We start from the raw sequence: 57671 nt of genomic DNA, 5'->3' as shown, positions 1-57671 counted from the left end.
GATGCTCATTTTCAATGTGGCACGCCTCCCCCTACCCCCGATAATCCTCCGCCCGCAGCCCGTGGCGCGCGAGTTTGTCGTAAAACGTCTTGCGCGGGAGTTTGAGGGCGGTGGCGGCCTCGGTGGCGTTGCCGCCTGCTTGCGCGAGCGCCTCGGCCAGCAGCGATTTCTCGACGCCTGCCATGCGCTCGGCCAGCCCGAGGTTATGCGCCGCCTCGCCCGCGCCAAGCCCCATCGCAAAGCGCATTGCCTCCGACATCAGCGCGCGCGAATTGCCCGGCCAGTCGCGCGCCATCAACGCAGCACTCAGATCGGGCGGGATCTCGGGGATCGCCAGATTGGCCTGCTCGCAGGCGGTCGCGACATAATGGCGAAACAGGTCGGGAATGTCTTCGGGGCGCTCGGATAGCGAGGGCACGCGCAGGCGCAGCGCCTCAAGGCGCCAGTAGAGATCGGGGTTGAAGCGGCCCGCGCGCGCCAGTCCGGCCAGATCGCGATAGGTGCCCGCGATGAGGCGCGTGGCGGGGCGCGTTTCAAGTAGCTCGATCAGGGCAAACTGGGCGGGTTGGGGCAGATCGGCCACCTCGTCAAGATAAAGCGTGCCGCCCTCGGCCTGCGCGAAACTGGCGGCGAGATCCTCGGGCGACAGCCCGGCGGCGGCACGTTTGACAAAGGGGCGGCGGGCATGGCTGGAGAGCAGGTGGATCACCTCGGCGACCTTGGAATTGCCCGCGCCGGGCGCGCCGGTTATCAGCACCTCCGCCCCCGAGCGCGCGGCCCGGCGGGCATTCTCGCGCAGCGCCTCGCCCACGGCCGAACGCCCCACCAGAATGCGCGCCGCCGCATCGCCACGCTGGCCTTCGCGCTTGAACAAGCGGATCTGCATGACCCGCGCGCGTTGCTCCAGCGCTCTCTCAACTACGGCCAATAACTCTTTGCCAGAGCAAGGTTTTTCGAGAAAATCATAGGCCCCGAGCGCCATCGCCCGCACCGCCATCGGCACATCGCCTTCACCCGTGAGCAAGATCACCGGCAGATCGGCATCCGCCTTTTGCACCAGCTCCAGCAGCGCGAAACCATCCTTGCCCTGCATGCGAATATCGCTGATCACGACGCCCTCAAACGCCGGGCCGATATGATCCTTGGCCTCGATATAGGAGCTGGCCAGCGTGGGTCGCAGCCCCGCCAGTTCCAGCGTCTGCCCCAGCGCCTCGCGCACCGCACGATCATCATCGACAAACAACACCCGCCGGATCATCTAGCTGCCCTCCCGTTGCGGTGCTTCGCGCAGATCAACGGCGAACACCGCCCCGCCTGTTGGTGCGTTCTCGCCGCGCAGGTTGCCGCCAAAGCCCTGCACCAGACCGTAGGAAATCGACAGGCCAAGGCCAAGCCCTTCGGCGCTGCCGACCTCTTTTGTGGAGTAGAACGGGTCGAAAATGCGCGACGGGTCGGCGATGCCGGGGCCGGTATCAGCGACCGTCAGTCGAATGCCGTCATCCGCGCGCGTGATCGCGATGCTCAACTGACGGGTCGGCGCGTTCTCCATCGCATCAAGCGCGTTGGAGATCAGGTTAAGCACGACTTGCGACAGCCGCACCTCGCCACCCATCACGATGGCGGGGAAATCGGGGCGCTGCCAGGTGACGCTTACCGCAGACTGTTTGATGCGGGCATCCAGCATCTCCAGCGCGCTTTCCACAACCGCCGCCAGCCCGACCCGCGTCGCAGGCTCGCTTTCCTGGCGGGCGAATGCGCGCAGGTTGCGGATGATGCGCCCCATGCGATGCGCCATCGCGCCGATCCGCCCCAAGGTCTCGCCCGCCTCTTGCACGCGCCCGCGCTCCAGCAGCAATTCGGCATTCTCGGCATACGAGCTGATCGCCATCAGCGGCTGGTTCAACTCGTGGCTGATGCCCGCCGACATTTGCCCCAGCGCCGAGAGCTTGCCCGCCTGCACCAGTTCATTTTGCGTGCGTTGCAACTCCTCATTCGCCGCACTCAGTTCTGCGGTGCGCGCCGCTACGCGGACCTCAAGTGCGGCATTGGACAGCGCCAATGCGCGCCGCCGCTCCCACAGGGCCAGCAGCACCGCCCCCAGCGCCAGAAACCCCGCCGCCGTGGACAGCGCCACCAGCCGCGCCGAGCGCAGCACCGGACCCGCCAACGCCAGAGCATGGCCCGTCATGTCGATCACCGGCAGCGCGCGCGTCACCTCAAGCCCCGGCCCCGTCAGCGAGCCCTGCCCGAACAGCAATTCACGCCCCGCGAAAGGGCGCGCAACCATCGGCGCGCGCGGCGCAACTGCGCCTGCGGGATAGATCAGCGGATCGGGGCGCGTTGTCCCGTGCGCGGTCAGCACCAGGTCGATGCGGTTGGTGAGAAAGCTGACGCCATCGGCATCGCTGAACCAGACCGGCACCGGATTGCCCCGCCCCTCGGCCTCGACATCGCTGGCACGCAGGCGCAGCCGCACGGTTGCAATTACCCCGCCTTGAGGGGCAAAGACCGGGGCTGCAAAGGTAAACAGGCGCTGCCCGGTCTCGGGGTCCACGAAATGATCAAATCCGGTCGCGCCTTGCGCCGCGCGGGTCAGCGCGCGCGAGATCTCTACGCCTTCAGGCGCCTCATCTGGCCCCGCCAGCACCGCCCCGTCGGGCGCGATCAGCCAGATGTCGCGCGCGCCCGCGTGATCGGCGAGGCGCTGCAAGGTCAGGCTGACGGCCTTGTTGCGCCACGCACCGCCGGCGCGCCCCTCTTGGGTGAAATTCTGCGCAAGCGCCACCACATCGGGGTGATCGGCCGCCAGCACCGCGACCTCGCGAAATTGCAACATCGCGGCCACCAGACGATCCGAGGCGAGACGCAGATCGGATGCGCCTTGGGCCTCGATCCGCGCCAGACCTTCGCGCGCCGAAACGCGCCAGACCACGAAAGACGCCGCCAAGGTCAGCGCCAGCCAAAGCAGCAGCAGGGTGACGCGCAGCCGCATCTAGAGCGGCAATGTGAAAAGGGTAATCGACGCAGGCACATGATCCGCGCCAGATCGCCCGTTCCGGTCGGCGCGATCCTTGGGCGTGATTTGGATGATGTGAACCATGATGACCTCCGCTGCGCTTATTGGTGGCGCTATAGGCGTCAAAGTGCAAGCGGCACGCTTGAAAGAGGCGCGCGTCTCGGGCCAATAGGGTGCCAAGCAACCGGAGCTGATATGCAAAGCCTGACCCAATCGCCGCTGGATGCGGAGTTCGTGCAAAACCCCTATCCGTTTTATGATCGCGTGCGCGCGGCCGGGCCGTTTGCGTATTGGTCCGATTACAAAATGGCGGTGAGTGCGCGGGCGTCCGTCGTGGCAGCGGCGTTGCGCGATCGTCGTTTGGGGCGTGAAACCCCGGCGGAACGCGCCCTGCCTACGCCGCCCCATCTTGAGCCGTTTTACGCGCTTGAACGCCACTCGATGCTGGAACTTGAGGCCCCGCGCCACACCCGCTTGCGCCGATTGGTGGTGCGCGCCTTCACCTCGGGGCGGATCGCAGCCCTTGCGCCCGATATCACCGCGCTGTGCCATCGCCTGATTGACGACATGCCCGCAGGTGGCGGCGACCTGCTGGAGCATTTCGCCAAGCCCCTGCCGGTGATCGTGATCGCGCGGCTGCTGGGCGTGCCTGAAACCGATGCGCCCGATCTGTTGGCGTGGTCCAATGCGATGGTGCAGATGTATCAGGCGCGCCGTGATGACGCGCTTGAGGCCGAGGCCGCACAGGCTGCGCAGGCGTTTACCGACTATCTGAGTGCGCTGATCGAAACGCGGCGCAAGGCGCCCGGCAATGACCTGCTGTCCGATCTGATCGCGGTGCAAGAGGACGGCGCGCATCTGAGCCGGGACGAGCTGATCGCGACCGTAGTGTTGCTGCTCAATGCCGGGCATGAGGCGACCGTGCATTCCATCGGCAATGGCGTGAAAACGCTGCTGGAACAGGGCGTTGCGCCCGAGTGGCTGGATACAGACCATATTGATGGCACGCTGGAAGAGATCCTGCGCTATGACCCTCCGCTACATCTGTTCACCCGCTGGGCCTATGAGGATATCGAGCTTCAGGGCGAGACGATCCGCGCGGGCAGTCAGATCGGGCTGTTGCTGGCGGGGGCCAATCGCGACCCTGACACCTGGGATAGCCCCGGCGTGTTCAATTCGCCTCGACCAGTGAAAACCAATTTCTCCTTTGGCGCGGGGGCGCATTTCTGCATCGGCGCACCGCTTGCACGTCTTGAGATGCGCATCGCGCTGCCGCTGCTGTTTGAACGCCTGCCCGCGATGACCTTGGCGAACAGGCCCGTTTATGGCGATGTTTATCACTTCCACGGGCTGGAGGCGCTGGATCTGCGCTATTGAACGGATTTCCACCCGGCAAGCGCGCATGCGAACACTGTTTCGCGCCAAACGCTTTTCCCTGCGGCAATTCCCCGCTATGACCGGGGTTCTGGTGAGATTTGCGCCAGATCAAAGTAGACCGAGCGGAAAACCCCGTATGCGGACCCGACAAGTTGTGTTGCGACGAAAGACCTGAACCATGAACGAGAACGCCGTGAACGAGATTCCCAAGGTCAAGACCCTGCCCGATGCCCAGACCGTCACCGAGGTCACTCATTGGACCGACCGGCTGTTTTCTTTCCGCGTGAGCCGCCCGCAAAGCTTGCGCTTTCGTTCGGGGGAGTTCGTGATGATCGGACTGATGGGCGATAATGGCAAGCCGCTGCTGCGCGCCTATTCCATCGCCTCGCCCAATTGGGATGAGGAACTGGAGTTCTACTCGATCAAGGTGCCCGACGGGCCGCTGACCTCAAAGCTGCAACATATCCAGCCGGGTGATGAGATCATCCTGCGTCCCAAGCCGGTGGGAACTCTGGTGCATGACGCGCTGCTGCCGGGCAAGCGCGTGTGGTTTCTCGCCACCGGCACCGGGATCGCGCCTTTCGCCTCGCTGATGCGCGACCCCGAGACTTACGAGAAATTCGATGAGGTCGTGATGATGCACACCTGTCGCACCATCGAAGAGCTGGAATATGGCCGCCAACTGGTCGAGAACCTCGTGAATGACGAGCTGATCGGCGAGATGGTTGAGGGCAAGTTGAAATACTACCCCACTACCACGCGCGAAGAATTCCCCCATATGGGGCGCATCACCACGAACCTCGAAAACGGCAAGGTGTTCGACGACCTCGGGATCGAGCCGATGGATCCGGCCACGGATCGCGCAATGGTCTGTGGTAGCCTTGCGTTCAATAAGGACGTGATGGCGGTGCTTGAAGGGTTCGGGCTGCGCGAAGGCGCCAACTCCGAGCCGCGCGAATATGTGGTCGAAAAGGCATTCGTTGGCGAGGGGATTTAGGGCGCACTCAGGCGCGCGCCCTCTCGCGCCACTAGCTGAAATCCTCGCGTATGATATCTGACTTGCCGATGCCGAAAGAGATCAACATTTCTTCGATATCATCGACCATCGCGTCCGGACCGCAGATATAGAACGGTGCGTTCGCGGTGGTTGCGTGATTGCGCAGGAAATGACGGTCAATCTTTTCGTTTTGCACATTCGGACCCGGATTTTCCTGATCCGTGACCAGCCAGATCGTTTCAAGCCCCTCCATCGCCTCGAACTCGTCGCGCAAAATGATGTCGGCCTCGGTCTTGTTGGAAAAGATCAGGGTCGATCCGCCCAATGTTCCCTCGCGCTCCAGTCGCGCGCGCAGGATTGCGATGAAAGGCGTGATGCCCGCGCCGCCTGCGATGAACGTGCCGGGGCCTGCGTCATGAATCGCACCCCAAGGGTCCGAGATTTGCACATGTTCGCCAGGTTGTAGCGTGGCGATTTGGGCTGTCACGCCCTCATGATCAGGATAGCTTTTGATAATGAAATCAAGTGTGTCGCCCTCACTGCCATTGACCGGCGTGAACGGGCGGGCCTCATCGCGCCAGCCGTCGCGCGTCAGGGTCAGATCCACCGCCTGACCGGGTTTGCACGACAGATCTTTGGGACGCTCAAAGCGCAGATGGTGCGTGTCGTGGGTGACGGATGCGCGCGATTGCAAGGTTAGGTCAAATGTCATGGGGCTCTCCTTTGCTGTCAGGGGACAACGCGCGCCAAGCCTGACACGTTCCTAAGGCCCCCCAAACGAAAAACCCCGCGCAACCTGAATTGCGCGGGGCGGGCGTTTGACATGCCAAAGAGTGTGGTCGTTACATGCCCAAGGCCGAGCGCACCTGGTCCAAAACGCCCTTCACTAAAGCGGGATTGTTGCGCGCGCTTTCAACAGCCGTTTTGAGCGGCGCCTTGGTCGCTTCGGGCAGTGCCGAGTCGTCGATCATCTTTTCAACCGTGTCGGCGTCAAAACCGTCAACCGTCAGCGCCTTGGCCGCATCCAGCACACCTGGCATTGCGCCCTCACCCGTGGTCGCAGCATCGCTTTGCGCATCGGCGGCGGTGTCATCTGCGGTTTGCGTTGCCGTTTCTGCCGCATTGGTCGCAGCCGAGGCCGCATCCGCAGCCGCATCGGCGGCGTTGGTGGCGGCTTTGGCGGCGGAGGTAGCTGCACTCGCGGCCCCGTCAGTCACCGAATCATCGGCATTCTCTGTGGCTTGCGAGGCAGCGTTGGCGGCGGCATTGGCGGCATCGCTTGCAGCCTGCGCGGCTTGCGTTGCGGCATCAGCGGCCTCGCTGGCGGCATCGGTGGCGCCTTGCGTTGCCGCGTCAACCGTGGCTTTTGCGGCATCGCTGGCGGCTTGCGAGGCATCGCCCGCAGCCGTTGCCGCCTTCTCCGCCGCGGTTTTTGCGGCATCCACGGCGGTTTTCGCACCATCGGCTGCGGATTGCGCGGCCGCACTGGTCGCATCGACCGCAGAGTTTACGCTGTCCTTGGCGGCTTGGGCCGCTTCGTTGGCCGCATCTGTGGTGGATTGCGCAGCATCGCCGACGGCATCCGTGGCGCTATCAACTGCCGAGCTGGTCGTCGGTTGCTCGGTTGTCTGCGACTCGGGGGCGGCAGGGGGCATGGGTTCCTGCGAGGAGGTAAAATAGACAATGCCCGCCACAACGACCACAACGGCTGCGATAGCATACCAAACGTTCTTATTCATGGTGAAATCCCTCTTACTGGTCAGACGAGAAAGCTATGTTTCTGGCCGTACGTGAAAGCTACGTTCCTATTATGTCAGGCACTGACGATCCGCAAAACCCCACGTCCCGAAAATGGCCGTTTTTGCGCCGCTCTACGCGCTTAAACTCGCCAATTGTCAAAACGCATGCCTCCGCACCCCGGTTCCCAACGCTTTGCGGTTGAAAGCCACGGCGCGCGGGACTATGTTTTGCGCCTGAAATCATGTTGGCTACAGAAGGATTCCCACCATAGCCCGTAGACCCCATAACGCCCCGCCGACCCGCGACACCGGACCCCGAGTGAACGGTCGTATTCGTTCCAATGAAATTCGCCTGATCGGGGCGGAGGGCGAGAATGTCGGCGTTGTCACGCCGCGCGAAGCGATGAGCATGGCCGAAGAGGCCGGTCTCGACTTGGTGGAGATCTCTCCCAACGCCGACCCGCCGGTCTGCAAAATCATGGATTTCGGCAAGTTCAAATATGAGCAGCAAAAGCGCGAAGCCGAAGCCCGCAAAAAGCAGCACATTATCGAAATCAAAGAGGTCAAGTTCCGGCCCGGCACCGATGTGCATGATTACGAAGTGAAAATGCGCAATGTGATCAAGTTTCTGGAAAATGGCGACAAGGTGAAAGTCACCCTGCGCTTCCGGGGCCGCGAGATGGCGCACCAGAACCTTGGCCTTGAGTTGCTCAACCGCGTGCGCGATGACGTGGGCGAATTGGGCAAGGTTGAATCGATGCCCCGTCTTGAGGGCCGCCAAATGGTGATGATGATCGGCTCGACCCGCTAGGATCGATCTCGCCAGAAATAGTCAAAGCCCTCCCAATTTCGGGAGGGCTTTTTCATGGGTGCAGGCGCTTGGCGTCTAGCCGTAAAGAGCTGCGCGTTCGACCAAGGCGCGGTTGTTTTTGGCGTGACGTTCCACCAGTCGCACCGCGCGTTTGCCCTTGGCAAAAACCCGCGCGGGCGCAATCGGCCCCGTGGTTTTGCCCAAATCCCGGCGCGTGACATTGAGAAGCTTGCAAATCTCAATCAGCGCGGGCTTGGGAATCGAGTCCAGCGCCTGAGCGCCCAGAAAAAGGCTTTCGCTTGGCACGCCACTGGCAAACAGAATTTCGTGGCGCTCAAGCATGACGTGGTAATAGGTGACGTTGCAGTCGGGCAGCTCCAGCATCACACCGGGCAGCGACAGCAGTGCTTTGGCCGGAATCAACACCTGATCGGCGCCAAACATGCGCTGCGCAACAGGGCCTTGCACCAACACGCGGTGCTGCTGGGACAGGCGCAAATCACGCGATGGCAGCCCCACCCCCAACGCGCCCTTGCAGATCAGCACGGCGGCGAGATTGGGCGCGGCGGCGATTTCGGCAGGCGTCCAGGTCTTGGCAAAAAGCCATGTGATCGGCTGTGCCCCGTTATCGGATGTGACGATCAAATCGCCAACGCGAAGCTGTTCGATGGTCTTTTCGCCCTGCGGCGTGGCCAGCCAAGTGCCATCGGCGAAACAGATATTCGTCGCGTTTGGCGTGGGCGTGCCCGAGGTGAAGGTATCGGACCCGTCATCGTCGCGTTGCAAGGATAGCCCATCGGTATCATCGCCAAAATTTTCGCCCGAACCGACCCGCGTGGCAGTTCCCGAAAACCCCGAATAGCCCCCTGCCCCCAGCGTCGGATCATCAAGAGCGTCGCCATTAAAGGTCGCTTGGATAAATTCATCATTGCTGGGGTCATAGACGGTGACATTGTCGCCCCCGTTATTAAGCAGCGCAGTGCCGCGCCCCGCATCAAAGGCCAGATCATTCGCGCCACCGGTGGGCAGGCTGCCCCCGTCTTGCACACCCGTCATCACCAGCGCATGCGCGCCCGGCTGCAAGGTCGTGCCATCGGGAAAGGTGAACCAATTGCCGACGCCCTGATCCCAAAGCTGTAGACCCGAAATGTCGATCGGATCGCTGGAGCTATTATACAGCTCGATATATTCGTCGGTTGCTTCGGCCGTGCCATTGCCATCGGTGTCGAAATTCTGCGCACCATTGGGGTCAACGAGGATCTCGTTGATTACAATCCCGTTGAGCAACGAATCTGCCAAATCTCAAACCCCAAAAAGCCGCGCATCTGTCGGTCACTGTTTTCACTCATACGCGAGTGACAGAGAAATAGGGCAAACTTGAGACGATTTTGCATTAATCCGTTAAGGCCCCCATCAAAAGCTGCGTATCACGCCGCTTCCCGACCAACAGATTTCGCAAAAAATTAAAGCGCCGCGGGAGGGAGACCCGCGGCGCATTTAGGGGAAAGACGAGGGAGAACGTCAATCCTCTGGTCGGGTCCGCATGGCCGAAGCCGCGATTGGGAGATCAAGGACCCGATGCACAAAGTGATATGGGAGTATCTTCATGCTGAGATTGATCTAGGTCAAAACCTTCAGCAATGAAACTGCGACAAACTGTTGCGTGGGTCACGTTTCTGACAGGCCAAGGTGAGGCGCGCGTGAAAATCCCCCTGTTTTCTTGCAAATCCATGAAATCAGGCGGCAATTCGGGCCTTTAGCGCGGCGCAATGTCGCAGTTCGCAAGAGCGCCCCACCCCGCGCGCGACGCGGTCTTTCTTTCGTCACCGCCCTGTCCAAACACCCATCTGTTTTCCTTGCGATGGGGCGGCAAAACACGCCTCCACAGGCTTCGCGTTCGCGCGCGCGCATGCTAGGACAGCACAACGTCGAACAAGAGGGTTTTATGGGCGAGCACCGCGTGATCCGGCGAAAGATGCACTCACAGGCGGCAACCGGGTCGGCCCCGGCGCTGCTGGATGTCGTGGGGTGGCACCAAGAGGGCAAACATCACCTGCGCGCGTTTTTCGCCAAGCCCTCAAGCCCCGATCAGGTCGCACGAAAGCAACCCGCCGGGGCCGCCCGCCTGATAAAGTCGCGCGCCGTTGCGGGGGCCGTGATGAGCGTGCATGAGCCCGACGCCTCCGGCCCGACGCAGATCGCGCTGCTGGACGCGGATGGCGCGCAGGTGCTGTTGCCGCTCACCCCCGCCGCGCCTGACTGGGACATCTTTGAGGGGCGCAATTGCCTGTATGGTCAGCGTCTTGACGAAAGCGTCGAAACCGTTCTGGACTGGCTCAGCTGGCATCACGACTATCACGGCGCGACCGGTGCGGTGATCTTGAACCGCGCGCCGCCAGACAGCCCGACAGGCAATGCGGCAGAGTTCGCGCAAGACCTGGAACGTGGCCTTGATCAGCGCGATTTGGAGATGCCGGTGGTCGTACTGGACTGCGATCTGGCGCTGGGCAAGCCCGGTCATGGTCCGGAATCGCATGTCTATCTCGCCCCCGACGCACCGGGCAAAGATCGGATGGAGCCGCCCGGCCCGGATCCGTGGCGCGCTCCGCTGGGTCAGCCGCTGATTTTTGAGATCGCGAAATGGCGCTTCTTTGCCAAGGCGGCGGCGGTGTTGATTTTGGACGTGACCGATTTGCTGCGCCCGCATAAGCACACGACCCCCACCGCATTCGAGGCCGCGCAGGCCGCTGAGAACGGGGTGATCCTGCTTGTGGGCCAGCGGATATATCCGTGGCGTGTGCGCAAAGGCGACCCCGAGCGCTTTGCCGATCACATCTGTCGTTCTTTCGACGCGCGCAGCGGCATTGCGCGCTGGGGCTGCGCGCCGGCCAAGGCGGGGTTGGAAAGCACTTGGCGGCTGCTAGGCGTGAGCAACGCCAAGCTCGACCCCGGGCGGGCCTACGGGTTCTGGCGCGCGATGGCAATTCGTGTGCCGGGCGTGTCGGCGGCGGAACTGGTGCCCAAAACCTCGCTGGTCGAGGATGATCAATTGCTGGAACTGTCCAAACAGGTCTGGGGCTTTAAGCCGATCCGCCCGCCTGTGTCCAAGGTCAAGGCTGCGCCCAAAAAGGCGATCCATGCCGGGCACACCGCGATCATCACCACGATGAAAAACGAAGGGCCGTTCATTCTGGAATGGCTTGCCTATCATCGCGCGATCGGGGTCGATGATTTCCTGATCTACACCAATGATTGCACCGATGGCACGGATACGATGCTGGACCTGCTGGAACGCAAGGGGATCGTGGCGCATCGCGAAAATCCGTTCCGCACGATGGAGGATATGAAGCCCCAGCACGCGGCCCTCGCGGCGGCGGAAAACGAACCGGTGATCCAGAATGCCGGCTGGTCGATCTGCATGGATGTGGATGAGTTCATCAATATCAAAATCGGCGATGGCACCCTGCCCGCGCTGTATAAGACGATGGGCGAGGCGAATATGATCTCGCTGACATGGCGGCTCTTTGGCAATGATGATGTGCATCACTTCGAGGATCGCTTTGTCACCGAGCAATTCACCCGCTGCGCCCCCGAAGTGGTGCGCAAACCCCATCAGGCCTGGGGGTTCAAAACGCTGTTTCGCAACGTCGATCTGTATAAGAAACTCGGCGTGCATCGGCCCAAAGGATTGGTGCCCGACCTTTGGGATCAGGTGAAATGGCTCAACGGCTCGGGCAAGCCGATGCCGCGCGAGATGTTTCGCAATGGCTGGCGCTCGACGCTGGATACCTATGGTTATGACTGGGTGCAGCTGAACCATTACGCGGTGCGCTCGGCAGAGAGTTTTCTGGTGAAACGCGACCGGGGTCGGGTGAACCATGTGGATCGCGATCAGGGGCTGAGTTATTGGTTCCGAATGAACCACAATGCGCAGGTCGAAACCTCGATCCAGCGCATGCTGCCTGCTGCCAAGGCCGAGTTCGACCGGCTGCTGGCCGATCCCGAAATCGCCGCCGCGCATGCCCATAGCATTGCCTGCCACCGCGCCAAAATTACCGAGCTGATGGCGCGTCCCGATCAGGCAGAGTTCTACGCCAAGCTGACCTCGCCGCGCTTTGAAAAGCTTTCAACGCTGTTGAAACATTTTGGCCCGGCGGTGTTCAATACCGGCCCACATGTGATCCCCGAGGATCTCCACGAGCGCGATCTTGCGCCCGATTTCTTCTTTACCGTGGCCCCACCGGATGAAGCCACGCATTGACACCTGCGCCCCGGATCACCTGAGGGACGCTCCGCGGGGAGTATTTATGGCTAGATGAATACGATGCTTTGGCTTTCATCTAGCCCGAAATACTCCCGCCGGAGGCCTCCGGCATATCGGCGTAACGCCCCCACCCGCCATTCCGCCTTGCGCGGACGTGATGCGGGGTGCATCTTGCCCTCATGCGCGCCTTGGCCATTACATCCGTTAAAAACGAAGCCGCTTTCCTGTTGGAGTGGCTGGCCCATCATCGCGCCGTTGGGTTTACGGATTTTCTTGTCTTCTCAAATGATTGCTCGGATGGCACGGCAGAGATGCTGGATCGGCTGGAACAGCTTGGCTGGCTGACCCATCGGCCCAATCCCGGCCCGTGGGAGCAAGGGCCGCAATGGGGTGCGCTCAAGCAGGCGGACCGTCATCCGCTTAAGGCGAGCGCCGATTGGATCGCGGTGTTGGATGTCGACGAGTTCGTCACGATCAAGACGGGCGATGGCACGCTAAATGCGCTCATTTCAGCCTGCGCGCCCGCGACCGCGATTGCGCTGACATGGCGGCTGTTTGGCAATTGCGGCAAGGTCGCGTTCGAGGACATGCCAGTCACACAGCAATTCACCCGCGCCGCGCCAGTCGGCATGCTTTGGCCATGGCGCGCGGCGATGTTCAAGACGTTGTTTGCCAATGATGGCACCTATGGCAAGCTGGGGGTACACCGGCCACGCGCCCCCGACAAAGATCGTTTACAATCAACGATTTGGGTGGATGGCTCGGGGCGTAAGCTGCCCGCGCTTTATCAGCGTCAGAAACTGTTCACACCGCTGGGGAGCGATCCTTACGGGCTGGTTCAACTTAACCATTATGCTTTGGGCGCGATGGAGAGCTATATCGTGAAATGCGATCGCGGTCGGGCCAATCGCGCCGCCGGAGCGTTTGACATGTCCTATTGGGTCGAGCGCAATTTCTGCACCACGCCTGACACGGCGATTGCGCGTTATGAAGGCGCGGCCGAGGTTTTGCGCGCGCAGTTGATGGTAGATCCGGAATTGGCGGCACTGCATGACGCGGCGGTGGCATGGCGCAAAGAGCGGTTCGCGCAGTTGATGCTTGAGGAAGAGTATCGCGCATTGTTTGGCCGCTTGCTGCTGACCCCGCCGAGCCGCCCTCTATCGCCGGTGGCGGCGCAGCATATGGTCAGCTTGGGTTTGCGCGCCAATGACGCCAAGCGCGAAACAAAAGCGACAAAAGGCGACGATTGCTAACTATTCCTGAACAATTCGCAACAATTCCCCCTAACTCCCTTGCTTGCGCCCCATTGCGGTAATGTTACATTAACCCAAATGCGGCTTTGATCGGGGGATAGAAACTCTCCGATTGGATCGACGAATGTTTAAGGACAAACAGATTACTATGGCTACTCTTAGTGAGAGCGATTGGGACGCACGCATGGAAGAAATGGCCGAGGAGTCGGGCTATTTCGAACCGCTGGGCCGTGCGCATAGCGTGTTTTTCCACGATGACACGCCGACATTGCTGGTGACCTTTGAGAGCCGCGCCAAAATTCGCGCCGATGATGACGGCGATCAACTGCCTCGCGGCTATCAGATCGCGCGCGCGGCGGGGTGTTCCTCGCTGACGTTGATTTGCGATCATGACAGCTGGTTTCGCGACCCGGCGGTATTCGCCTATTTCGACCGTCTCGTGGATGAGGCGTTTTTCGAAGACTTCGACCGTGTCGTGTTTTACGGTGCAGGCCCGTGCGGATACGCGGCTGCCGCCTTTTCAGTCACCGCCCCCGGGGCCACGGTGGTTGCGCTGCATCCCCAAGCCACGCTCGATCCAAAAATTGCGGGTTGGGACCAGCGGTTTCGTCAGATGCGCCGCACCTCGTTTACCGATCGCTACGGTTTTGCGCCTGAAATGCTGGAAGGCGTCGAGCAGGCTTTTGTTGTTTATGATCCGCTTCAGCCCTTTGATGCGATGCATGCGGCGCTTTATGCGCGCCCCTGCGTGTCGCTGCTGGCCTGTCGCAATATCGGTAAAAACATCGAACAAATGCTGCGCGGCATGGGAATTCTCGACGATATTCTGATCGCCGCCTGTCAGGGAGAGCTGAGCGAGCAACGTTTCTGGAAGCTCTATCGCGCCAGACGCAATCTGGCACGTTTTTTGCGTCAGGTGACCGCTCGGTTAGCCTCGCAGAATCGCACGTTTCTTGAGGCGATTGCCTGTCGCAACGTGACCCGCAGACTGAACGGGCCAAAGTTTCGCGCGCGACTGGCTGTGCTTGAGGCGGAACTGGCCGAACAAGGGGTTACCCTGCCCGAACCCAGCCAGATCGGCGCGCAATAAGCGCTGCGCTCAGGCGTTTGAGCCGGGCAGATCACGGATGTCCTCATCCGCGTCACTGTCCTCATCGGGGGATGAAATATGGGTTTTTACGCCGCGGCGCGTGCTTTTGGCGACCTGTGCCAGAACGACCTCTGGGGCGGCAAAGAACGGCGTGGGCGAAAACGGTTCAACAACCGTAAGCATGTGCAGCCCCAAGGCATCCAGCGCTAAAAGCAACGCCTCATCCGCGCGCACCAACAGCCGGTCGGCATCAACTTGGCACGGGGCGTGGAACTGACCCACGCAAAGCGCGGCGAGAACAAGATCGCCGCGCAATTCCGTTAGCGTTTCAGGCGCAGGGGTGGTGGGCATTTGAGCCTCCGATTACCGGGCGTTCAAACCCGGAGTATCGCGCGGCTGATGCGTTTGACGCAAGCCCAACCCGTTTACATGTAAAAGCGGTCGCGGAAGACGTGCTGCACGATACCGTCGCGCGTGATTCCCATAGCGGCCAGTTCTGCATCCGATTTCGCCTCAAGACGGGCGATGACATCTTGGCGCGAGTGGTATTCCATGTAGTTGGTGATGCCCTCGGCAAGACCAGAGATCAGTTTGCGCAAGAACGACTGTTCGCCATGTGCGTTCGCGGTAATAAAAGCCATTGGAAACCTCCTGAGAGTGTTTGATTGTCAGGTTGCTTCCTCCCTTGTGAGCAAAAATAGGTCAGCCTCGCTGCCGGGACCACCGACAATCCTGCATCCCCGCCATGCATATGCTGCAGCGCAGCGTAGATGCACCGGAAGATTGGCGTGGTTTCACGCGGAAACTCTGGATTTGCGCGCGACCCCGCGCTATTGGCTTGGGGCATGAACATACTCACGATCCCCCGCCCCGATGATTGGCACCTGCATCTGCGCGATGGCGCAATGCTGCAGGGCATTCTTCCTGAGAGCGCGCGCGACTTTGCCCGCGCCATTATCATGCCCAATCTGGTGCCACCGGTGGTCACGGGCGCGCAGGCGGCAGCCTATCGCGCGCGCATCCTGGCCGCTCTGCCCGAGGGCGCTGCGTTTGAGCCCTTGATGACGCTTTACCTGACGGAGACGACCGATCCCGAAGACGTGGCTGCGGCTGCGGCCTCGGGTCTGATCAAGGCGGTGAAACTCTATCCCGCAGGGGCTACGACCAACTCGGATTCCGGCGTGCGCGACTTTGACAAAGTGCGCCCGGTTTTTGAGAAAATGGCCGAGATCGGCTTGCCGCTGTGCACCCATGGTGAGGTCACCACGCCCGAGGTCGATATCTTTGACCGCGAGGCGGTGTTCATCGAAACCGTGCTTGACCCGATCCGGCGCGCGACGCCCGGCCTGCGCGTGGTGATGGAGCACCTCACAACGAAAGACGGCGTTGATTACGTGGCAGCCCAAGGCCACGATATGGGCGCGACGATCACGACCCATCACCTGATCATCAACCGCAACCACATCCTCGTGGGCGGGATCAAGCCGCATTATTATTGCCTGCCCGTGGCCAAGCGCGAGCATCACCGCCGCGCTTTGATCGAGGCGGCAACCTCGGGCAATCCGCATTTCTTCCTTGGTACTGACAGCGCGCCCCATGCCGACCCGGCCAAGGAAAATGCCTGTGGCTGCGCGGGTTGTTTTACAGCAACCAACACCATGCCGCTTCTCGCCCATATCTTTGAGTCTGAGGGCCGGCTGGATGCGCTGACCGCCTTTGCCAGTGAGAACGGCCCGCGTTTTTACGGCCTGCCGGTGAATTCGACAACGCTGAGCCTCGAAAAACACGACACCCCGACGTCATGGCCCGCCAAGATCGAAACCGGCGCGGGGCCCGTCACCCTGTTCGATCCGGGCTTTCCAGTCTATTGGCAAGTGAAAGATTGATTTTCATCTAGCCTGAAATACTCCCGCCGGAGGCTCCTGTCCGTTCTGTGGGACGCTCCGCGGGGAGTATTTGGCGCTAGATGAAATCCACGCAAAAGGACAAAGCATGATCCCCAGTTCTTACCCCGCGCGCGAAGAGATTGCCCGGCTCACGGCCCGGATGCTTTTGGAAATCGAGGCGGTGCATTTTAACGCTGACGAGCCCTTTACGCTGGCCTCTGGCCTGCCCTCGCCGACCTATATCGACTGCCGCAAGCTGATCTCGTTTCCGCGCATTCGTTCAACCTTGATGGATTTCCTATCCGTGACGGTGATGCGCGAGGCCGGGTTTGAGGCCTTTGACAATATCGCGGGTGGTGAGACGGCAGGCATTCCCTTTGCCGCGATGGTGGCCGAGCGCATGGCGCTGCCGATGACCTATGTGCGCAAAAAACCCAAAGGCTACGGGCGCAACGCACGCATTGAAGGCGCGATGAGCGAGGGCCAGCGCGTGTTGTTGGTTGAGGATCTGACCACCGATGGCGGCTCGAAACTGAGCTTTGTCGATGCGATCCGTGAGACCGGCGCGAGTTGCGGGCATACGGCGGTGATTTTTTACTACGGCATCTTCCCCGAAACCGTGCCCAATCTGCGCGAGCATGGCGTCGAGCTGCATCATCTGTGCACTTGGTGGGACGTTCTAGCAGAGGCGCGCGAACAGGGCAGTTTCAGCAAGGACACGCTGGACGAGGTTGAAGCGTTTTTGACCGCGCCGCGCGCTTGGCAGGATGCGCGCAAGGGTTGATCCTGGGCAAAGCAGTTTCTTGTGGGTAAACCTGTGGGCAGGCTGTGGATGATACGCGCGCCGAATCTATAAAACGCGCGCGTGACCGCAAGATGTGGTAGGCTTGGCGAAATGCACCACTGGAAGTACGGTTAACTGGCGCGCTTAGCGCCGGTTATCCCCAAAGATATCCAGATACCCATTCGTTACGGGCACCGCTAGAAGGGCCCGAGCGCAAACCGGAGGCAGGCAGATGAACGATCAAACCAACAGGCCCGATGAGGGCGCCCCCGGCATTGAGGCCGCCCCCGTCCTGCCCCATAATATCGAAGCAGAACAACAGCTTCTGGGCGCGATCCTGACCAATAACGATATTTATGACCGCATTGCCTCGGTGATCAAACCCGAGCATTTCTACGAGCCGGTGCATCAGCGCATCTACGAGGTCGCCACGGCCAAGATCCAGAAGAACGCGCTGGCCTCGCCGGTCACTCTCAAGGCCTACCTTGAGGAAGACGAGGGGCTGAAGGAACTTGGCGGCCCGGCTTATCTGGCGCGGATCGCGGGAGCGGCGATCTCGGCACATGCGGCGCGCGATTATGCGGTGATGATCTATGAGATGGCGGTGCGACGCGGCTTGATCGAGTTGGGCGGCGATATCGCGTCACGCGCCGCGCGCCCGACGATTGATGATGACGACCCGAAAATCCAGATCTCCGAGGCTGAGCAGCGCCTTTACACGCTGGCCGAAGAAGGTCAGGCGCAAAAGGGCTGGACCTCGTTCCTGTCGGCCGTGACCGAAGCCGTGCAATCGGCCAATGCCGCCTATCAACGCGATGGCGGTTTGGCGGGCGTCTCGACCGGGTTGATTGATCTGGATAAGAAACTGGGCGGGCTGCACCCGTCGGATTTGCTAATCCTCGCAGGGCGGCCTTCGATGGGGAAAACCTCGCTGGCGACCAATATCGCATTCAACATCGCCAAAGCCTATAAGCGCGGGCGGCGCTATGACGGGCAGGACGGCGCGGTTGAAGGCGGCGTTGTCGGCTTTTTCAGCCTCGAGATGAGCGCCGAGCAATTGGCGGCGCGGATCCTGTCGGAAGCCTCGGAAGTTCCCTCGGAACGCATCCGGCGCGGCGACATGTCAGAGGGCGAATTCCGCCGGTTTGTTGAGGCGGCGAAGTCGCTGGAAACCTGCCCGCTTTATGTCGATGACACGCCTGCGCTGCCGATTGGTCAGGTGGCCGCGCGCTGTCGCCGCCTGAAACGCACCTCGGGGCTGGATGTGGTGATCGTGGACTATCTGCAACTGCTGCGCGGCAGCGGACGGGGTGACAACCGCGTGCAGGAAATCGGTGAGATCTCGATGGGGCTCAAGGCGATCGCGAAAGAGCTGCACATCCCGGTGATCGCGCTGTCCCAGCTAAGCCGGACCGTTGAAAGCCGCGAAGATAAACGTCCGCAACTCAGTGACTTGCGCGAATCCGGCTCGATTGAGCAAGACGCCGATGTCGTGATGTTCGTTTATCGCGACGAGTATTATCACGAGCGTCTCAAGCCGCAGGAAGACGACCCGAAATTCGCCGAATGGCTGCAAAAGGCCGAGCGCGTGCATGGCAAGGCCGAGGTGATCTTGGGCAAGCAGCGCCACGGGCCGATTGGCACGGTGGATCTGTCGTTTGAGAGCCAGTTCACGCGGTTCGGCAACCTTGCCCGGCAATATCAAGGCGATGGCGAGGACAGCTTTTAATCGACAGGGTGCGCGGTATTTACGCCGCGGGGCGTGTTTTCTTAAGAATTTCGCACTTAGGGGATTCCCTTGGCGAATCAGCTGTGTCATGATTCCAGTTAACGGCCCACAGAGGTCGCGCGCGCCTCGGGACAGGCGGCATGGATAAGACGAGGCAGTATGATGGCAATGACACGCCCCACGGTTGGGCCGCTTCTTTTCTTTACTATTGCGGTCGTTTTAGGCGCGTATTTCGCCTTTGCCGCGGTGCAGGGCCGGTATGGCATTTTGCAGCGCACCCAGATTGAATCCGAAATTGACGCCAAGCGCGCCGAGCGGGATGCGCTGCGTGCGCGCGTCGATCAGATGGCCAACCTTACCCATCGTTTGTCTGACGATTATCTGGATCTCGATTTGCTCGATCAGCAGGCCCGTGACGTGCTAGGCGAGATGCGCGGCGACGAAATCGTTATCCGCTGAGTTTGGATTATCTCACCCCTGCTCTTTGCAAGCCTGCCGCCTGCCCTAGTTGAAATGTGAAGCCCGTTCTAAACGTGCCTTGTCGTGGGGTCATTGCCATCACGTTTGGGCTGATGTATGAATGGTTTAACATTGAACTATCTCGATCAAGGGAGGTGCCGCCATGGCCGCACGGAAAGGATCGGCGAGTTCCGCCAAAGCTGGCGCGAATGTCTCGGCCGAAGAACTTACCCAGTATTATCGCGACATGCTGTTGATCCGGCGCTTTGAGGAAAAGGCCGGACAACTTTATGGCATGGGCCTGATTGGTGGGTTTTGCCACCTCTATATCGGGCAGGAAGCGGTCGTTGTCGGCCTTGAGGCTGCAGCGAAAGAGGGCGACAAGCGCGTCACGTCTTACCGCGATCATGGCCATATGCTGGCCTGTGGGATGGACCCCAAAGGCGTGATGGCCGAGCTGACCGGGCGTGAGGATGGTTATTCCAAAGGCAAGGGCGGCTCGATGCACATGTTCAGCAAAGAGAAGCACTTCTACGGCGGTCACGGCATCGTCGGTGCGCAGGTGCCGATTGGCGCGGGGCTGGCCTTTAGCGACAAATATAAGGGCAATGATAACGTCACCTTCACCTATTTCGGGGATGGTGCAGCCAATCAGGGCCAAGTGGCCGAGACCTATAACATGGCCCAGCTTTGGGATCTGCCGGTCGTTTTCGTGATCGAGAACAACCAATATGCGATGGGCACCAGTGTTCAGCGCGCTACCAAATCTCCCGACTTCTACGAGCGCGGCATTGCCTATGGCATTTCGGGCGAGGAAGTCGATGGCATGGATGTGCTGGCAGTAAAGGCGGCGGGCGAAAAGGCCGTGGCGCACTGCCGCGCGGGCAAGGGCCCGTATATTCTTGAGATCAAGACCTATCGTTACCGTGGTCACTCGATGTCGGACCCTGCGAAATATCGCACCCGCGAAGAGGTGCAGAAAATCCGCGAAGAGCGCGACGCGATCGAGCATGTGCGCCAGCTTTTGCTGACGGGCAAACATGCCACCGAGGATGATCTCAAAGCGATCGACAAAGAGATCAAGGGGATCGTGAACGACTCCGCTGAATTCGCAAAAGAAAGCCCCGAGCCCGCGCTTGAGGAGCTTTGGACCGATATTTACGCCGATGTGGCGCCGCAAAACGCCTAAGGGGAGACTGAAAATGGCAACGAAGATTTTGATGCCCGCGCTGTCTCCGACGATGGAAGAAGGCACGCTTGCGAAATGGCTTAAGAAAGAGGGCGACACGGTGTCCTCTGGCGACATCTTGGCTGAGATCGAGACCGATAAGGCGACGATGGAATTTGAAGCCGTCGATGAGGGCGTGCTTGGCAAGATTTTGGTCGCCGAGGGCACCTCTGGCGTGAAGGTCAATGACCCGATCGCGGTGATGCTGGACGAGGGAGAGGATGCTTCGGCGGCAGATGAGGCCGAAGCCCCCAAAGCGGCGGCAGAGTCCCCGGCCTCTGTTCCGGCGCAAGCAAAATCGGCCGATGAGCCGGCTGACATCCCGCGCCCCGATACCAGCCCCGACTGGCCCGAAGGCACGCCGATGAAAACGCAGACCGTGCGCGAGGCGTTGCGCGATGCAATGGCCGAAGAGATGCGGCGCGACGAAAACGTCTATCTGATGGGCGAAGAGGTGGCCGAATATCAGGGCGCCTACAAGATTTCCCAAGGCCTGCTGGATGAATTTGGCGCGAAACGCGTGATTGATACGCCGATCACCGAGCACGGCTTTGCCGGTCTGGGTGTGGGCGCGGCCTTTGGCGGCTTGCGCCCGATTGTCGAGTTCATGACTTTCAACTTCGCCATGCAGGCGATTGACCAGATCATCAACTCGGCCGCCAAGACGCTGTATATGTCGGGCGGCCAGATGGGCGCGCCGATGGTGTTCCGTGGCCCCAATGGCGCAGCAGCGCGCGTGGGTGCGCAGCACAGCCAGGATTACGGTGCATGGTATGCGCAAATTCCGGGCCTGAAAGTGGTGCAGCCCTATTCGGCAGCCGATGCGAAGGGGCTGTTGAAAACGGCTATTCGGGATCCGAACCCGGTAATCTTCCTTGAGAACGAGATCCTTTATGGTCGCTCGTTCGAAGTGCCCGATATCGAGGATTTCACCATCCCGTTCGGCAAGGCCAAGATCTGGCGCAAGGGCTCTGATGTGACCATCGTAAGCTGGAGCATTGGGGTGAGCCACGCGTTGGAAGCCGCTGAAAAGCTTGCCAAAGAGGGGATCGAGGCCGAGGTGATCGACCTACGCACCCTGCGCCCGATCGACTATGATACGGTGCTGGCATCGGTGATGAAAACCAACCGCTGCGTGACCGTCGAAGAGGGTTTCCCCGTCGCCTCGATGGGCAACCACCTGAGCGCGGTGATCATGGAACGCGCGTTTGATTATCTCGACGCGCCGGTGATCAACTGCACCGGCAAAGACGTGCCGATGCCCTATGCGGCCAACCTTGAACGGCTTGCCCTGATCACCCCGGATGAGGTGGTTGAGGCGGTTAAAAAAGTAACCTACCGGTAAGGAGACAGAGTTATGGCTACGCAGATTTTGATGCCCGCCCTGTCGCCCACGATGGAGGAAGGCACGCTCGCGAAATGGCTGGTGAAGGAGGGAGACACCGTCTCCTCTGGCGACATTCTGGCCGAGATCGAGACCGATAAGGCGACGATGGAATTCGAGGCTGTCGACGAGGGTGTGGTTGGCAAAATTTTGGTCGCAGAAGGCACGTCTGGTGTGAAGGTCAATGACCCGATTGCCGTGATGCTGGAAGAGGGCGAGGATGCCTCTGCGGCGGATGCGGCGGATGCTCCATCGGCCTCTGCACCCGCAAAAGAGTCGCCCAAGGCGGAAGCCGCGCCTCAGGCCGAAACGGCAAGCGCCGCCCCTGCCCCCGCGGCCCCGCAAGGCACGGATGGCAAACGTATTTTCGCCTCACCACTGGCACGACGTATTGCAGCGGATAAAGGTGTGGATCTGACGTCCCTGTCGGGATCAGGCCCGAAAGGCCGCATCGTGAAGGCCGATGTTGAGGCCGCTCAGGGTGGTGCCAAAGCAGCGGCTCCGGCGGCACAAACGGCAGCAACCGCCAGTGCCCCTGCAGCGCAGCAACCCTCTGCCTCGGCTATCGCCAAGATGTATGAGGGCCGTGAGTATGAGGAAATCGAGCTCAACGGGATGCGCAAAACAATTGCGGCGCGTCTCACCGAGGCCAAGCAAACGATCCCGCATTTCTACCTGCGCCGTTCGGTCAAACTTGACGCGCTGATGAAGTTCCGCGGTGAGTTGAACACGCAGCTTTCGGGCCGTGGCGTGAAGCTTTCCGTCAATGATTTCATCATCAAAGCCTGTGCGCTTGCCCTGCAAGCGGTGCCGACTGCAAACGCGGTTTGGGCCGGGGATCGGGTGCTTCAGATGAAGGCGTCTGATGTTGCGGTGGCTGTCGCGATTGACGGTGGATTGTTCACGCCCGTCCTTCAAGACGCAGAAAACAAATCACTTTCTGCGCTTTCAGCCGAGATGAAAGACCTCGCCAAACGCGCGCGTGATCGCAAATTGGCGCCGCATGAATATCAGGGCGGCAGCTTTGCAATTTCGAACCTCGGGATGATGGGCATTGAGAATTTCGACGCCGTAATCAACCCTCCTCACGGCGCAATTCTGGCCGTGGGCGCTGGCATCAAGACACCGGTTGTGAATGGTGCAGGCGAGATCGAGGTCGCCACGGTCATGTCGATGACGCTGTCAGTCGATCACCGGGTCATCGACGGTGCACTGGGGGCAGAACTGCTTCAGTCAATCTGCGAGAACTTGGAAAACCCGATGTTGATGCTGGCCTGATCAGCCAACCTCAAAACTACCAAAAACGCCGGGCACGATGCCCGGCGCTTTCATTTGAAATCCGCGTTCTATGCTTACGAATTATGAAGCAGTTGATCCATTTCCGAGGCCGGACGGTCACAGCCCGCATCCCCAACGATCTTCGCCGGAACGCCTGCGACAGTCTTGCAGCACGGGATATCCATCAACACGACCGACCCGGCAGCAATGCGGGAATTGTCGCCCACTTTGATATTGCCAAGCACCTTCGCACCCGCCCCGATCAGCACGCCATTGCCGATCTTGGGATGACGGTCCTCGTCCTCTTTGCCGGTCCCGCCCAGCGTCACCGAATGCAGCATCGAGACATTGTCGCCCACGACAGCGGTCTCGCCGATCACGATCGAATGGGCGTGATCCATCATGACCCCGCGCCCAATGCGCGCGCCGGGATGAATATCAACGCCGAATAGTTCCGAAGCGCGCATCTGCACGAAATAGGCCATGTCGCGGCGACCTTGAACGAACAGCCAATGCGCGACACGATAAGCCTGAAGCGCTTGAAATCCCTTAAAAAACAGCAATGGCTGCAAAAGGCGATGGCACGCTGGATCGCGCTCATGCACCGCCACCAGATCGGCCCGCGCCGCCTGCCCCAGATCGGGCTCCGAGCCATAGGCCTCATCGGCAATTTCACGCAAAATCTGCTCGCTCATCTCACCCGAGGCCAGCTTCATCGAAAACCGATACGCCAAAGCGCGCTCAAGCGTTGGATGGTGCAAAAGCCCGGCATGAATAAGCGCGCCCAAAAGTGGCTCATCTCGCACCGCCGCACGCGCCTCATCGCAAATCCGCGTCCAGACCGGATCAACGGTCGCCACTTTTGCCATATGTTTCGTCATCGGGCACTCCCTGTGTCGCGCTTGAGCCTATCACATAGGCTGCCGACCCGGTAGAGGAAGGGGCGCGTGCGATTTTCCGTCCGATTGATGCGCGCTCAACCCCGTACACACCAGCGCAAGCGCGCGCAAATACTCCGGATTTCCCGCATCTCGGCGCCCGGAGGGATATCCCAGCGCCCAAGACATCAGCGACCCGTTTCCCCATTTCGGATGCGCGCGCCCCTCACGCACCCGATGCGCATCAGCCGCCTCAACCTGCGCGATTGCCTCGGCCAAACGCGCGCTACGATCCGCAACCGGCCACGCCATCACGACGCGCGCCAAGGCAATCAGATCGCCATCCAGAACGGGTCTCATAGCCCTAGCCTGACACCGAGATCCGCGCAAATAGCCCCGGCCCGTAAATGTCAGATATCTGCGCAACGGCAACCTCAAAACCACCCGTAATCCCATCTGCGGATTTCTGCGCCTGCGTATAGCTCCACTGCGCGCTGATGACCTCTAGCTCACGCCGCACCTCCACCCCTTCCATCACCCGCACAAGGTAACGCTCACTTGCCTCGCCCAGCGCGACATCATAGCCCGACCAATCATCGCCCCCAATCCGCGTGCGCCGAATCCAGCGAATATTCCATCCGCTCGCGCGCGCCTCAACCTCAAGGTGGCACGGCGAATAAGGCCTCAGCCCGATCCCAGAAAAGGCCTGAACCGTGTGGACATAAGAGGCGTCATCATAAGCCCGCGACGCCGACCCGATACGGTAATGGCGCGCCAGATTGCGCAGGCTAGACGGTAACGATATCTGATCCACGCCCCCTGACAGCAATACCACAACCGAGCCCTCGGGCCAGACCTGCGGCAGCAAACCGTTGCTACCCAACTGCCCCCTGAGCCTCAAGCTCAGATCGTACACTCCAGGCTCCACCGGAGTTGCCTCGCAAAACTGGAAGATTTCCCAATTATCCGAACTGCCATTGCCAATAGCCATCGCATTGGCCCCGGCAAGCACCGCCTCTTCACTCGCACTCGACAGCGTTCCGTAAGCCAGCTTCACTCGCAGCGCCGTGCCCCTGTCCCACAGCCCCGTCTGCGCCGCATTGAGCGCATTTTGCGTCTGCCCGATTACCGAGCGCCGCTCGATTGTGGTGTTGCGCTCAAGGCCCGCATCTTCAGCGGCATCATAGACGGCCACAGCGCCCGGCCACGGGCTTGCCGTCACCGCCAGATGCGGCGCGTAAGGATTTTCATCGCCACTCAGCAGCGGCAGATCCAAAAACACCGGAGTCACCGGAACGGGCACCACAAAGGGCTTGATCGTGACCAGTTCTTCGGCCTCGTCGGAGGGCTCGTAAATTCCCGGCTCCACGCGCACTGCATCGACCGAGATGGCATCCCCACGCTCGATCCGGTCAATCCGGTAGCGCCGTGCACCCTCACCGTCCTCAAGCGTCACCACATCGCCCGGCCCAAGCCAACCAAGCGATGGCGGCAAAACAAATCGCGCGGTATCACGCGCCACACGCGCCTCTGACAGCCAGCGCTGCGCAATGCGCATCCCTTCCGCGCGCGTCAGCGCAAGAGGCACTTCACTTGAGGACGCCGCACTTGAGGTCTCATCAGGAAACACCGCCTCAACGGCGCGCGTCTCAAAACTGCCATCTGCTTCAACATAAGACAGCCGCACCCGCCCCGCCATTTCGGCCTCGCTCGCCCTACGCGTCTCAAGGCTTTGAGAATCCTCATCCAGCGCCAATTCAGGCAAGCGCAAAACCTCATCCACACTTGCATCGCGCATCCGAAACACCAAGGTGCCGTCCCGCTCCAGCGCATCAAACCCATAGGCAAGGCTCAGCGATTGCAAGGCCCCGCGCGGGCTGATCGCGCCCTCGACACGATACCCACGCACCACCCCGTAAACAGCACTGGTATCAATATCGCTCAGCCCCGCTGCCGCACAAATCTCGCTGATCACATTGGACAGAGGCTGCGCGGTGGCGCGACCCGAAATCCAGTGCCCACGCGCATAGTTGGCGCCATCCGACCAAATCTCATCCAGCGCCGGAAATTGCGGATAGGGGCGCGTATCCCATGCCCAGACATGGGCGCGCGCCATATCCACCATTGGCCCCCCATAGAGCTCAGACACCGGATTGCGCGCACACTCCCCCCAGTAACTGACCATCGCCCGCAGATATTGCATCTGAAGAAAGTCATCGCGCCGCCCATCGGAATAGTGCGGCAGCGAGCTTTCCGAGCTTTTGGGATCAAGGAATTTATTGGGCTGGTTGGTGCCCTTGTCGATCGCAGCACAGCCCATCTCCGTAAACCAGATTGGCTTTGATCGCGGAACCCACGCCGTTGGCACTTCAAGGCGCACCCCATCTACGCGGTCGTGATGGCCATTCTCCCACCACCCGCGCAAATCCTTGTAGCGCCAGACCCAAGGCTCATCGTGCTCCCCATCGGTGATCGGCGTGCGAATCTGTGCATCGCGATGCTCGCTTGAGGCATAATACCAGTCATACCCCTCACCGCCCTCAATGTTGGAGCGCAGATAATCAAGGTCGTAAATCGCACCCCAATGAGCATCCGCATGCTGCTCACCATCGCGCCAATCCGACATAGGCATGTAGTTGTCGATGCCGATAAAGTCGATATTCTCATCCGCCCAAAGCGGATCAAGATGGAAAAAGCGATCGCCATTGCCCGGTTGATGGCCAAAATACTCCGACCAATCCGCCGCATAGCCGATCTTGCAACCCTCACCTAAAATAGCGCGCACATCGGCGGCCAGAACGCGCAACGCCGCCACCGCCGGAAAGCTGTTTCCCGCCCCCCGGATCTGCGTCAGCGAGCGCATTTCGGAACTGATACAAAACGCGTCCACTCCACCAGCCATCGCACATAGATGTGCATAATGCAGGATGAACCTGCGCAGCGACCACTCCTGAGGACCCGTATACGTCACACTCTTACCTGCCGGGATAAAATCGCTCACCGAGGCGGCGCCAAAGAACGCCGCCACCTCAGCCTGCGCGCCCGCTGTGCCATCAGACGACCCCGCACGACCAGGCGCATCAGACAACGTGATACGCCCGCGCCACGGCAAAGCGGGCTGCTCATCCGCATCACTCCACGGATCAGGCAAACCATTACCCGCAAGTTGCTCCATCAAAATGAATGGATAAAACGTCACCGCCTTGCCAGCCGCTTTCAGCGCCACAATCGCCTCAATCACCGAGGCATCCGCCGGAGTGCCGCCATAAACCGTGCGCCCCTCAAGCTGCGCAATCTCCTCGGCATCCGCGCGCGCCAGTCCCGACACCACCCAAGGCATCTCGCGCCCATCCACCTGCTTCGTCGCAACCTTGGGCCGCACCGCGCAAGTGTCACAGCGCAAATCATCACCGAACCACGACACCACCAACGAGGTCGCCCCGCATTGCGGCAACTCCTCATCCAGCACCATAAGCGAGCGCGCAAAATCGGTCTGCGATCCCGGCGCGTTCTGATTGGCCAGCACTGTCGTTCCCGCAACACCGGCTCCAGACAATCCAACCAATGACGAGCCCGCCGGATAGCGCACCGTTCCGCCAACACCGGTCTCATACACTTTGGTCGTGGCCAGCGCATATTCTCCCGTGCCGGGAATCAACGCGACCGCCTGAACCCCGCGCGTCAAATCCGGCGCAGCATCCAACAACGGCCCCTGCGCCGGGCGCACGACCTCAAAGGTAAATTGCGGCACTCGATTGCCATAATCGGCAAGCTCCAAATTCTCAAACACGACATAGGCGATGCCACGATAGGCAGGCGCCTCGCCCACCCCCTCAACCGCCTCGATCTTGGGATCAGGCTGCTGATCCTCGCTGCCGGTATAAACGCGCAGATTAAGCGTCTCGGGATCAACCTCCGCACCATCTGCCCAAATCCGACCAACGCGCAAAATCTCGCCCTCGCCCAGCGCGACAGCCAAACTCACCGAATAGCTGTAGGACGTCACCTTGGGCTGGTTCTTTCCCCCACCATTCGTCGAACTCCCCTCAATGAAACGCGTCGCCCAGATCACCTGACCGCCCACACGCATCCGTCCCCAAACCACGCCAAGCCCGTCACCCTCAGATGCCCCCGTCAACCGCAACCGCTCGACCCGGCCCGTCTCAACCGTCCCCGAACCCGACCCCAGCAACCGCTGGTCAATCGCGCGCCCCAAAGTGGCCCCCACGGCCCGCCCGATCACCGCACCAGACAGGCCCAGAACCGTGCCGCCAAAACCGCCACCAATTGCGGCACCCGCCGCCGAAAGCAAAATCGTCGCCATTCAACTGGCTCCCTTATGGAAATTGAAACCGCGCCACGATGCGACGCCGCCAAGGACGCGTCAGCGCACTCTCGACAACGCCGTGACCGGTATAGGCATGGATAAATGCGCCCTGCTCAGCGAGCCCCGAGACAATGCCCAGATGTTTTGCCACACCATTGGCCCGCATCCGAAACAGCGCGACATCGCCCAGGTTTTCGCCCTGCGCAGGCACGAAATACAGCGCCATCGCGCGCCACAACAGCTCATCGCCCGCAGGCTCGCCCCAATCGCCACTATAGGGCGGCAAGGCCGCTGGCTCGGCCCCATATAGCGTGCGCCAAACGCCGCGCAAAAGACCCAGACAATCGCAGCCAACCCCACGTCGCGACGCCTGATGCAGATACGGCGTGCCAATCCAGTCCCGCGCAATCGTAACGACGCGCGCGCCCGGATCATCGCTCACTTGAACAGGCTCCCGCCATCATTGGCCCCGCCCTGCACCGGATAAGACACAAGCCAATCCTCGCCGGGAATATGGGGAAAGCCGCGAAAGTTCAGGAAGTTCGCGAATTTGTCGCGACAGGTGCCCGCGCGCTTGTCACAACCGGCTTCAACACGCACCCGATCCCCGACCGCGATGCCAGCCCCGATGCGCTGCCACAGCTCGATCTCGCGCACATCGCCGGCAAGCGAGTGATCGTTCTTCACAAGCCCGACCAAGCCCGCAGACGCTCCCGTCAAAACCCGAAATCGCCCCTTCTCGAACCAACGCGCCTCAAACCCCGCGACCGCCTCGAAAGTGAACATCACGCCATCCCTCAGCGACGCAATCGCCCCCTCGAAACTGTAACCCAGCCGCTCCAGTTGGAACTTGCATTGCCCGTCGCCCAACACCGCCGCACAGCGCGGATGATAGACCCGCCCGCGTTCGACATTCAGCGCCTCGGCCAGGCCGCGTAGCTCTGCAGTGAACGCTCCCTCTTGGCGCGAGATTTCCCCCATCGAGCCGCGAAACAACAACGCCCGCTCGCTCACATCCGCCCAGTTCACGATCCAGGCGCGCAGTTCGGCCCCGTCATAGCGCCCCGCCAGAATGTCCGCCTCCGAGATCGCTTCCGAACTCAGCGCGCCATACGCCTCGCTATTGTCCACCGACAAGCCCGTGCCCTGCGCAATCGCCTTGGCCGTCATCCCGCTATCAGGCTCAAAACGGATGCCCTCAAAGGAAAACGCCACATCATGATCTGTAAAGCCCAGCACCGTGCCATCATCACACGTCACCGCCCAGGCCCGCGCAATCGTTGTAGCCCCACTGGCCAAATGCCCCTTTAACTCTTCAGAAAACGCCATCAGATACGCACCTCCACAATCGGAACCTGTGGCATCTCACCCGCCTGAAACGACTGGATTGAAACCGAGATCGCATCCGCATCAAAACGCACAGGCACATCAAACTCGAACCCCGCCGTAATCGGCGCACCCTCACCGGGCGCATCATAAAACGTCACCAGCCCGGTGGCCGTATCTACCTCCCAATCCACCGCTTCCGCCTGATACGCGCCCTGCACTCCGGCTTTCACCGTGCCTGCCACCGGCTTGAGGATCGGGCGCGTGTAATCCACCCCGCCCGACCTATAGGTCTTGCTCAGCTGAAACACCCGCGTCACCCCGTCGCCATGCCCGATCAGTTGATCCTCGTAATCCACATTGCGCGAGGGCGCACAGCTCTTGAAATCGCCCCAATCCTTCCAGCGAAACCCGTGCAGCTGCCCGCCCCGCGCCTCGAAAAACGCTAGCAAACGCGCCACATCATCAAGCGAGCGCAACCCAACCCCCGCATCATAACGCCGCCGCGAATGCGCCCAAGGCGAGTTGCGTTCTTCAAACCCGTTGCTCAGCGTCACGATCTCGGTGCGCCGCTCTGGCCCGCCAACCGAACCAAAGCTCAGGTTTGCGGGAAATCGAATGTCGTGAAATGCCATCTGTCGTCCCTCACCGGTTGCGTTCGCCACGCGCCAGCGCACGGTTCACCTGCGCGGCAATCTGCGTCGAACTGCGCGAAAACCCTGCCACATCGGGCGTGCTCACATTCATCACCACATTGACCGAACTGCCCCCCTGCGAGGCCACACCCAGTCGCCCGTCGGCCCCTCGTGTCAGCGGCATAATCGCCTCAGGGCCCGCCTCGCCCATCAGCCCCGTGGCACCGCGCATCGGGAATGTCGCGGGGCTGCTCACCACGCCACCCTTGGCAAACGGCATCACCCGACCTTGGCTAAACGCCCCGCCATCGGCGAATGCAAACATCCCGCTCAGCGCCGAATTCATCCCGTTGGCCAGCGCGCCGCCGACCGCCGATTGCACCGGCTTCATCGCCACGTTGTAAACGCTGTCCGCCATGCTTTGGGCCACCTGCGTCAACGCATCCGACAGCTTCATCCCGTCAAACACGACACCGTCAAACGCACTTTTCAGCGTCCGCCCGAACGAATTGCTCAGCGTATTCACCTCGCGCCCGGTAAAGATCAAACTCTCGCGCATCGAAGCCAATTCGGAATTGAACACCTCCGCCATCGCGCCCGCACCGCTCAGGCTCTTTTCAAGATCAGCCGCCTGCTGCCCCAGTCCGTCAAGACCATCCACTTCGATCATCCATTCTTCCTTTCAGATCCATCCGCGCCATCGGGAAACCGCGCCAGCAGCGCCTCAAAGCGTGACCGCCCCATCGCGCGCACGTCGCTCGCGCTCTCGCCCAACATGATCGCCAGTTCCGCAGGGGTAAGCGCCCAAAACTCCGCCGGGCGCAGCCGAAGCTGATGCAGGCCCACCCGCATCAGCCCCGCCCAATCCAGCCCGTCGCGCACACTCACGCAGCCCCCTCACCGGGCACCGCAAACGCCCGCGCCAGCAGTTCCGCCGCGCGCTGCGCCGCCGCCATCGGACCGCCGCCAATCTCGACGCTGCGCAAGTCCTGCGCGCATCCCTGCCAGCCACCGCCCCGCAGCCCCGCCACGATCAGCGCCAACACATCGCGACTGGAAAACCGCCCCGCCTCGAAACGCTCGACCAGCGCAATCATCCCGCCACTCTCACCGATCTCGGCCTCTAACTCGGCCAGCGCGCCCAGCGTCAGCTTCGCGCTATGCCCCACGCCATCCAGCGTGATCTCGACCTCACCGGCCCAAGGGTTCGCCATCTCGCCCCCCTCAGATCGCGGTAAAGGCAAGCGCGCCCGCCGAGGCCAACGCAATTTCATAGCTCGCCTCGCCATCATGGCTGCCCGCATAATCAATCGAGGTGATCATGAACGCGCCCTGCACGATCCCGAAATCGGGAATCACAACCTGAAACTCGGGGACCTCGCCGTCAAAAAAGATCTGACGCGCGCGCTCATCCGTGCCCGCATCCTTAAACACCCCGGACCCCGAAATCGAAGCCGAGCGCACCCCCGCGCCCCCCAACAATTCACGCCACCGCCCCTCGCTCTCCAGCGAGGTCACATCGACCGTTTCCGCATTGAAGGTGATCCGCGTGGCCCGCAGCCCCGCGATGGTCTCAAAGGTCTGATTGCCGTTGATATCGAGTTTGATCAAAAGATCCTTGCCGTTCTGCGCCGCCATGGCTCATTCTCCGATAAGTGAAGGAAATTGCCTGCCAACGCCGAATAGACGCCAACAGAATGTTGATTTTGTGCAAGTCTGGATCAGGCCTCGACGCGCGCGCGAAAGGTCAAATCGATCCGCCGCGTCGCGCCTTTATCCACCCGCCGGGCCTTGGCCTTGAGAAACCAAACCCCAACAATATGGCCACGGCTCAGCGCCAGATCGGCCCCCAACAGCGCATCCGAGATCGCCTCGGCCACCTGTTTTGCCGCCTGAAACCCTGCCTCATCCGTGATCACCGATACGATGAAATCATGCACCGCCCCGTCCCCGGTCTTATCCGAGGCATCGCGCGCATCCTCCGGCCCAAGACTGACGTAAGTCCCCGTCACCGTCCCCGCCGGCACCGCATCATAGACCGCCGCGCCAACCAGATCGGTCAGCACAAGATCACCCTGCAAGCGCTCGTACACCGCGCTTTGTAAGGCGGCCCCAATCGCATAGCTCATGCCACCACCTCCTCACGCGAAAAACAGGTCAGGTAATGCCCCGTAAGGTCGTATTCCGCGACCGCCAAAATGCGAAACACCCGCGCCCCGTCGCGAAATCGCTGCTCGGGTAAGGGGCGGCGCGGCGAACCCTCGGGCGCGCTGCGCACGACGATCTTCCACGGCACCGAAGCAAGCGTCACGAACTCACCCGCCCGCTCCACGCCCGTGCCGGGGCTCATTTGCGCCCACACCTCGCCCAACGCCACCCAACTATGCGCAAACCCGCCAGCCCCATCGGCCACCCGCTCAGGCACCTCCAGCACTAGCTTGCGGTTGAGAACCGGAATACTCATCCCCGACCTCCCAACATGCGCACCGTGCGCCAACGCTCGATCAGCGCCAGCACGCCAAAGGGCATCTCGCTGCCCGCCCCCGCACTGTCATGGCGCAGCTCGAAATATTGCGCCGCTAACAAAAAGACCGCCTGCGCCAGATCAACCGGCAGATCCGTCCAACGCGGACCGAACCCGCCCGTGAACCGGATCTGCGCCGTGCCACCCACGGGGATTGTCGGCAAACTCACGCCCAACGCTTCCAAACGCGGACGTTGCATATCCTCGACCAGCCGATAGCGCACAGGCTCGATCACCGTAATCACCCCGGCCCGATCCACCAGTTGCATCTCAAAAACCGAAATCACCGGCGCCACCGGCAGGGCCTGAACCGCACTCTCACGCCACGCCTCGACGCTCAGCACAAAGTCGCGCGCCAGCAACGCCTTCGCTGTGCGCCCCTCAATCGCGGCCATCGCGGCGCGCAAATACGCCTCAAGGGCCGCATCCTCCGCTCCAACATCGCCAAAGCCCGTGCCCAGCCGCAAGTGATCGCGAAACTCGGCCAAAGGCAGCGCGCTAGCGGCCACCGCCGTCTCTTCTCTTAACATCATGGACTCTCTCCGGAATTCACAAGATGACACCCCGACTCCATCGGGATGCCACCCTTCATGTCGGACGCAGGCCCCGCCGCCACTCGAACGGAGGGAGCAGCTAGGCAGCAGCTGACAGACCCGCGCCCGCCCCGAACCGGTCACCCGGCCCAAGGACCGGAGGGCTCACGCCCCCCGAGCCCCGTCACGCCTCTCAGGAAACGGCGAATTTCAGCAGCTTGATCGCGGCGAAATCGCTCACATCGCCGCCTACACGCTTGGAGGCGTAAAACAGCACATGCGGTTTCGCCGAGAAGGGATCACGCAGCACACGCAGGTCAGGACGTTCCGCCACGGTGTAACCCACGTTGAAGTCACCAAACGCAACCGCCACCGCATCCGACGCGATGTCAGGCATGTCCTCAGCAATCAGCACCGGATAGCCCATCAGACGCGCAGGCTCGCCCGCCGCAAGACCGTCCGACCACAAGAAGCGACCATCGGCATCCTTCATCTTGCGTACTGCGCCTGCCGTCTTCGAGTTCATCACGAATGACGCATTGGCGCGATATTCGGCATCCAGCGCATAAACCAGATCCACCACCGCATCCGCCGGATTCACCGAGGCAAAATCACCATCCGCGCCGGTCGCAACATAGCCCAGACCACCCCAGAACCACGCATCATTGGCCACAGCCGGATGGGTCAGGAAGCCCGTGGGTTTATCCACGCCATCGCCCGAAATGAACGCCTGCGCTTCGGCACGGGCGAATTTCTCGGCAATCCGCTGCGCCAGCCACGTCTCGACATCAAACGCGCTGTCATCCAGCAACCGCTGGCTCGCTTTGGGCATCGCCGCCAACTCATAGAGCGGAATCGAAATCCGGTCGATCTGGTTCGTCGTCGTCTCGGTCAGGTTCGCCGTTTCCGTGGCCCAACCCGAGCCCATCTCCGAGTGATCGACCAACACATCAAACGAGCTCGCCTCGACATTGACGACATTGGCGATCATGCGGATCGAAGCGGTCGAGGTCAGCACACCGCGGATCGTCTCGCTGGTCTGCGGATCGACCAGATAGCCCCCCTCAGCGGCCACAGCCGTGTTCAGCCCCTTGCCCTCAAGGCTCAGGCCACGCAGCGCATCATCATCACCCGAACGCAGATAGGCCGCGAACGCTTTCTGATGGGGTGCCTCGTCAAGCGCAGCGGCGGAAAGGGCGGGACGCCCGGCGGTAATATGTTTGGTCTGCAGCATGGTCAAACGCTCATCTTGTTGTTGCATTTTTACAGTCACTTCTTCTTGGAAGCCTTTGACTTCCTTTAGGAACCCGGCCAGCGCGGCTTTCACCTCAGTTGCCGGGTCCGGGCCTTCGGACATACCCGTCCCGGCCCGAGCCTTGGTCTCGGTCTTCATGCTCACTCCATCTCCATTGCGATCAATGGGCCGGGCGCTCAGCGCGCGGCCAGTTCCGCTGTGGCGCTGCAAAGCACCCCAGCCAGATCGCGCAACGTGCCATCCAAGGGCTCTCCCTTGGACGCCACACGCGCCTCGCGAAGCATCGGAAAGGTCACAAGCGACACCTCCCAAAGCTCCAGTTCCGCAAGCAGCCGCTGGCCTTTTGCGTCCTTCTCGGCAGCCACCGTGCGGTAACCGATCGACAAGCCGTCAATCGCCCCCGCCGCGATCAGCGCCGCCGCCTCGCGGGCGCGGGCCACGTCAGGCAGCAACCGCCCCTTGACGTAAAGCCCGCGCGCATCCTCTTGAATTTCGTCCCAGATCCCGATCGGCTGGGCCGGGTCATGCTGCCACAGCATCTTGACGCTGCCACCGCGCGCCTTCAGCCGCTCCAGCCCGCGCCTATAAGCCCCTTTGCAGACGACATCGCCGCCCTGATCGGGCAGACCAAACAGGCTGGCATAGCCCTCGATCACCGACCCGTCGCTGACCTGTAAAGTGCTCGCCTCACTCGCGCAGAACTTTAACTCCAGCCTGTAATCATTTGTTGTCATGTGCTTTTCCTTACTTCGGCGCAAAATCAAGAACGCCCTGAACGGCTTGGGTCAGGATCACCGCGACCACCCCGTACACCGTCATCCACAAGCGCCGCTCCAGCCCCTCGATCATCGTCTCGATCCGACTAAGACGTTGATCGACCTGTGCGAACTGCAGCTCCATAATCCTCTCGGTCGCCTCCATGCGCTGCTCATGCACGGCGAAAGGCTCCTTGAGATAGCGCGACCCACCCGTCGCCATGCCCTCAACCCTCGGCCAAAGGCGGCAACCCCAGCAGCACGCGTTTTTCCGCATCGCTCAAGAATTGCGCCTCGCCCACACGCTTCCATTGCTGGTCACGCTCCGCCGCCAGCGCCGGGATCTGATCGAGATCGGGCTTAAGCAAAACCCGCTCGCCCAGATGCGTCGAAAGCCACCACGCCACATCCGCCGCCACCTTGCTCGCCAGCGGCAAAACGGTCAGCCGATAAAATGCCCGATGCGCCTCGGCGTAATTGGCATAGGTCGCATCGCCAGGAATCCCCAGCAGCATCGGCGGCACGCCAAAGGCCACCGCGATCTCGCGCGCCGCCCCCGCCTTGGTCTCATGAAACTCCATGTCCGAGGGCGAAAACCCCATCGGCTTCCAATCCAAACCACCCTCTAACAACATCGGACGCCCCGCATTGCGCGCGCCCTGATGATGGCTCTCCATCTCAAAGATCAGCCGGTCATATTGATCCGGGCTCAAACTGCCCTGACCATCCGCCCCCTTATAAATGATCGCTCCCGAGGGCCGCGCCGCATTGTCCAGCAGCGCCTTGGACCAGGTGCTTGCGGAATTATGCACATCCACCGCCACCGCCGCCGCCTGCATCGGGCTTAGCCCGTAGTGATCGTCCTGCGGATGAAAGCTCTTCAAATGGCAGATCGGATCGGGACTGCCCGTCATGTCAAAGCGATGCTTTCGCCCACTTACCGTGTAGTCATACGCGACCGGCCAGCCATCCGCGCCCGGCACGATGCTCATGCGATCCGAGCGCAGCACATGCAACTCGCGCGGCAGCCCCGCCTCGGGTGAGACCGCCTCCAGATAGCCATCCCCCGACAGCATCATCTGCCCGTAGAGCGCCTCAAAGAATGCGCTCTGCCCCTGCCCCGCATTGGGCCGCGCGATCAGATCGATCAGCGGATGAATGTCATAGCGCCGCTCGGCATCCTGACAGACCAGCGGCACCGCCGCCGCCGCCTCCGCGATCACCTTGACGCAGCGAAATCCGATCGGATTGCCGGTAAATCCCTGCCGCGTCAGCGATCCGGTGTCGCGCGGGCTCCACACCACACGCCCCGATCCCGATGCCATCGCCACGATACGACCCGTCGCCGAGGCTTTCGCCTCAGGTGCGCCCCCCACATCGGATTTGCGAAACATATTCCAACCCATTCCCGTCTCCTTCTCGCGACCGCACGCGGCCCGGCAAAGAAAAGGGCCGGGAAATCTCCCCAGCCCTTGCTCTCGAATTTCATCTGTCGGACCGGGGGTTTTGCACCCCCGGACCCCCGCAGGATATTTAGATCAAGAGGAAGACAGCCCCCTCAAAGCCCACGCACCTGCGGTCGTTTCCAATGGGCTGCGGGTTCCAAGATCAGCTCATGCAGCGCCCAAACCAGCGCATCCACCCGATCAGGCGAGCCCTTGCCCTGAAACCCCTGAACGCTCATTTGCGCCATCTGATCTTCCAGCGCGCCAAGGTTTCCCGCCTTCAAGTGACGCACCCGGCCCTGCTCATAAAGCGCCGCCACAGGTTCCGCGCGCGCCGATTTCCCCCGCGTGGCCCGCAGCGCCTTAAAGGGAATAAGCGGGTCGATCTGGCGCAGCACGCTTTCGATCAAATCACCGCCCTGATTGACCTCTGCTACCAGTTTCTCGCCGCCCCATCGCTCCATCGCCGCCACACCTGCGCGCGCCCAATCGGTCGGCTTGCCGCGAATGCTCGCATCCTCTAGCACCACCGCGCGCCAGTCTTGCACCGGGCCGCGTGTGCACGCCCCGACAACCATAATCCCGCACTCATCCGAGGCCGCCTTGCCACTCACCGAAGGGTCCAGCGCCACCACGATGCGATCCAGATCGCCGGGCGCGTCCACATGAGACGCCTCCAGCATCGCATTACTCCACAAGGCCCCTTCAACATCGTCCAGCAAAACGCCGTCCAACTCCTGACGTCCCAACCGTGTGCCAGCATAGCGCGCCTGCACCTCGCTCAGGAAACTCTCCGCCAGGTAGGCCCTGTTAGCCTCGGTCGGCGCATGGGTCACCACGCTGGACGGCGTGTTCAAAATCCGCTTCAACACCCCGACATTGCGCGGCGTCGTCGTGATCACCTGTTGGGGATGCTCGCCCAGTCGCAACGCAAATTGCAGCATGTCCCACGTGTCTTCCGCCTTCTTCCATTTCGCCAACTCATCCACCCAAGCCGCATCAAATTGAGGCCCGCGCAGCGACTCTGGCTCAAAGGCCGAAAACGCCTGCGCAATCGCCCCGTTGGGCCAAACCAACCGCTTGCGCCCCGCCTCCCAAAACGGTCGCCGATCCGGGGGCGAGCACGCCAAGATCCCGCTTTCACCAAAGATCATCACCTCGCGCACCTGGTCAAAGGTCTCGCCCACCAGCGCCACACGCCGCGCCTGACCGGGGTCGAGCGGTTTAGCGCCTTCCACGATGGAACGCACCCACTCGGCCCCGGCCCGCGTCTTGCCCGCACCGCGCCCGCCCATGATCACCCAGGATTTCCAGGCACCACTGGGGGGCAGCTGATGGGGCAGCGCCCAAAACTCGAATATCCACGGCAAGGCCAAAAGCGCATTGTCATCTAGCCCCTCAAGGAACGCATCAACGTCCTTCGGCGTCGCGCAGGCGAGCCAGGCGGCGCCCGATCTCAGCGCGGGCGAGGTCGAAATCAAGCGCGCCTTCGCGCCCGGTTGCGACCCCGGCAATCTGTTTGCGGAGTTTCTCGACACGCGTTCTCTCCTCCATCACCAATTGAAAAGCGGTGCGCAGATCCTTGACTGCCGACACCGCCGCTTTTGCCTCAGTAACCTCGCCGCGCCGCACCCCTTGCAACGCCGATGCCAGTTCCTCGGCCACATCCCTGTAGAGCGCCTCCGTCAGATCCAGAAGATCGACCGAAGCACCGCCCCCACCCACAGTTTCCTTATTCATGAAGTCCGAACCCACCCTTCAAAGTTGGTCCGTTCGAGAGACATGAAAAAACGCCGTCGGGTTTCCCCGCGGCGCTTACCCGCTTCTCCTAGCATGCACAATATCTACTTTAGAGCGTTCGCAAAGTCAAGCGCTAAATCTAAGGTTGCGCATCGGCGCCAAATAAAAACCCGGCACTAACCGGGTTTTTATAATAATATCAGTTAGCTGAACCGCTTTCTTTCGCCTTTTTCTCGATCGCACGCCAAGCCGCAACATTCTTGTTATGCTCGGCAATCGTGGTCGCAAACGCATGTCCACCCGAACCATCGGCCACGAAAAACAGGTATTTGGTCGAATCGGGATGCAATGCCGCCTCAATCGCGGCGCGCCCCGGATTCGCAATCGGCCCCGGCGGCAGCCCGTCAATCACATAGGTGTTGTAAGGCGTCGCCTTGCGCAGCTCAGACTGACGCAAACCACGCCCCAACATCCCCTTGCCGCCCGTCACCCCGTAAATCACCGTCGGGTCCGTTTGCAGCTTCATCCCCTTCTCAAGCCGGTTCACGAACACGCTCGCAACCTGCGCACGCTCAGAGGGAACACCCGTTTCCTTTTCGACAATCGAAGCCATCGTCAGCGCTTGCTCCGGGTTCGCATAGGGCAGCCCATCCGCGCGCCCCGCCCAGGCATCCGCCAAGATTTTCGCCTGCCGTGCCTCCATCATATCCAGCAATGCCTGGCGATCCGCCCCGCGCTTAACCTCATAGCTATCGGGTGCCAGCGATCCTTCGGCAGGCACATCGCCAATCGTGCCATCCAAGAACGGTGCCTCGCGCAAACCTTGCACAATCTGCCAACTTGTCACCCCGTCCACCACCGTGACACGGGTGCGCACGTCAGCGGCCTCAGCTTTGCTCTCAAACCCTTCGGGCGGCTTTTCACTCTCGGGATTATACTCCGCGATCTGCTTGTAATCCCCCGTCGCCGGGTCCAGCTCGCGCAGCAACACCTCATTGCCACTCACCCCGATGCGAAACACCAGTTCGGTCCCGCAGGTCGACGGCCCGCCCGCCGTAATCTGATCGACAATTCCCTCCATCGTGGAATGGGGTTCAATCAGATAGGAGCCGAATTTTAACTGGCCCGCCTTGTCCTGATATTGCGCGCCGGTGCGGAAAATATAGGCCGAGCGGATCGCCCCACCGCTTTCAAGATCGCCCGAAACGCCGCGAATATTCGCCCCTGGCGCGACGCGCAAACACATCGCCTGCGCCAGCGGACCCGGCTCGACATATTGCCGCTTTGCCCACGCGACCAATCCCGCCAAAGCGATCATGATAACAATCGCGAGCGTCAGAAAATTCGAGACGATATTGCGCCACATCACCCTTGCACCTTACCCAGCACGAGGCTCGCATTGGTGCCACCAAAGCCGAAACTGTTTGACAGTGCCACGTCGATCTTGCGCTTCACAGCCGCTTTCGGCGCCAGATCCAGCCGCGCCCCTTCCGGCGGATTGTCCAGATTCAACGTCGGCGGTGCCACCTGATCGCGGATCGCCAGCACGCAGAAAATCGCCTCCACCGCGCCCGCCGCGCCCAGCAAATGCCCGATCGAGGATTTCGTCGAACTCATCGTGGCATTCTTGACGCCCTCGTCGCCCAGCATCCGCTCGACCGCGCCCAGCTCAATCGTGTCCGCCATCGTCGAGGTGCCATGCGCGTTGATGTAATCAACCTGCGCAGGCGCGATCCCGGCGCGCTCCAACGCCGCTTTCATCGCGCGGAACCCGCCATCACCGTCCTCGGCAGGCGCGGTGATGTGATAAGCATCGCCCGACAGCCCATAACCCAACACCTCGGCGTAAATCTTCGCGCCGCGCGCCTTGGCATGCTCATATTCCTCCAGCACGACACAGCCCGCCCCCTCGCCCATAACGAACCCGTCGCGATCTGCATCCCAAGGACGGCTCGCGGTTTGCGGATCATTGCCCCGCTTGGTCGACAGCGCTTTGCACGCGTTAAACCCGGCAATCCCGATTTCCGACACCGGGCTTTCCGCACCGCCAGCCACCATCACATCGGCATCGCCCAGCATGATCAACCGCGCCGCATCGCCAATCGCATGCGCCCCCGTCGAGCACGCCGTGACGACCGCATGGTTCGGCCCCTTGAACCCGAACCGGATCGAGACCTGCCCCGACACCAAGTTAATCAACGCGCCGGGAATGAAGAACGGACTGACACGCCGCGCGCCCCGCTCCTTCAACAGCACAGCCGTATCGGCAATCGTGCTCAAGCCCCCAATGCCCGAACCAATCATCACACCGGTGCGGCACCGGCTTTCCTCATCCTCAGGCACCCAGCCGGAATCGCGCACAGCCTGCGTCGCCGCGGCCATGCCGTATAAAATGAAATCATCGACCTTGCGGCGCTCTTTCGGCTCCATCCAGTCATCGGGGTTGAACGTGCCATCGCTGCCATCGCCCACCGGAATCTCGCAAGCATATTTTGTCACCACGCCCGACGCATCAAAGCGCGAGATCGACCCGGCCCCCGATTGACCCGCAATCAGACGCGACCAGGTCTCCTCGACCCCGCATGCCAGCGGCGTAACCATCCCTAACCCTGTGACAACAACCCGGCGCATCCCGACCTCTTTCGCTGAAAACTCTCGAAAGTTCTGATACACGCGAGGCCCGCGCGGCGCAATCATCCAGACGAAACGCGCCTCCTCATAGGCGGCCCAACGCGAGTCTTCGCCCCCCAAACCACGGCACGACCGACGCTAATGCGCACCGCGGCTCTCATCATAAATGCCAGAAAACGCCGCGCGCGTGGCACCAAACTTACAAAGGATACGTCCCGCGCAACCTCCAACAGCCCGCAAGCGCACCGCAACTCAAGTGACCACCCAACCGCGATCATATCACGCTAGGCCACAATGCGACGCCGCTCAGTCCCACAAACCGGTTGATCAGCGGATGGAAACTGCACAGCAATCACAGCCTCCTGCGCAGACTCACAGCGACCACCGAAATCCGACTCTGCGGCCAACAAAACCTGGTTGCGCCCTGATTTCTTCGCCTCATACAACGCGCCATCCGTGCGCGCGTAAATCTGCTGCATGCTCTCCCCGATAAGCCATTGCGCCACGCCAATAGAGGCCGTCACCCGCTGCACAGAGCCATCATCGCGCGCGACGCCCACCTCTTCGATACTGGCGCGCAACCGCTTGGCAATCTCATAGCTCTCGACCAGATTGGCACCGGGCAAAATCACCGCGAACTCTTCACCACCGACGCGCGCCAAAGTATCATCCCAGCGCATTTCCAGCCGCAGCGCCTGCGCAACGTCATGCAACACACGGTCGCCCAGTTCATGCCGCCCAAATCGTTGATCGCCTTGAACCGATCCAGATCAATCATCAACAGCGAGAACGTCGCGTTGCTCTGCTCCGCCTGCGCCACCGCGCGACCAAAACGACGTTCCAGCATCACCCGGTTGAATACTTTCGTCAGCCCGTCGCGCAGCGCCAGATCAGACATTTCGCGCTCCAACTGCCGGCGCTTGTGATCGGCCCGCTCCATCAACACGGCCGTCACCACAATCAACGCAATATTAAACCCCGTCAGCACCGCGATCAGCAGAAAAACCTCGCTTTGGCCCGCCAGCCAATCCGGCACCCGCATGAACAACCCGCCCAGAACAAGCGGCGTCAAAATCCCAAGGAATAGCTGCATCCGCGCGTTGCGGCCTGACGCATAGGGCCCCAGAAGAACGCGCATCACACCACGATTGGCGTGGATTGCGGCAATCGATGCCGCCAGCGCGATCGTCATCACACCGGTCGTCAACGACATTTGCCCCAATATTTCTTGCTCTTGCCAGATCCCTGCGATTAGCAAAATCACGATCAACCCAAGCGCCAGAAAGCACAGAAGCGCCCCCAAAGAATGAAACCGCGCCTCGCTGATCAAAAAGCCAGCCGCAATCATGCCCAGCACCAGCGCCGTGTTCCAGCCCATCATATACGGCCCGCCAACACCAAAAAAAGGGCCGAGTTGCGGCACGAAACGCGCCGTCACAATGGCCAAACACAGCCCCGCCAAAACGCTGGCCACGCGCAGATTGCGCCGCCGCATCAGCACCGCCCCGCATAAAAGCAACACCAAAACGGATGTCATTTCATGCGTTTTGTAGCTGTCAGCAAAGACCCCAAACATCCGCTCCGAATGCAGAAAATGCCCAACCAACGGCCAAAGTGCCACCGCCGCCGCCAGCCAAGCCAAAGGACGCACCAGAATTTGGGAAAGACGATAGACTGTCAAATCTTGGCTCCTAGCAAGAAAGCGGTAGAACATTGCCCCACCGCGCAAAGGCTTCAGCCAAAGTAGAAAAAACTCCTAAACAAAGGCTTAAGAACCGGCCAGAAAACCGCAAAACCCGTCGCAAACCTCAAATCCGCATATCGCAAACGAAAAACGGCGCCCCAAAACCGGAGCGCCGTTCACAATACTCAATCGCCAAAAGCGCGTTACGCGGCTTCCGTGATGAATTTCACTGCATCGCCAACAGTCTGAATGTTCTCAGCGGCGTCATCGGGAATTTCGATGCCGAACTCTTCTTCGAACGCCATGACCAGCTCAACGGTGTCAAGGCTGTCCGCGCCCAGGTCGTCGATGAACGAAGCGCTCTCGGTGACCTTGTCTTCTTCCACGCCGAGATGTTCCACGACGATCTTCTTCACGCGATCTGCGATGTCGCTCATGTCAATTCCTCAAAATTCTAGGGCCTAGAGCCCAGTCTATGCTCGTTCGAGCGTCTCATCCGCCCCGACGGATCACGAGGCCGCAAGCAGGCCCGGCGCAACATACGCCAAGCCCGTCTGCTGCGCTCATACCGATTGGTGTTGCTCAAGGCAAGCCGTTTTTAGCCCCGTCGCAAGCTGCAATTGCCCTGAGGTCACGCCAATGTTAGCGCGCAACACTCAGATCATCGCCATGCCGCCATTCACATGCAGAACGGACCCCGTGACATAACCCGCCTCAGGGCTCGCCAAATAGCGCACGGCAGCCGCGATTTCATGCGGCGTCCCCATCCGTCCGACCGGGATCTGGCCCATCAGCCCACTCTTTTGATCCTCACTCAGCTTGTCCGTCATCGCCGTTGCAATAAAGCCCGGCGCCACGCAATTCACCGTCACGCCGCGGCTAGCAACTTCAAGCGCCATCGATTTCGACGCGCCCACTAGCCCCGCCTTGGCGGCAGCATAATTCACCTGCCCCGGATTGCCGGTTTGACCGACAATCGAGGTGATATTGATAATCCGCCCCCAGCGCGCCTTCATCATCGTGCGCAGCGATCCGCGCATCAGGCGAAACGCCGCCGTCAGGTTCACGTCAATCACCGATTGCCAGTCGTCATCCGACATCCGCATGCTCAGCCCATCGCGCGTGATTCCGGCATTGTTGACCAGAATATCCAAGCCCCCCATCGCCGTGATCGCCGCTTTCGGCAGCGCCTCAACCGACTCCGGATCGCTCAGATTGGCCGGGCACACATGCGCGCCCTCACCCAATTCCGCCGCCAAAGCCTCCAGCGGCTCCACCCGCGTGCCCGACAGCGCGACGATCGCACCACCGGCATGCAAAGCGCGCGCGATCTCGGCCCCGATCCCCCCGGAAGCCCCAGTCACAAGCGCATATTTACCTTTAAGATCAAACATCTGCGAACCTTTCTTCATCTGGCTTTCATCTGGCCAAAAATACTCCAGGGGGTCCGGGGGAAGATCCCCCGGCGCGCCCTCAGCCCTTCAGCGCAGCGATATCTTCGGGCGTGCCCACCGCGCGACAGGTCACGTCCTTGGCGATGCGCCGGATCATGCCCGACAGCGCCTTACCCGCGCCGATCTCCCAGATCTCGTCCACGCCTTGACCCGCCATCCACACCACGCTCTCGCGCCAGCGCACCGAGCCCGTCACCTGCTCCACCAACAACTGCCGGATCAGGTCAGGATCACTCACCGCCTCGGCGCGCACATTGGCCACCAGCGGCACCACCGGTGCCTTGATCGCAACATCGGCCAGAGCCGCCGCCATCGCATCGGCTGCGGGCTGCATCAGCGCGCAGTGGAACGGGGCAGACACCGGCAACATCACCGCGCGTTTCGCCCCGGCTTCCTTGGCCAATACCGTGGCGCGCTCAACCGCCTCTTTATGGCCCGAAATCACCACCTGCGACGGGTCATTGTCATTGGCCGCTTGGCAAACCTGCCCCTGCGCCGCAGCTTCGGCCACCGCCGACGCCGCCGCAAAATCGAGCCCCAGCACCGCCGCCATCGCGCCCACACCCACCGGCACCGCCGATTGCATTGCCTCACCGCGCAGGCGCAACAGCCGCGCGGTATCGGCCAAACTCAGCGAACCCGCCGCACACAGCGCCGAATATTCTCCCAAGGAATGCCCCGCCACAAACGCCGCATCTGACACCGAAAACCCTTCGGCCTCAAGCGCACGCATCGCCGCAATCGAGGTCGCCATCAAAGCGGGCTGCGCATTGGCCGTCAGCGTCAGCGCCTCCGCCTCACCCTCCCAGATCAGCGCGCTCAGGCTTTCGCCCAAAGCCGCGTCCACCTCGTCAAACACCGCCTGCGCCGCCGGATAGGCCTGCGCCAACGCGCGCCCCATACCAATCGTCTGCGCGCCCTGCCCTGGAAATACAAATGCTCGGCTCATCTCGGCCATCCTCCTGCATATTCTTTGCAAAACCCTTAACGCGCGCGCGGGTTTGGGGCAAGTTGTGCAAGAGGATAGGAAAAGGGCGCGGCCCGACTAGCCTGATCTACGCCCGAGGGCTAAGGCGACCTAAAGTCAATCGCCACAGCCATCGGACGAGAAATGCCCCGCGCTTAATAGCCTTTCGCCAGACCCGAGGGGCGACGGTCATCATTGGCCCCCTCCAGCAGCCCTGTCTCGGGATTGGCCAAGATCGCTTCATCTGCGCCCCAAGGCGCGCGTTCCTTGAACGTATATCCCATCGCCTCCAGCGCGGATTGCGTCTTGGGCGTCAAATAGCCGGGCTCAACAGAGACGACATCGGGCAACCACTGATGATGGACTCGCGGCGCATCGACGGCCTGCTGCATATTCATCCCGAAATCGACCACGTTAAGAATGCTCTCCAGCACGGTCGAGATAATGGTCGAGCCGCCGGGGCTGCCCGTCACCATGAACAGCTTGCCATCTTTCAGCACAATCGTGGGCGTCATTGAACTGAGCGGGCGCTTGCCGGGCGCGACCGCATTCGTCTTGCCCTGCACCAGACCGAAGGCGTTAGGCACGCCCGGCTTGGCGGTAAAATCATCCATCTCGTTGTTGAGGAAAAATCCTGTATCGCCCGCGATTTTGCCCGTCCCGAAAAAGAAGTTGAGCGTGTAGGTTACCGCCACCGCGTTGCCCTTCGCATCCACGATAGAATAATGCGTCGTATGCTGCCCCTCATTCGCGCCCAGACTGCCCTTGATCTGCGAAGACGGCGTCGCGCGGTCCGGCTGGATCGTTGCGCGCAGTTTGTCGGCATGTTCAGGTGAAATCAGCGTCGCGACCGGATTTTTCACGAAAGCCGGATCGCCCAGATAGGTATTGCGATCTGCAAAGGCCCGCCGCTCAGCCTCGACGAGCGCATGGGTGACCTCGGTCGAGGCATAGCCCCATTTCGCGAAGGGATAAGGCTTCATGATTTGCATGATCTCGCACACCGTCGTGCCGCCAGAGCTGGGCGGCGGGGCCGAGACGACCTGATAGCCGCGATAGTCACAGCTCACGGGCGCACTCCAGGGGGCGGTGTATTGGGCGAAATCCTGCATCGTGAACAGCCCGCCACCGGCCTGACTGGCCGCCACGATCGCCTTGGCGATTGGACCCTCGTAAAACGCCTTGCTCCCTTTCTGTGAAATCAGTTCCAGCGTCTTGGCAAGTTCAGGCTGCTTCAGCCGTTCGCCCGCCTTGTAGGGCGTGCCATCGGAATGCAGGAAGGTTTTCGCAACATTGGGCTGGCTGGCAAACAGCTTGGTGCGCAGATCCAGCAGCTTCACATCCGCGCCATTCAGCACAAACCCCTCGCGCGCCAGCTTGATCGCCGGGGCCATCACCTGCGCGCGTGTCATCGTGCCATATTTGGCCAGCGCCTCTTGCAAGCCCATCACAGTCCCCGGCACACCCGTTGCAAGCCAAGAATCCCGGCTGAGCTTGGGGTCGGCATTGCCTTGCGCATCCAGAAACATATCCGCCGTCGCCGCCATCGGGGCTTTTTCGCGAAAATCGAGAAACAGGTTCTGTCCATCGGCAAGATGCACGGTCATGAAACCGCCTCCCCCGAGATTACCGCAACAAGGATGCACCACCGCCAGCGCGTAGCCAACCGCCACCGCCGCATCCACCGCATTGCCCCCGCTTTTCAGAATATCGACGCCAATATCGGTGGCCAGATGCTGCGCCGTAACCACCATCGCATGTTTGGCCGTCACGGGCTTGGCGGCTGCAAGCTGGGCGCGGCTCGCCTCCACCGTCCCGAGATCGGGCAAGGCCGAGGCAGCGCTGTCCTGGGTATCGGCCAGAACCGGAAAGGCAAGCATCATCAGACAGGTAGAGAAAAGGGCGACGGCACGGCGCATGGGCAAGGCTCCTCGTTGGTGTTCAGTCTGAAGCCCGATCCGTAGCACAGATCGCCAAGGCGCACACTCGCTCTAAAGTTGCAAAATATCACACTCTCGCGAGGCCAGACGAAGCACCAACCGTCAGATTGTCCAGCGTCACGATACGAAACATACAGATTTTCCCACAGACATGAAAAACGCATCTATGGGCTAAATCCCCCAAACCACAAAAAAGGGCGCCCGAAGGCGCCCTTTTCCGTCATTCCATCACGCCCTGCCTCAGCAGGAGTAATATAGTTTATATTCCATCGGGTGGGGGCAATGCTCGTAGGCGTAAACCTCTTCCCATTTCAGGCCCAGATAGCCCTCAAGCTGCCCCTTCGTGAACACATCGCCTGCCAGCAGGAACTCGTGATCAGCCTCAAGCGACTCCAGCGCCTCACGCAGTGAACCGCAAACAGTCGGGATCGCGGCCAGCTCTTCGGGGGGCAGATCGTACAGATCCTTGTCCGAAGACGGGCCGGGGTCGATCTTGTTCTTGATACCGTCAAGACCGGCCATCAGCAGCGCTGCAAAGCACAGATAGGGGTTGGCCGAGGGATCGGGGAAGCGCGCTTCGACACGTTTCGCCTTGGGGTTCTCGGCCCACGGAATACGCACACAGCCCGAGCGGTTGCGGGCGGAATAGGCGCGCAGCACGGGGGCTTCAAAGCCCGGGATCAGGCGTTTGTAGCTGTTGGTCGAGGGGTTGGTGATCGCGTTCAACGCCTTGGCGTGCTTGAGGATACCACCGATGAAATACAGCGCCTCTTGGCTCAGATCGGCGTATTTGTCGCCTGCGAACAAGGGCTTGCCGTCTTTCCAGATCGACATGTTGACGTGCATCCCGGTGCCGTTATCGCCCGAGATGGGCTTGGGCATAAAGGTCGCCGACTTGCCATAGGCGTGGGCCACGTTGTGGATGACGTATTTGTATTTCTGGATCTCGTCCGCTTGATGGGTCAGCGAGCCAAAGATCAGACCCAGCTCGTGCTGACAGCTCGCCACTTCGTGGTGATGCTTGTCGACCTTCATCCCCATGCGCTTCATGGTGGAGAGCATTTCCGAACGCAGATCTTGCGCTTCGTCGATCGGGTTGACCGGGAAATAGCCGCCCTTCACGCCGGGACGATGGCCCATGTTGCCCATTTCATAGGACGTGTCGGTGTTCCACGAGGCGTCAATCGCGTCGACCTCGAAGGAGACTTTGTTCATCTCGACCGAATAGCGCACGTCGTCGAACAGGAAGAATTCAGCTTCCGGCCCCCAGAACGACTGATCGCCGATCCCCGACGCAATCAGATAGGCCTCGGCCTTTTCGGCGGTGCCGCGCGGGTCGCGATCATAGGCTTCGCCGGTGTCGGGCTCGACCACGGTGCAATGCACGCACATGGTTTTTTCCGCGTAGAAGGGGTCGATGTAAACCGAGCCTGCATCGGGGATCAGTTTCATGTCGGATTGGTCAATCGACTTCCAACCTGCGATCGACGAGCCGTCGAACATAAAGCCGTCTTCAAAGAAGTCTTCATCGACTTCCGTGTTGATCAGCGTGACGTGCTGTAGCTTGCCGCGCGGATCGGTAAAACGGACGTCGACATATTCGACCTCCTCGTCCTTCATCAGCTTTACAGCGTCCTTAATCTTGCTCATGTCGCTAAATCCCTTTCGTTGAGCGTTGGGAAGGCCCCGGCCCGAAGGCATCTGAGGCCGAATTGGGGAAACTTACAGCGCGTCGTCGCCGGATTCGCCGGTTCTGATGCGGATCGCCTGCTCCATCGAAGAGACGAAAATCTTGCCGTCACCGATCTTTTCGGTGCGCGCAGCCTGCGTGATCGCCTCGATGGCGGCATCGACCATATCGTCGGGCAGCACCATCTCGATCTTCACTTTCGGAAGGAAATCAACGACATATTCGGCGCCGCGATACAGCTCGGTATGTCCTTTTTGGCGGCCGAACCCTTTGACTTCGATCACAGAAAGCCCTTGAATTCCGACTTCCTGAAGCGCTTCTTTCACTTCATCAAGCTTGAAGGGTTTAATGATCGCTTCAACTTTTTTCATGCCACCGACTCCCCCGTCTGGTCTTGTTACCGACCCTCTCAGACCACTTTCCACCAGCCCTCGCAATCGGCTAGGCTGGGCACGCCGGAGGAGAGGCCGGGAAACCCAATTGCGCGCCAGTTTTTCAAGCTTGTCGCACAAAAATGCAGCAGTTTAGAAACAATTCACTGTGGAGGCTGCGTGACATCCCCACGAAACACCAACCCATGCGCCCCCCGAACATTGCCCCCTTGAAGCCGTTTACCAATTCCTCAAACCTTGCTGCTACTCTGCCCCCTGCCCCTTACCGCGCTCATTTCTTTCTGACGGAGGCCAAGATGACCCGCCAAATCGCGCTGACCGATGACATGCGCGCCAGCCTCGCCAAATCCCCCGAGGCGCATAAATACGGCCACGGCCATGCCTTGGTGCTGTCAGGCGGCGCGGGCCAAGGCGGCGCGGCGCGTCTGGCCGCGCGGGCGGCGCTGCGTGTGGGCGCAGGGTTGGTCACCATCGCCGCCCCCACGGCCTCGTTTTATGAACAGTCGGCACAGCTTACCGCCGTGATGCTCACCGCCCTGCCCGACAGTTATAGCCTGCGCGGCTTGCTGCAAGATGATCGCCTCAACGCGCTCTGCCTTGGCCCCGGTCTAGGGCAAAAACGCGCCGCCGAAATGGTGCCGGCAGCCCTTTGGGGCGCGCGCGCGACGGTGTTGGACGCAGATGCGCTCACCGCGTTTGAGCATGAGCCCGACCATCTGTTCACCCAGACCCATGACAAGGTGGTGCTGACCCCTCATATGGGAGAGTTCCGCCGCCTCTTTCCCGACCTCGCCGAAACGCTCGCTGAGGACGACAACGCGCGTGAGAGCAAACTCCACGCCACAAGCGCCGCCGCCAAACGCGCGGGCTGCACCGTGTTGCTCAAGGGGGCCGAGACCACGATCGCAACGCCAGACGGAGAAACTGCGCTACATTGCGCAACAGGCGCGCGCGCAGCCCCGTGGCTTGCCACCGCAGGCGCGGGCGATGTGCTCTCCGGGATCATCACCGGCCTACTGGCGCGCGGGCTTTCCCCGTTTGACTCTGCGTGCACCGGCGCATGGCTGCATGTCGAAGCCGCCCGCAGCTTCGGCCCCGGCCTCATCGCCGAAGACCTGCCAGAAACCCTCCCCCAAGTCTTTCGCGACATCGGGGTGTAGCGCCCGCGCTTCGCGCCCTACGCGGTAACCCGCGCGGGCGTCATCGCGATTTCAACGCCATCGGCATAGATCACTTCGGGGGTGTCAAATTGCAAAGCGAACATCCGCGCGCGCGCTGTGCCTTTGGTCACATATTGCCCGTCAACAACTGAACTCGCCGTCACCAACGCCTCGCGTTTGCCGTAGATCAGCTCGACGCGCCAATCGCGCAACAACAGCCGCGCCTGCGGGCCCAGCAGCAACGGCGCTCCGGGGCGGTCATGCCCAAGCGCACCGGGCGCCACACGCACTAGCGGCCCGACATAATCGCCCCTTACCACGGCACGCAGCTTGCGCGTGCCAGATCGCGTCACGATCCGGTCTCCCGGTTCAAGATATTCAACCGGCAAAGCGCCTTCTAACGTGTAAATCCGCGCGCCCTGTGCAATCGCACCGGCCAATTCGCGACTATCGGCGCACGCATGAGCGCGCGCATCCGCCTTTAAATCGATCAATCCCTGCAACAGAGCGCTTGCCCCGTTGCACCCCGGACCGGTTCTGTCCATGGCTATCCCTACTCGTCTGCCTCAAGTTCTTTGGCGTCTTTTGCGCCTTTCCAATAGCTTAGGCGCATATTCTCGCAAGTTACGAGCGAAAAATCACATCCCCCCTTTCCAGCGCGCAAAGCTGTTGCTATTACGCCCCGCATGCGGGTGTGGCGGAACTGGTAGACGCACCAGATTTAGGTTCTGGCGCCTTTGGCGTGGGGGTTCGAGTCCCTTCACCCGCACCACCAACCTCGGTGGAAACAACTTATTTCATTCAAAACAACAACTTACACCGCTTTCTTGATGTGACCCCATGGACATACCAAGCTCAGATCAATGCCCGCTCCACTCAAGCCGCAACACATCGGCGCCTTGAGCACCCCCCTTAGCGCGGCACGCGAGGGGCAGCGCAATCCCCGTTTCGCCAAAGATTTCGCCGCGACATTGTAACTCTCCGCCCCAGCGCGCGTGGCTACTTCACCCCCCCGCGATACGCGTTGCGATCGAAACCGCGCACTTGATCTGCAACGGCCAAGCGGCGTTCACAGCCTCGTGTGCGCGCGACAGGGCTGCTGGGGCGGAGCGTTCTATCTCGGCAATCCACAGGAGATTTCCAAATGAAACGCCTGCTTCTCATCACGGCCTTGGCCACCAGCACGTTTGCCTCCGCAGGCTGGGCGCAAAGCACGCATAACACTAACGGGAAATGCGCCCCTTGGTCAGCACTGCACCCAGCAGCAGGATAATCGAAAACGCGACGGACATGACGACAAAGCCAGCTCTCAGCGCAAATCGAGCGCGCAAAAGGCGGTGCCCCATCAGTCATCAACGCGCTATAAAGATCACAGGACGCATGTGTCTCAAAAGACCGAGCGCCGCCACAGCGCGCCGGGTCACGCCTTGAGCCAAGCCCAACGCAAACACTTACCCCCGCTGAAGTCGGGGCGCGAATATCGTGTCGTCAATAATCGTGTCGTCGTTATCGACAGCTCGACCTTTGCCACAGTCACGGCGCTTGGCCTGCTTGGCGTTCTGCTCAACAACTAAGACCCGGTTACCGCCAATGAACCCCGCCTTGGGTCCATCCCCGAAGGCGGGGTTTTCCTGTGCCCGCAAGGCGCAAGTATTCCCTCACGCCCGGCTTTCAAGCCCACCCGAAGCAACGAAACGCGCGCAATTTCCAGCGCCATCACATATCGGCTATGCAAATTCTGCTGCGTTGACTTCAACATTTCGCTACTGCTATTCCAACCCTATGCATTCTGCGCCGCAGCGCGACCTTGCGCCCAACGGCAGGGCGGTCTGGCAACCGACATTCCGGTTGCAAGCCGCGAAATCCGGAGATCGAACCCATGCAATGGAAGCGTCTGAGCCTGATCCTCGCCGCCCTTTTAGTGATTGCGGGGGGCGGATATTACTACTGGCTCAGCACCAAGACCCCGGCCCTGCCCGCCGGTTTCGCGATGAGCAACGGACGCATCGAGGCCGAGCGCATCGACGTTTCGGCCAAGATGGCGGGGCGGATTTCCGAGGTGCTGGTCTCGGAAGGCGATTGGGTCAAGGCGGGCCAGATCATCGCGCATATGGATGCCGCCCAGATCGACGCCCAGTTACGTGCCGCCAAAGCCGCCGTGCTGCAAGCCAAGCAGCAGAAACTTCAGGCCGAGGCGCTGTCCAACCAACGTATTTCCGAACAAAAATACGCCCAGACCGAATATGAGCGGGCCGAAAAGCTGGCCGCCAACGGCCACACCAGCCAGGAACAGCTGGATCGCGCCCAGACCACGCTGAACACCGCAAAAGCCGGCGTCAGCGCCGCTGCGGCGGGCGTTGATCTGGCGAGCGCGACGATTGCTGCGGCCGAGGCTTCGCTTGAGCAGCTGCAAAGCCTGCGCGACGATATGGATCTCAAGGCCCCCCATGACGGTCGGGTGCAATATATTCTGGCGAAAGCGGGCGAGATTGTCGGTGCGGGCGGCAAGGTGGTGACGCTCACCGACCTGACCGATATCTACATGACGATCTTTCTGCCCGCCGCCGATGCCGGGCGTCTGTCGATCGGGGCGCAGGCCCGCTTGGTCCTTGATCCGATCCCGGAATATGTGATCCCCGCGACGGTGACTTTCGTGGCCAGTTCGGCGCAATTCACGCCCAAATCGGTGGAAACCTCGGATGAGCGCGAGCAGTTGATGTTTCGCGTCAAGCTGACGATCCCGCCCAAGTTGCTGGCGAAATATCAGGAACAGGCCAAGGCCGGGGTCGCCGGAATCGGCTATGTGCGCGTGGATGACAGCGCCGAGTGGCCCGAGACGCTTCAGGTGAAGCTGCCGCAATGACGCGCGCACCGGTCGCAAGCCTGTCGGGGATCACGCATCGCTACGGTGCGACTTGCGCGCTGGACGATGTAAGCCTCGACATTCCGGCGGGCTGCATGGCGGGGCTGATCGGGCCGGACGGGGTGGGCAAATCTTCGCTGCTGGCGCTGATCGCGGGCGTGCGCAAGTTGCAAACCGGTAAGGCGATGGTGCTGGGCGGCGACATTCGCGACCGCGCCCATCTGCAGGCCTGCAACCACCGCATCGCCTATATGCCCCAAGGTTTGGGGCGCAATCTTTACCCGACGCTGAGCGTGCGCGAGAACCTTGATTTCTTTGGTCGCCTGTTCGGGCAATCGCAGGCGGAACGGCGCGCACGCATCGACGACCTGCTGCAATCGACCGGGCTTGATCCGTTTCCCGACCGCGCGGCGGGCAAGCTCTCGGGCGGGATGAAGCAGAAACTGTCGCTGTGCTCGGCGCTGATCCACGATCCCGATCTGATGATTCTGGATGAGCCGACCACCGGCGTCGATCCGCTGTCGCGCCAGCAATTCTGGGATCTGATCGACCGCATCCGCCGCGAGCGCCCCGCGATGAGCGTGATCGTCGCCACCGCCTATATGGACGAGGCAGAGCGCTTTGACTGGCTCGCCGCGATGTCGGATGGCAAGGTGATCGCCACGGGCGCGCCCGCCGAGATCCGCGAACAGGCCGGACAACCGACGCTGGAATCGGCCTTCATCGCGCTTTTGCCCGAAGAAGAGCGCGCCGGGCATCACGAGGTGATCGTGCCCCCGCGTGTGCCCAGCGACGGCCCACCCGCGATCGAGGCGCAGGGGCTGACCTGTCGCTTTGGCAATTTCACCGCCGTCGATCACGTCGATTTCCAGATCGAGCGGGGCGAAATTTTCGGCTTTCTCGGCTCGAACGGCTGCGGCAAGACCACGACGATGAAAATGCTGACCGGGTTGCAGCCCGCCAGCGAGGGCAAGGCGCTGCTGTTTGGCGAAGTGCTGGATGCGGGCGATATGGCGACGCGGCGGCGCGTGGGCTACATGTCGCAATCCTTCTCGCTTTACAGCGAACTCAGCGTACGGCGAAATCTGGAACTGCACGCCCAGCTTTATCAACTGCCCGTCGAGACCCGCGCCGCGCGGGTGCGCGAGATGCTAGAGCAGTTTGACCTTACCGAAGAGGCCGACAAGCGCCCCGACGCGCTGCCTTTGGGCATCCGACAGCGCCTGCAACTCGCCGTTGCGCTGATCCACTCGCCCGAGGTGCTGATCCTTGACGAACCGACCTCGGGCGTCGATCCGGTGGCGCGCGACAGTTTCTGGCAGCACCTGATTGATCTGTCGCGCAATCACGGCGTGACGATCTTTGTCTCGACCCATTTCATGAACGAGGCCGAGCGTTGCGACCGGATCTCGCTGATGCATGCCGGGCGCGTTCTGGCCGTGGGCACCCCGGCGGACCTTGCGCACAGCAAAGGCACCGACAGTCTTGAAGAAGCTTTTGTGAGCTACCTGCGCGAGGCTGAAACGACGCCCGATCGCGCCCCTGCCCCGCCCGCGACCCACGCCGCGACCGATAGCCCCGCGAGCGTGCATCGCGCCTTTGATCCTGCCCGTCTATGGGCTTTTGCGCGGCGCGAAAGCATCGAATTGCTGCGCGACAAGATCCGGCTGAGCTTTGCTTTTCTCGGGCCGATCATCCTGATGCTGACCTTCGGCTATGGCATTTCCTTTGACGTGCAGGACCTGCCCTACGCGGTGTTTGACCAAGACCAAAGTGCTGAAAGCCGCGCATTGATGGAAAGCTTTTCGGGCTCGCGCTGGTTTTCCGAACAGCCCCCCGCGACCAGTGCCGCCGATCTGAGCGCGCGCATGAAAAGCGCAGAGCTTGTCGTCGGCATCGAGATTCCGCCCGATTTCGGCAAAGACCTGTTGCGCGGCGAGCGCCCAGAAGTGCGGGTCATGGTCGATGGCGCGATGCCGTTTCGCGCCGAGACCACCCGCGGTTATCTGTCGGGGCTGGCCGCCTCTTACATGTCCGATCAGATTGAACGCACCTACGGCCGCGTGATCAACACATCAGCGGCCAGCGTCGAGACCCGGTTTCTCTATAACCAGTCCTTTAAAAGCGTCTATGCGATGATCCCCTCGGTGATCATGCTGATGCTGATCCTGATCCCGTCGATGATGTCCGCAATGGGCGTCGTGCGTGAAAAAGAGACCGGCTCAATCGCCAATTTCCGCTCTACCCCGGTGACGCGGACCGAGTTCATCTTGGGCAAGCAACTGCCCTATATCGTGATTGCGCTGATCAGTTTCGTCACGCTGATGATGATGGCTTACGGGGTGTTTGGCGTGACGGTTAAGGGGTCGATCAGCACGCTATTGCTGGGCACGTTGCTGTATGTGATGGCGGCGACCGGATTTGGCGTTCTGATCTCTGCCTTCACGCGCACGCAGGTGGCCGCGACCTTCGCCGCCGCCGTGATCGCGATCATTCCGGCGGTCAATTTCTCGGGGCTGCTGGTGCCGGTGTCCTCGCTGTCAGGCAGCGGGCGGCTGATCGGTCTGGCCTTTCCCTCGGCGTGGTATCAGCAGATCAGCGTGGGCACGTTCACCAAGTCGCTGGGCTTTGCCGAACTGTGGCAGAACCACCTGATGCTGGCGGGGTTTGCGGTGTTCTTCGTCGCCGTGTCGATCCTTGCGCTGCGCAAGCAGGAGAAATGAGATGATGCGCTGGCTCACCAATGTTTTCCGCCTCGGGCTTAAGGAACTCAGCAGCTTGCGCGCCGATCCGGTGCTGATCGTGCTGATCGTCTATATCTTCAGCTTTGCGGTCTATTCGGTGGCGACGGGGGCCAAGCTCGAGGTGCTCAACGCCTCGGTCGCCTATGTCGATCAGGACCGCTCGGCGCTAAGCGGGCGCATCCTAAGCGCGATCCTGCCCCCCGAATTCAACCCGCCCGAAGAGATTTCGGCAAGTGACGTGCAAAAGGTCATGGATCGCGGGGACTATGTTTTTGTGCTCACGATCCCGCCCCATTTCGAGGCCGATGTGCTGGCCGGGTATCAGCCCGAAATCCTGATGGATGTCGATGCCACGGCGATGGTGCAGGCGGGCAATGGGTCGGTCTTTCTGCAAGAGATCATCGCCGCCGAAGTGACCAAATTCGTCTCGGGGAATGACACCGACAGCGTCCTGCCTATCAATCTGGTCGTGCGCACGCTGTTCAACCCCAACCGCAACACGGTCTGGTTTTCCTCGGTGATGCAGATCATCAACAATATCACCATCCTGTCGGTGCTGCTGACCGGTGCCGCCCTGATCCGCGAGCGTGAACACGGCACGATTGAGCATCTTCTGGTGATGCCTGTAACGCCCTCGGAAATCATGGTCGCCAAAATCTGGGCCAACGGGCTGGCGATCATTGTCGCCGCGATCCTGTCGATCTGGCTGGTGGTGCAGACCTTGCTGGGCGTGCCGGTTGCGGGCTCGATCCCGCTATTTGTGCTGGGGGCGGTGCTGTATCTGGTGTCCGTCACCGGGCTGGGCATTTTGCTGGCCACCTTCACCACCTCGATGCCGCAATTCGGGCTGCTGGCCCTGCCGGTGCTGGTGGTGATGAACCTGCTGTCAGGCAGCACAACCCCGATGGAATCGATGCCGGTCTGGCTGCAAAACGTGATGCAGATCTCGCCCTCGACGCATTTCGTCGCCTTCTCGCAGGCGATCCTCTATCGCGGTGCGGGGCTGTCGATTGTCTGGCCCAATATGGTCATCATGGTGACGCTGAGCGCGGTGTTCTTTGTCATCGCGCTCAAACGGTTCCGCCTGACCATGGCCACCGCACATTAAGCCAGCCTCCGTCCGCCGCTGCTTTCGACCATCTCACGATCAGGATGGAGCGCCATATGACGGGCGCACGCTTCCCGCTTCGCGAAAGGTGCCTCCCTGTCATCGGCGTTACTCCTTTAGCGTTGCAACACGTATTTTCCCGGTGCGGGGCACAGCGGGGGGTATCCGGCCTCATCTCGCCCGATCCGGGGCAGCGGGCCGGGGTCGCCGGAACGTTTGGCCAGCCATGCTTGCCACGCGGGCCACCAGGAGCCTTCGTGTTCGGGAGTGCTGTTGAACCATTTTTGCGACGGCATATAGCTGGAATTGGCGCGGTGATCGCCGA

At 61.2% G+C, this 57671-nt stretch carries 53 protein-coding genes, 1 tRNA gene and 2 pseudogenes; 19 read left to right on the top strand and 37 right to left on the bottom strand.

All coding sequences use genetic code 11. The features are described 5' to 3' along the window. Window positions 1–31: 31 nt before the first annotated feature. Together DT23_RS10050 and DT23_RS10045 are read right to left on the bottom strand one after the other, a co-directional pair. Window positions 32–1258, bottom strand: a complete 1227-nt coding sequence (locus tag DT23_RS10050; RefSeq protein ID WP_038130905.1) for a sigma-54-dependent transcriptional regulator — start codon at window positions 1256–1258, stop codon at window positions 32–34. Next, window positions 1259–2992 carry an ATP-binding protein gene (locus DT23_RS10045; protein ID WP_038130903.1) on the bottom strand — a complete coding sequence of 578 codons (1734 nt, stop codon included), beginning with the start codon at window positions 2990–2992 and terminating at the stop codon, window positions 1259–1261. It lies immediately after the preceding gene. Between the two features lie 219 nt (window positions 2993–3211). On the opposite strand from DT23_RS10045, the gene DT23_RS10040 reads away from it, so the two are divergent. Together DT23_RS10040 and DT23_RS10035 are read left to right on the top strand one after the other, a co-directional pair. Next, window positions 3212–4393, top strand: a complete 1182-nt coding sequence (locus tag DT23_RS10040) for a cytochrome P450 (RefSeq protein ID WP_038131118.1) — start codon at window positions 3212–3214, stop codon at window positions 4391–4393. 178 nt (window positions 4394–4571) lie between these two features. After that, window positions 4572–5390: a ferredoxin--NADP reductase gene (locus DT23_RS10035; RefSeq protein ID WP_038130902.1), complete on the top strand. Its 819-nt coding sequence runs from the start codon at window positions 4572–4574 to the stop codon at window positions 5388–5390. Window positions 5391–5421: 31 nt separating this feature from the next. Here DT23_RS10035 and DT23_RS10030 read toward each other — a convergent pair whose 3' ends face one another. Further along, window positions 5422–6102, bottom strand: a complete 681-nt coding sequence (locus tag DT23_RS10030) for an FAD-binding oxidoreductase (RefSeq protein WP_038130899.1) — start codon at window positions 6100–6102, stop codon at window positions 5422–5424. 130 nt (window positions 6103–6232) lie between these two features. Further along, window positions 6233–7129 (bottom strand): hypothetical protein, encoded by an 897-nt coding sequence (locus DT23_RS10025; protein WP_051697207.1) that lies wholly within the window; start codon window positions 7127–7129, stop codon window positions 6233–6235. A 319-nt stretch (window positions 7130–7448) separates the two neighbouring features. Here DT23_RS10025 and infC point away from each other — a divergent pair, with 319 nt between their 5' ends. Beyond that, window positions 7449–7940: a translation initiation factor IF-3 gene (infC, locus tag DT23_RS10020; RefSeq protein ID WP_240473585.1), complete on the top strand. Its 492-nt coding sequence runs from the start codon at window positions 7449–7451 to the stop codon at window positions 7938–7940. 75 nt (window positions 7941–8015) lie between these two features. Here infC and DT23_RS18615 read toward each other — a convergent pair whose 3' ends face one another. Next, complete coding sequence (locus DT23_RS18615; protein WP_051697206.1) at window positions 8016–9239, bottom strand: Hint domain-containing protein; 1224 nt, start codon at window positions 9237–9239, stop codon at window positions 8016–8018. 646 nt (window positions 9240–9885) lie between these two features. On the opposite strand from DT23_RS18615, the gene DT23_RS18610 reads away from it, so the two are divergent. From DT23_RS18610 to DT23_RS10000, 3 genes are all read left to right on the top strand, one after another. Beyond that, a complete protein-coding gene (locus tag DT23_RS18610; RefSeq protein WP_051697215.1) occupies window positions 9886–12201 on the top strand; it encodes a glycosyltransferase family 2 protein in 2316 nt (771 codons plus the stop codon). A gap of 182 nt (window positions 12202–12383) precedes the next feature. Further along, entirely contained in the window at window positions 12384–13457 is a 1074-nt protein-coding gene (locus tag DT23_RS10005) for a glycosyltransferase family 2 protein (protein WP_038130896.1), read from the top strand. A gap of 148 nt (window positions 13458–13605) precedes the next feature. After that, the gene (locus DT23_RS10000; protein ID WP_240473584.1) at window positions 13606–14547 is read left to right on the top strand and encodes a phosphoadenosine phosphosulfate reductase; all 942 of its coding nucleotides are present in this window, start codon (window positions 13606–13608) and stop codon (window positions 14545–14547) included. Between the two features lie 9 nt (window positions 14548–14556). Here the strand turns inward: DT23_RS10000 and DT23_RS18605 are convergent, their stop codons facing one another. Together DT23_RS18605 and DT23_RS09990 are read right to left on the bottom strand one after the other, a co-directional pair. After that, entirely contained in the window at window positions 14557–14898 is a 342-nt protein-coding gene (locus tag DT23_RS18605; RefSeq protein WP_051697205.1) for a hypothetical protein, read from the bottom strand. 74 nt (window positions 14899–14972) lie between these two features. Continuing rightward, entirely contained in the window at window positions 14973–15188 is a 216-nt protein-coding gene (locus DT23_RS09990) for a hypothetical protein (RefSeq protein ID WP_038130892.1), read from the bottom strand. Between the two features lie 204 nt (window positions 15189–15392). Between DT23_RS09990 and pyrC the strand changes: the two genes are divergently transcribed. The 7 genes from pyrC (at window position 15393) to DT23_RS09955 (ending at window position 23295) form a co-directional block, all read left to right on the top strand. Further along, the gene (pyrC, locus tag DT23_RS09985; protein WP_038131109.1) at window positions 15393–16433 is read left to right on the top strand and encodes a dihydroorotase; all 1041 of its coding nucleotides are present in this window, start codon (window positions 15393–15395) and stop codon (window positions 16431–16433) included. Window positions 16434–16539: 106 nt separating this feature from the next. Then, a complete protein-coding gene (locus DT23_RS09980) occupies window positions 16540–17217 on the top strand; it encodes an orotate phosphoribosyltransferase (protein ID WP_038130890.1) in 678 nt (225 codons plus the stop codon). A 232-nt stretch (window positions 17218–17449) separates the two neighbouring features. Beyond that, a complete protein-coding gene (locus DT23_RS09975; RefSeq protein ID WP_038130889.1) occupies window positions 17450–18946 on the top strand; it encodes a replicative DNA helicase in 1497 nt (498 codons plus the stop codon). 159 nt (window positions 18947–19105) lie between these two features. Beyond that, window positions 19106–19405 carry an FtsB family cell division protein gene (locus DT23_RS09970; RefSeq protein WP_038130888.1) on the top strand — a complete coding sequence of 100 codons (300 nt, stop codon included), beginning with the start codon at window positions 19106–19108 and terminating at the stop codon, window positions 19403–19405. 163 nt (window positions 19406–19568) lie between these two features. Then, a complete protein-coding gene (gene pdhA, locus DT23_RS09965) occupies window positions 19569–20594 on the top strand; it encodes a pyruvate dehydrogenase (acetyl-transferring) E1 component subunit alpha (protein ID WP_038130886.1) in 1026 nt (341 codons plus the stop codon). A 13-nt stretch (window positions 20595–20607) separates the two neighbouring features. Continuing rightward, window positions 20608–21978: a pyruvate dehydrogenase complex E1 component subunit beta gene (locus DT23_RS09960; protein ID WP_038130885.1), complete on the top strand. Its 1371-nt coding sequence runs from the start codon at window positions 20608–20610 to the stop codon at window positions 21976–21978. A gap of 12 nt (window positions 21979–21990) precedes the next feature. Further along, the gene (locus DT23_RS09955) at window positions 21991–23295 is read left to right on the top strand and encodes a pyruvate dehydrogenase complex dihydrolipoamide acetyltransferase (protein WP_038130884.1); all 1305 of its coding nucleotides are present in this window, start codon (window positions 21991–21993) and stop codon (window positions 23293–23295) included. Window positions 23296–23369: 74 nt separating this feature from the next. Here the strand turns inward: DT23_RS09955 and cysE are convergent, their stop codons facing one another. The 28 genes and pseudogenes from cysE to DT23_RS09815 all read right to left on the bottom strand — a co-directional run bounded on the left by cysE (window position 23370) and on the right by DT23_RS09815 (window position 49450). Next, entirely contained in the window at window positions 23370–24176 is an 807-nt protein-coding gene (gene cysE / locus DT23_RS09950; protein ID WP_038130882.1) for a serine O-acetyltransferase, read from the bottom strand. A 30-nt stretch (window positions 24177–24206) separates the two neighbouring features. Then, window positions 24207–24533: a DUF7742 family protein gene (locus tag DT23_RS09945; protein ID WP_051697204.1), complete on the bottom strand. Its 327-nt coding sequence runs from the start codon at window positions 24531–24533 to the stop codon at window positions 24207–24209. 4 nt (window positions 24534–24537) lie between these two features. Beyond that, window positions 24538–28497, bottom strand: coding sequence for a baseplate multidomain protein megatron (locus tag DT23_RS09940; protein ID WP_038130880.1), 3960 nt, complete (start codon window positions 28495–28497; stop codon window positions 24538–24540). Between the two features lie 13 nt (window positions 28498–28510). Further along, complete coding sequence (locus DT23_RS09935) at window positions 28511–28942, bottom strand: NlpC/P60 family protein (protein WP_038130877.1); 432 nt, start codon at window positions 28940–28942, stop codon at window positions 28511–28513. Continuing rightward, on the bottom strand, window positions 28939–29829 hold the full coding sequence (locus DT23_RS09930; protein ID WP_038130876.1) for a DUF2163 domain-containing protein: 891 nt from the start codon (window positions 29827–29829) through the stop codon (window positions 28939–28941). The genes DT23_RS09935 and DT23_RS09930 overlap by 4 nt, the downstream gene beginning before the upstream one ends. Beyond that, window positions 29829–30461 carry a DUF2460 domain-containing protein gene (locus tag DT23_RS09925; RefSeq protein ID WP_038130874.1) on the bottom strand — a complete coding sequence of 211 codons (633 nt, stop codon included), beginning with the start codon at window positions 30459–30461 and terminating at the stop codon, window positions 29829–29831. The genes DT23_RS09930 and DT23_RS09925 overlap by 1 nt, the downstream gene beginning before the upstream one ends. 10 nt (window positions 30462–30471) lie before the next feature. After that, the gene (locus DT23_RS09920; protein ID WP_038130872.1) at window positions 30472–31131 is read right to left on the bottom strand and encodes a phage tail tape measure protein; all 660 of its coding nucleotides are present in this window, start codon (window positions 31129–31131) and stop codon (window positions 30472–30474) included. Then, a complete protein-coding gene (locus tag DT23_RS09915; RefSeq protein WP_420804687.1) occupies window positions 31128–31349 on the bottom strand; it encodes a rcc01693 family protein in 222 nt (73 codons plus the stop codon). Before DT23_RS09915 ends, DT23_RS09920 begins: the two co-directional genes overlap by 4 nt. After that, on the bottom strand, window positions 31346–31675 hold the full coding sequence (locus DT23_RS09910; protein WP_038130870.1) for a gene transfer agent family protein: 330 nt from the start codon (window positions 31673–31675) through the stop codon (window positions 31346–31348). Before DT23_RS09910 ends, DT23_RS09915 begins: the two co-directional genes overlap by 4 nt. A gap of 10 nt (window positions 31676–31685) precedes the next feature. Next, a complete protein-coding gene (locus tag DT23_RS09905; RefSeq protein WP_038130868.1) occupies window positions 31686–32099 on the bottom strand; it encodes a phage major tail protein, TP901-1 family in 414 nt (137 codons plus the stop codon). Between the two features lie 83 nt (window positions 32100–32182). Beyond that, a complete protein-coding gene (locus tag DT23_RS09900; protein ID WP_038130866.1) occupies window positions 32183–32590 on the bottom strand; it encodes a DUF3168 domain-containing protein in 408 nt (135 codons plus the stop codon). Beyond that, the gene (locus tag DT23_RS09895) at window positions 32587–32925 is read right to left on the bottom strand and encodes a head-tail adaptor protein (protein ID WP_038130864.1); all 339 of its coding nucleotides are present in this window, start codon (window positions 32923–32925) and stop codon (window positions 32587–32589) included. The genes DT23_RS09900 and DT23_RS09895 overlap by 4 nt, the downstream gene beginning before the upstream one ends. Further along, window positions 32922–33518 carry a head-tail connector protein gene (locus tag DT23_RS09890; RefSeq protein ID WP_038130862.1) on the bottom strand — a complete coding sequence of 199 codons (597 nt, stop codon included), beginning with the start codon at window positions 33516–33518 and terminating at the stop codon, window positions 32922–32924. The genes DT23_RS09895 and DT23_RS09890 overlap by 4 nt, the downstream gene beginning before the upstream one ends. Window positions 33519–33711: 193 nt before the next feature. Continuing rightward, window positions 33712–34911, bottom strand: coding sequence for a phage major capsid protein (locus DT23_RS09885; protein ID WP_038130860.1), 1200 nt, complete (start codon window positions 34909–34911; stop codon window positions 33712–33714). Window positions 34912–34949: 38 nt separating this feature from the next. Continuing rightward, entirely contained in the window at window positions 34950–35507 is a 558-nt protein-coding gene (locus DT23_RS09880) for an HK97 family phage prohead protease (protein WP_038130858.1), read from the bottom strand. A gap of 10 nt (window positions 35508–35517) precedes the next feature. Next, complete coding sequence (locus DT23_RS09875; protein WP_038130855.1) at window positions 35518–35751, bottom strand: GTA head formation protein, RCAP_rcc01685 family; 234 nt, start codon at window positions 35749–35751, stop codon at window positions 35518–35520. Window positions 35752–35755: 4 nt separating this feature from the next. Then, window positions 35756–36934, bottom strand: coding sequence for a phage portal protein (locus tag DT23_RS09870; RefSeq protein ID WP_038130854.1), 1179 nt, complete (start codon window positions 36932–36934; stop codon window positions 35756–35758). 152 nt (window positions 36935–37086) lie between these two features. Next, window positions 37087–38433, bottom strand: coding sequence for a DNA-packaging protein (locus DT23_RS09865; protein ID WP_038131106.1), 1347 nt, complete (start codon window positions 38431–38433; stop codon window positions 37087–37089). Next, window positions 38384–38713, bottom strand: a complete 330-nt coding sequence (locus DT23_RS09860; protein ID WP_051697203.1) for a hypothetical protein — start codon at window positions 38711–38713, stop codon at window positions 38384–38386. The genes DT23_RS09865 and DT23_RS09860 overlap by 50 nt, the downstream gene beginning before the upstream one ends. A 199-nt stretch (window positions 38714–38912) precedes the next feature. Continuing rightward, complete coding sequence (mltG, locus tag DT23_RS09855; RefSeq protein ID WP_038130852.1) at window positions 38913–40079, bottom strand: endolytic transglycosylase MltG; 1167 nt, start codon at window positions 40077–40079, stop codon at window positions 38913–38915. Continuing rightward, window positions 40079–41344, bottom strand: coding sequence for a beta-ketoacyl-ACP synthase II (gene fabF, locus DT23_RS09850; protein ID WP_038131100.1), 1266 nt, complete (start codon window positions 41342–41344; stop codon window positions 40079–40081). Before fabF ends, mltG begins: the two co-directional genes overlap by 1 nt. 284 nt (window positions 41345–41628) lie before the next feature. Next, window positions 41629–42191: pseudogene (locus DT23_RS18600) on the bottom strand (GGDEF domain-containing protein). A 1040-nt stretch (window positions 42192–43231) separates the two neighbouring features. After that, window positions 43232–43465, bottom strand: coding sequence for an acyl carrier protein (locus DT23_RS09840; RefSeq protein WP_038061267.1), 234 nt, complete (start codon window positions 43463–43465; stop codon window positions 43232–43234). Window positions 43466–43684: 219 nt separating this feature from the next. Beyond that, complete coding sequence (gene fabG / locus DT23_RS09835) at window positions 43685–44422, bottom strand: 3-oxoacyl-[acyl-carrier-protein] reductase (RefSeq protein WP_038131099.1); 738 nt, start codon at window positions 44420–44422, stop codon at window positions 43685–43687. Between the two features lie 79 nt (window positions 44423–44501). Then, the gene (fabD, locus tag DT23_RS09830; protein ID WP_038131098.1) at window positions 44502–45431 is read right to left on the bottom strand and encodes an ACP S-malonyltransferase; all 930 of its coding nucleotides are present in this window, start codon (window positions 45429–45431) and stop codon (window positions 44502–44504) included. Between the two features lie 173 nt (window positions 45432–45604). After that, window positions 45605–47368 (bottom strand): gamma-glutamyltransferase, encoded by a 1764-nt coding sequence (ggt, locus tag DT23_RS09825; RefSeq protein WP_240473583.1) that lies wholly within the window; start codon window positions 47366–47368, stop codon window positions 45605–45607. 261 nt (window positions 47369–47629) lie between these two features. Then, a complete protein-coding gene (glnA, locus tag DT23_RS09820) occupies window positions 47630–49039 on the bottom strand; it encodes a type I glutamate--ammonia ligase (protein WP_038130851.1) in 1410 nt (469 codons plus the stop codon). A 72-nt stretch (window positions 49040–49111) separates the two neighbouring features. Continuing rightward, the gene (locus DT23_RS09815; protein ID WP_038130849.1) at window positions 49112–49450 is read right to left on the bottom strand and encodes a P-II family nitrogen regulator; all 339 of its coding nucleotides are present in this window, start codon (window positions 49448–49450) and stop codon (window positions 49112–49114) included. A gap of 317 nt (window positions 49451–49767) precedes the next feature. Here DT23_RS09815 and DT23_RS09810 point away from each other — a divergent pair, with 317 nt between their 5' ends. Then, window positions 49768–50631 carry an NAD(P)H-hydrate dehydratase gene (locus DT23_RS09810; RefSeq protein ID WP_038130846.1) on the top strand — a complete coding sequence of 288 codons (864 nt, stop codon included), beginning with the start codon at window positions 49768–49770 and terminating at the stop codon, window positions 50629–50631. A 17-nt stretch (window positions 50632–50648) separates the two neighbouring features. On the opposite strand, the gene DT23_RS09805 is transcribed toward DT23_RS09810, so the two are convergent. Continuing rightward, window positions 50649–51176: a Hint domain-containing protein gene (locus DT23_RS09805; RefSeq protein ID WP_081847078.1), complete on the bottom strand. Its 528-nt coding sequence runs from the start codon at window positions 51174–51176 to the stop codon at window positions 50649–50651. Between the two features lie 143 nt (window positions 51177–51319). Here DT23_RS09805 and DT23_RS09800 point away from each other — a divergent pair. From DT23_RS09800 to DT23_RS09780, 5 genes are all read left to right on the top strand, one after another. Further along, window positions 51320–51403, top strand: a tRNA-Leu gene (locus tag DT23_RS09800). Window positions 51404–52058: 655 nt separating this feature from the next. After that, a complete protein-coding gene (locus DT23_RS19505; protein ID WP_156023915.1) occupies window positions 52059–52205 on the top strand; it encodes a hypothetical protein in 147 nt (48 codons plus the stop codon). Between the two features lie 305 nt (window positions 52206–52510). Continuing rightward, the gene (locus DT23_RS09790) at window positions 52511–53494 is read left to right on the top strand and encodes an HlyD family secretion protein (protein ID WP_038130842.1); all 984 of its coding nucleotides are present in this window, start codon (window positions 52511–52513) and stop codon (window positions 53492–53494) included. Beyond that, window positions 53491–56217, top strand: a complete 2727-nt coding sequence (rbbA, locus tag DT23_RS09785) for a ribosome-associated ATPase/putative transporter RbbA (protein WP_038130840.1) — start codon at window positions 53491–53493, stop codon at window positions 56215–56217. The genes DT23_RS09790 and rbbA overlap by 4 nt, the downstream gene beginning before the upstream one ends. Before the next feature lies 1 nt (window position 56218). Next, window positions 56219–57346: an ABC transporter permease gene (locus tag DT23_RS09780; protein ID WP_038130838.1), complete on the top strand. Its 1128-nt coding sequence runs from the start codon at window positions 56219–56221 to the stop codon at window positions 57344–57346. A gap of 116 nt (window positions 57347–57462) precedes the next feature. Here DT23_RS09780 and DT23_RS19880 read toward each other — a convergent pair. Beyond that, a pseudogene (locus DT23_RS19880) lies at window positions 57463–57671 on the bottom strand (hypothetical protein); the annotation flags it as partial.

Source organism: Thioclava indica (assembly GCF_000714545.1).
GTDB lineage: Bacteria > Pseudomonadota > Alphaproteobacteria > Rhodobacterales > Rhodobacteraceae > Thioclava > Thioclava indica.
Note: the sequence above shows the minus strand (reverse complement) of the source record. Positions and strands in the feature narration are given on the sequence as shown.

Excerpts from the sequence above, each read along its gene's own strand:
- DT23_RS10050 (WP_038130905.1), bottom strand. The coding sequence starts at position 1,258 with ATGATCCGGCGGGTGTTGTTTGTCGATGATGATCGTGCGGTGCGCGAG.
- DT23_RS10045 (WP_038130903.1), bottom strand. The coding sequence starts at position 2,992 with ATGCGGCTGCGCGTCACCCTGCTGCTGCTTTGGCTGGCGCTGACCTTG.
- DT23_RS10040 (WP_038131118.1), top strand. The coding sequence starts at position 3,212 with ATGCAAAGCCTGACCCAATCGCCGCTGGATGCGGAGTTCGTGCAAAAC.
- DT23_RS10035 (WP_038130902.1), top strand. The coding sequence starts at position 4,572 with ATGAACGAGAACGCCGTGAACGAGATTCCCAAGGTCAAGACCCTGCCC.
- DT23_RS10030 (WP_038130899.1), bottom strand. The coding sequence starts at position 6,102 with ATGACATTTGACCTAACCTTGCAATCGCGCGCATCCGTCACCCACGAC.
- DT23_RS10025 (WP_051697207.1), bottom strand. The coding sequence starts at position 7,129 with ATGAATAAGAACGTTTGGTATGCTATCGCAGCCGTTGTGGTCGTTGTG.
- DT23_RS18610 (WP_051697215.1), top strand. The coding sequence starts at position 9,886 with ATGGGCGAGCACCGCGTGATCCGGCGAAAGATGCACTCACAGGCGGCA.
- DT23_RS10005 (WP_038130896.1), top strand. The coding sequence starts at position 12,384 with ATGCGCGCCTTGGCCATTACATCCGTTAAAAACGAAGCCGCTTTCCTG.
- DT23_RS10000 (WP_240473584.1), top strand. The coding sequence starts at position 13,606 with ATGGCTACTCTTAGTGAGAGCGATTGGGACGCACGCATGGAAGAAATG.
- DT23_RS18605 (WP_051697205.1), bottom strand. The coding sequence starts at position 14,898 with ATGCCCACCACCCCTGCGCCTGAAACGCTAACGGAATTGCGCGGCGAT.
- DT23_RS09990 (WP_038130892.1), bottom strand. The coding sequence starts at position 15,188 with ATGGCTTTTATTACCGCGAACGCACATGGCGAACAGTCGTTCTTGCGC.
- pyrC (WP_038131109.1), top strand. The coding sequence starts at position 15,393 with ATGAACATACTCACGATCCCCCGCCCCGATGATTGGCACCTGCATCTG.
- DT23_RS09980 (WP_038130890.1), top strand. The coding sequence starts at position 16,540 with ATGATCCCCAGTTCTTACCCCGCGCGCGAAGAGATTGCCCGGCTCACG.
- DT23_RS09975 (WP_038130889.1), top strand. The coding sequence starts at position 17,450 with ATGAACGATCAAACCAACAGGCCCGATGAGGGCGCCCCCGGCATTGAG.
- DT23_RS09970 (WP_038130888.1), top strand. The coding sequence starts at position 19,106 with ATGATGGCAATGACACGCCCCACGGTTGGGCCGCTTCTTTTCTTTACT.
- pdhA (WP_038130886.1), top strand. The coding sequence starts at position 19,569 with ATGGCCGCACGGAAAGGATCGGCGAGTTCCGCCAAAGCTGGCGCGAAT.
- DT23_RS09960 (WP_038130885.1), top strand. The coding sequence starts at position 20,608 with ATGGCAACGAAGATTTTGATGCCCGCGCTGTCTCCGACGATGGAAGAA.
- DT23_RS09955 (WP_038130884.1), top strand. The coding sequence starts at position 21,991 with ATGGCTACGCAGATTTTGATGCCCGCCCTGTCGCCCACGATGGAGGAA.
- cysE (WP_038130882.1), bottom strand. The coding sequence starts at position 24,176 with ATGACGAAACATATGGCAAAAGTGGCGACCGTTGATCCGGTCTGGACG.
- DT23_RS09945 (WP_051697204.1), bottom strand. The coding sequence starts at position 24,533 with ATGAGACCCGTTCTGGATGGCGATCTGATTGCCTTGGCGCGCGTCGTG.
- DT23_RS09940 (WP_038130880.1), bottom strand. The coding sequence starts at position 28,497 with ATGGCGACGATTTTGCTTTCGGCGGCGGGTGCCGCAATTGGTGGCGGT.
- DT23_RS09930 (WP_038130876.1), bottom strand. The coding sequence starts at position 29,829 with ATGGCGTTTTCTGAAGAGTTAAAGGGGCATTTGGCCAGTGGGGCTACA.
- DT23_RS09925 (WP_038130874.1), bottom strand. The coding sequence starts at position 30,461 with ATGGCATTTCACGACATTCGATTTCCCGCAAACCTGAGCTTTGGTTCG.
- DT23_RS09920 (WP_038130872.1), bottom strand. The coding sequence starts at position 31,131 with ATGATCGAAGTGGATGGTCTTGACGGACTGGGGCAGCAGGCGGCTGAT.
- DT23_RS09910 (WP_038130870.1), bottom strand. The coding sequence starts at position 31,675 with ATGGCGAACCCTTGGGCCGGTGAGGTCGAGATCACGCTGGATGGCGTG.
- DT23_RS09905 (WP_038130868.1), bottom strand. The coding sequence starts at position 32,099 with ATGGCGGCGCAGAACGGCAAGGATCTTTTGATCAAACTCGATATCAAC.
- DT23_RS09900 (WP_038130866.1), bottom strand. The coding sequence starts at position 32,590 with ATGAGCTATGCGATTGGGGCCGCCTTACAAAGCGCGGTGTACGAGCGC.
- DT23_RS09895 (WP_038130864.1), bottom strand. The coding sequence starts at position 32,925 with ATGAGTATTCCGGTTCTCAACCGCAAGCTAGTGCTGGAGGTGCCTGAG.
- DT23_RS09890 (WP_038130862.1), bottom strand. The coding sequence starts at position 33,518 with ATGATGTTAAGAGAAGAGACGGCGGTGGCCGCTAGCGCGCTGCCTTTG.
- DT23_RS09885 (WP_038130860.1), bottom strand. The coding sequence starts at position 34,911 with ATGAAGACCGAGACCAAGGCTCGGGCCGGGACGGGTATGTCCGAAGGC.
- DT23_RS09880 (WP_038130858.1), bottom strand. The coding sequence starts at position 35,507 with ATGACAACAAATGATTACAGGCTGGAGTTAAAGTTCTGCGCGAGTGAG.
- DT23_RS09875 (WP_038130855.1), bottom strand. The coding sequence starts at position 35,751 with ATGGCGACGGGTGGGTCGCGCTATCTCAAGGAGCCTTTCGCCGTGCAT.
- DT23_RS09870 (WP_038130854.1), bottom strand. The coding sequence starts at position 36,934 with ATGGGTTGGAATATGTTTCGCAAATCCGATGTGGGGGGCGCACCTGAG.
- DT23_RS09860 (WP_051697203.1), bottom strand. The coding sequence starts at position 38,713 with ATGAATAAGGAAACTGTGGGTGGGGGCGGTGCTTCGGTCGATCTTCTG.
- mltG (WP_038130852.1), bottom strand. The coding sequence starts at position 40,079 with ATGTGGCGCAATATCGTCTCGAATTTTCTGACGCTCGCGATTGTTATC.
- fabF (WP_038131100.1), bottom strand. The coding sequence starts at position 41,344 with ATGCGCCGGGTTGTTGTCACAGGGTTAGGGATGGTTACGCCGCTGGCA.
- DT23_RS09840 (WP_038061267.1), bottom strand. The coding sequence starts at position 43,465 with ATGAGCGACATCGCAGATCGCGTGAAGAAGATCGTCGTGGAACATCTC.
- fabG (WP_038131099.1), bottom strand. The coding sequence starts at position 44,422 with ATGTTTGATCTTAAAGGTAAATATGCGCTTGTGACTGGGGCTTCCGGG.
- fabD (WP_038131098.1), bottom strand. The coding sequence starts at position 45,431 with ATGAGCCGAGCATTTGTATTTCCAGGGCAGGGCGCGCAGACGATTGGT.
- ggt (WP_240473583.1), bottom strand. The coding sequence starts at position 47,368 with ATGCGCCGTGCCGTCGCCCTTTTCTCTACCTGTCTGATGATGCTTGCC.
- glnA (WP_038130851.1), bottom strand. The coding sequence starts at position 49,039 with ATGAGCAAGATTAAGGACGCTGTAAAGCTGATGAAGGACGAGGAGGTC.
- DT23_RS09815 (WP_038130849.1), bottom strand. The coding sequence starts at position 49,450 with ATGAAAAAAGTTGAAGCGATCATTAAACCCTTCAAGCTTGATGAAGTG.
- DT23_RS09810 (WP_038130846.1), top strand. The coding sequence starts at position 49,768 with ATGACCCGCCAAATCGCGCTGACCGATGACATGCGCGCCAGCCTCGCC.
- DT23_RS09805 (WP_081847078.1), bottom strand. The coding sequence starts at position 51,176 with ATGGACAGAACCGGTCCGGGGTGCAACGGGGCAAGCGCTCTGTTGCAG.
- DT23_RS09790 (WP_038130842.1), top strand. The coding sequence starts at position 52,511 with ATGCAATGGAAGCGTCTGAGCCTGATCCTCGCCGCCCTTTTAGTGATT.
- rbbA (WP_038130840.1), top strand. The coding sequence starts at position 53,491 with ATGACGCGCGCACCGGTCGCAAGCCTGTCGGGGATCACGCATCGCTAC.
- DT23_RS09780 (WP_038130838.1), top strand. The coding sequence starts at position 56,219 with ATGATGCGCTGGCTCACCAATGTTTTCCGCCTCGGGCTTAAGGAACTC.